The following is a 48,872-nucleotide window of genomic DNA, read 5'->3' as shown; positions in this document are numbered from 1 at the left end:
TGATAGAGGTATTCTATAACCATATGCGAATAGCCTCTCATACCAGATTATATGGTAAATATGGACGTCAGTCTACCAATCCTGATCACATGCCTGATGAGCATCGATTATATATTGATCAAACGCCTAAAAACGCTAAAGCTTGGGGAAAAGATATCGGACCTAACACATTAATGGTGGTGGACTATTTCTTTAAACATGCCCAAATAGAAAAGCAAGCCGTCCAGTCGGTATTTACACTCAAAAAAGTTTTGAGAAAATATGCGACATATGAATTGGAACGCGCTTGTGAAGATGTGTTACGCGCTACGAAGAGACCGACGGTCTCTTTAATTAAAACAATACTAAAAAATAATCAAAAACGTACAGCAGAAAGTCAATCAGAACAGTCAACGGAACAAGTGAATAAAGACTATGGCTTCACTCGCGGAGCAAATTATTATGGAGGGCAATCACATGATGAATGAAGAAACCATTCGAAAATTAGTTGAAATGAAATTGGCCGGCATGGCCGATGGTTATAAACACCAATCACAAAATCGACAGTACACAGAAATGGACTTTGAAGAACGTTTTAAAATACTAGTAGATCAAGAACATTCTCGTCGTAGAAGCAATCGCCTTCAACGTCTCATACAACAAGCGCAATTCGAAATTCCAACAGCAGCCATAGAAGATATTCAGTACTTTGATGATAGACGACTATCTAAAGAAGATATCTTACGTCTCGCTAGTGGTTTATATCTAGACAATCATCATAATATCATTCTAATGGGCGCGACAGGTGCTGGTAAAACATATTTAGCTTGTGCATTAGGTGTTTCTGCATGTCGTCAATTTTATAACGTCCAATATGTGCGATTGCCTGACTTACTAGATGAATTTAAAATAGCAAAAGCTGAACCAACTGATAGTTATAAGAAACTTATGCGCAAGTATACGAAGAAAGACCTTATGATCATCGATGAATGGCTTCTGCATGACTTATCAGAAGAAGAACTTTTCTTAACGATGGAAATAATAGAAAAACGGGAAAGAAAGGCTTCAACGATATTTTGTACGCAGATTGGTACAGGTGGTTGGCACGCTAGATTAGGTAGTGGCCCCACTGGAGAAGCTGTCATTGATCGTATCGTGCATAATGCTTACACCATTATGATTGATGGAGAAGTCTCCATGCGAGAACGGCTAGGTTTATCAAACGGATTCTAACAGCAGTTATAAAAAAATCATTCCACTCAACTTAACATATGTTTAATTTGGGTGGGATGAATCAACAGTGGTAACATGACATGGCAAAGGGTGGTACATTTCGTGGCAACAGGTGGTTAAAAGCTTGTCACTAGTGGTACATTCCTTTGGCAGTAGTCATTAAGAGGAGATACTCAGTATTCGTTTATGGAGATGAGGAATGAATTCAAAAAAGAAGTGTGGCATAAATTAACATCAGATGAGCGATCTTATTTTATCGCTTTTTCGCAACATCATGGAATTCCCACTAACCTCATTGATGTAACCACTTCTCCATTAGTTGCCCTCTATTTTGCATGCGAATTTAACGAACCGCTGGAGGTAGATAAGGAGAAAGAATTAGGTTTTGTGTATTTATTTGAAGATAATTTCATAGACATTACAAACATTTTGACAAAGTTTAAAGATGAAATTTTTTTGGATTTATATGCTTATAATAGAAATAATATCCTGTTTGATCTGTCTAATTTAGCGTAACCTATCCAATAATTTAGATAATAAATGATGAGACGAATGGTGATTTGAATGAATCGAATATACTATTGTTCAAAAAATAACCAAATATATTTTTTAAAAGCTCGCATCTGTTAAGGAATGCGGGCTTTTTTATTGCTCCCATTGATTATAGTCATTGGTACAGGTGTGGTAACAAACGGGTTATTAGGAGAGATGTTTCGTGGAAGTGTATGGTGGGAGTGCGGGATGGAATTATGTTTGTTTTTCAGGTAAAAGGTACCACGTAGTATCAAGGTGGAAAAATGGAGGGATTGAGATGGAAACGACTCAAAAAAGGGGGAGAGGATGCTATTTTATGTTCTTTCGAGGATTCCTTTTGTTCGATCTCTAATAGTTATAGTAGCTCCTATCATCGAGTATTGGAAACACTTTATATTTTCACTACTGATTGTTCTTTTGTTGCAAATTAACCTATTTGAGGGCTTTAAATCATATTCTTTACCTATTAGTTCCTTGGCTTTGTTATTTATATTTTGCTAATAGGGCTAATTATAAAAGTTACCCCAATACGTAAGTACCATGCGGCTGAACACATGGTGGCAAGAGTGTACGAAGTAGACGGAGGAGACCTAGCATTGGATAAAGTAAGAAAGCAAAATAGAACCCATAACAATTGTGGAACAAATTTAGTGACATCAATTCTGATTTGTTACATTTGCTGTTTTTTTATGTTGGTGATGGGTTTTTGGTAATGCTTGTCTCCTGGGGTATAGGCTGTGAAATATGGAAAGCTGAACCAAAAGGAATCTGGAACATCATGTTAGTGATTAGGGGGATATTACAATACTATCTTTTTACATCAAAGCCTAATGACCGATACTTACTTGTTGCAATTGAGGCAATGAAGGCATTGGAAGAGTATGAATCAAACATAGAAAAAACTGAATCCGTAATGAAAAATCTGATGAATCTAGTCTAAATGCTTGATATAATAGTGTTATGAAGGTTATTTTCTTCAAATATTATTTCACCAGGTAGGTGTCGTCATGGAATTTATTCTTGAAGCTTCAGATGAAACATTATCAACCCATTCAGGATTAGGTTTAATTGGTCTACTCTTATCAAAAACAAATGTTTATGAACGTCTCTCACATATTCATTTGCCCATTATAAAAACACTGCCGTTTATCTCAAATGGTGATATTATTCACTCATATCTAGGTTTACTCTGTCAGAGTAAAAATGATTTTAACCATATCAATCCCTTCCGGGATGATCCATTTTTCTATCGTGCACTTGATATTAAAAAAGTGCCATCAAGTAGTACGTTACGTCAACGAATGAATCAAATAGCGACGAAGCGAGAAGACTGGAAACCCATTCTCTTAGAAGAGTCTGTCTATCTCATTAAACAGTTTGATTCTCCAATAATGCCTACTATTCTTTCAGATGGTCACACAGCGTATGCGCCACTCGATCTTGATGTCTCACCATTTGATAACTTTAACACGAAGAAAGAGGGCGTTAGCCGAACATACAAGAGGGCTGCGACGGTTATGCACCAAACTTTTGTTATTTAGGTCAAGAGGGTTACGTTGTTAATGTTGAATTACGCGAAGGAAGTACACACGCACAAAAAGAGACGGATCTCTTCCTACAAGAATCCATTCGGTATGCCAAAAGATTAACTGAACTTCCTTTACTCGTTCGTGCTGATGCCGGAAACGATAGTACTTCAAATCTAAACGTTTGCGTAAATGAAAAAGTAGATGTCATCATTAAACGTAATCCTCGGCGAGAAAGGGCAGAGACGTGGTTAGCGATTGCCGAACAACGCGGACAAGAAGTGCCTTCGCGCGAAGGCAAACGGGTCTTTTATGGTTCAGTTGAAGTCACACCAAAAAATATGAACCAGCCTCTCCGTCAAGTATTATTAATTCCTGACTTATCATTCGAAAGCTACTGGACAACACTAGCTGTTGAACCTGAAGAAGTCATCAATCTTTACCATGAGCACGGAACGTGCGAACAATACCACAGTGAATTAAAAACGGATTTAGACCTAGAAAGGTTTCCGTCAGGAAAATTCGCTACCAATGATTTAATCTTACATTTAGGTTGTTTCACCTATAATCTCTTACGGCTTATTGGCCAAGAAAGCCGTAAGAAAAACGATGCACCCGTGAAGAAAAAAGTCTTTCGACGCCGTGTAAAAACAGTCATTCAAAACTTAATTACACTTGCTTCGAAGATGGTGAGACACGCACGTAAACACTATTTAAAATTCGGTAATAATAGCCCGTGGTTTCTTACTTTCAAACGCGTCTATACCGCCTTTTTGTGTTGATTATTTGTTCATAAATTAGGATAAGCATTCACTATGACATCTGTTTTTAAAAATAGTTAAGCGCAGGTGTATTTAAGCATGCCTTAAAAAAACGATGAATGCTCTGTATAACTATCGTTGTAACGTGTCTCATAGCTTATCAATAAATCGCAAGATGTAAATAGTGAAATATCACTTCAAAAATCTGTTTTTCGACCACTTATCACGGATTCAGGTTGAAGTGTCAATAGATAAAAAAGGAAATTGGTTCAAAATATTAGTATAATTAATAATTCGAAGTTTAGGAGGATAAATAATGTGGGCAGATAATGCTTCAAAGATAGATATGCTCTCATATGAGCCATATGCTGAATTACTGTATGACATTTCAATGAGTGAAAGAGTAAACCCCTTGACTGTAGGTTTACTGGGGAATTGGGGTAGCGGAAAGTCGACTGTCTTAAATCTTATAGAGAAAAAGATTAAGAGCGAGAAAAACCCTAATGTTGAAACTGTTTTTGTGAATGCATGGATGTTTGAAGGATATGATGATGCAAAAACAGCACTCATGGAGGTAATATTAAGGACTCTAGAGGAAAACGAAACAATTAAGGAAAAAGTAGGAGAGTCACTAAAAACTCTTAGAGAAAGAGTTGATTGGTTCAGACTAGGAGGGTATGCAATAAAAAAGGGGATTCCCTATATGGTTAATGCTACTCTTGGAAACCCTTTACCAATGATAGTTGACGGGATTAAAACGCTGGTTCCAAAGAATGGGGAACAAACTGAGGAATTAATTAAAGAGCTTTTGAAAACTAAGGAGTTTTTCAAGGAACAACCTAATGATAATGTGGTACAGAACATCAGGTTGTTTAGAAAAGAGTTTGAAAAAATGATGAGTGATTCAAAGCTAGATAATCTAATTATTATTATTGACGACTTGGATAGATGTAGTCCTGAACGAATCATCGAAACCCTTGAAGCTATAAGGTTATTTCTGGCGGTCACAAAAACAACATTTATCATTGCGATAGATGAGGATGTTGTGAGTTATGCAGTTCAAAGTAAATATCCAAAGATAGATGATGCAACACTCAATATTTCAAAGGATTACATTGAAAAAATAATTCAGATGCCCATTCGAATTCCAGAGTTGTCAGATAATGATGTGAAAAACTACTTAAAGCTATTAATATGTGAAATATTTTTAAAGGATGACCATTTAACAAGACTACTTCTTGGATTAAAGGAACGACAAGTCTTTGTTAAAGGTGAGATTATAAGTCAAGACGAGATTCTAGCAATCTTAAAGTTGGAGGAGTATGGGGAAGAGGAGGTCTTTAAAGCTGGTTCCTCAAAAGAGGATTTTGAAGTTCAGTTAGATATATTCAATAGAGTTGCAGAAATCATTGCTTCAACTCTAAAAGGTAACCCTCGTCAAGCAAAAAGGTTTCTAAACACCTTTTATATTAGAAAGAGACTATCAGAAATTCAAGGTTTGAAGTTGGATTTAAGTATTCTTGCAAAATTAATGGTTCTGGAATACACACATATAGAATTATTTAGAGAACTTTATGTTTGGCATGTGAAGAGCGAAGGATATGCACGTGAATTGGAAGACCTAATCAAATTTCCCCTTGAAGAATCAACTGAAACTAATGAATTAAAGCAGAAGTACAGTAGTATGTGGTTCAAACCAATTATTCAGCAATGGCTCGAGGTGGAACCTGTTAATATTCATGAAGAAGATTTAAGGCAGTATTTCTATTTAGCTAAAGAGGCAATAAAGGAAAAAAATATTTCAATGTTGAATTTGACCGCAGAAGAAAGAAAATGGGTTAATGATGTTTGTGCGGAGGGACTCAATGAATCATTGAGGAAGCAAAAAATTGAGGAACTCTCTATGGCAGAGAATATAGACCATTCAAGAGTAATTAAAGGTATTATAGCAAAATACCATTCTGATAGAGAAGCAAATGTGAAAATTTTAATAGGGGTATATGAGCAGTTTTTAAATCTAAGGGGTGAAATCCTGAAAGAGATTAAGAAACTACGGAAAGAAGATTTTAGTCCACCAATTATTAAGAACTTCAACATAATTAAAGGAATCAATGCTCAAGATTACGAAGAGCTAAAAAAGTACTTTGTTGATGAAGGGAAAATAGAAAGAGCATTTTGGGAGCGAATTGAGAATCCGAATGGATAGGAGGGAAGTTTATAATGGGGACATCAAAAGGATATATGCCGCCTACTGGACACTTATGGAGTGATGCTAAAAGGTCAGTTTCTGGAATGGCCAGGAACAATTATAATCCAGATTCAATAGGAAAAGCAATGTCGAACTTTTCAAAAGCAAACGGGAGTAGTGGTTCACGGAAAGAGGGCAATTCAGCAATAGGATCGTCTGGATCCAAAGCGGTAAATTTTGCAGGATTAGTAAGAAATTTTGGACTTAATTACTCATTAAATGAAGTGGGTTTATCATATTTAGTTGGTAGAAGCCCTGAAGAAGTATTTGCAGGATTAATTGATTATTTTTCGGTGGGAAACAATAGTCTTCAACAATCAATAGCGGATCAGGCAATGCAGGAGTATATGGAAGATATGATGGGTAATGTCAGAAATGAAGATGAACTTCAAGAAGCATTCTCAAACTTAGAAACGGATATTTTTATAAGGGATTATCTCACAAAATTTCTAAAAGTATCTTTTTTCACAAACTTTGCCGAAAAAATTAATTCTCTATGTAATGATATTGGGACAGCAATAAAAATGCAGGGGAGGATTAGTGAGTATATTCGGCTTGAAATTGCTGAAAATTATCAATTAGATGGACTAAAGAATATTGACTGGAAGGGCCGGGAAGGACGGAATTATATTGAAAAGAAGTGTGAAGAAGTATGGATGATTTTTGAAATGTGGGGTGATTCGAAATGAATGGTATTTGGTTTGTTAAGAACAATGATGAAATAGAAAAGCCAGATGGTGCTATATTTAATTTATCACCTAAAAATAATAAATCTAACGTAAAAACCGATGTCGAAAATCTCTGGAGAATGTTCAGTCTTCAATATTTACCTGAAATTGTAGAGGATTTATTGATTGTTGGGATTACTGTTTTCACAGCAGATAAAAAGATTCCTAGAAAAATTGCTGGAGATGGTTGGAGTAGGGAACTTAATTTAAATATTCCCGTTCTACAATACGAAAAATGGAACTCGGTGAAAAAAATATTAGATGAAACTCTATCTTTTCTTAGTGGCGATAAATGGGATATTTCTTTTTACTCAACGACTGAAAGGTTTAGAGGGGATAAAGTAAATAAAAAGTATAACATCAAAAGTGCTTCCTCATTTGATTGTGTTTCCCTATTTTCTGGTGGACTAGACTCTTTTTGTGGTGCTTTATCTCTTTTAGATAATAAAAAAAATCCACTATTTGTAGGGTTTAAAGAATACAATCTACTGTTAAGGAGACAGCAATTATTAATTGACTCAATTAGAGATCATTATAGTCAATCAAATTTAGACTTTGTTCAATTTAACGTTTCGCCAAGGAGACCCACAAATATTTCAAAAGGTACCCTATTTGGAGAAAGTACAAGCAGAAGTAGATCCTTCTTATTTATTACAGGTGCTATAGCAGTTGCTGCAGCTGTAGGTAAGAATACCCCTGTATACATTCCAGAGAATGGGTTTATAGGCATAAATGTTCCTTTAACACAAAGTAGATCTGGAAGTTGTAGTACTAGAACAACGCATCCATACTTCCTGAAAAGGGTTAATGAATTACTGAGTAAATTGGATATTGGTCATCGAGTGGAGAATTTTTATTCAACAATGTCCAAAGGTGAAATTATTAACGAGCAAAAAGGAAATTTTGTATTCAAAAATATGTATATGGAAACATTGTCCTGTTCACACCCTTGTCAGGCTAGGTATGATGGAGAAAGTCCACCGCTAAACTGTGGATATTGTTACCCATGCTTAATACGTAAAGCATCTTTGGTTACTAATGGTTTTGTAGAAGATAAATACAATCCGCACTACTCGTTAAATAAAGAATTTATTTATGAGAATAACAAAATTGATGGAAAGGCAAGTGACCTCAAAGCTATATTATTTACCATCAGAAGATTCGTAGATAATGAAGGTAAACCATTTTTCACCAAAGGATTACTACGAAAACAAGGTTATTTAACCAGTAAAGAGTATGAATTATATGAACGACTATATAGAGAATCTATAAAGGAGTTGCTAACTATGGTGGAATATGAAGATAAAGCAAATGGTGGTCAATTGAAAGAATACATGGGATTGAAATAGGAATATGAGAAATTTTGTCGATTTTCATGTCCACATTGACTATTATCCCAACTACAGGGAAATATTCAACTACTATGACAATAACAAAATTTATGCTCTTTTTGTAACCAATTTTCCAGAGGTGTTTAAAAAATCATTGGAAAGTTTCTCTGCTTCTAAATATGTAAAAATTGCCTTAGGATATCATCCCGAAATGATAAAAATTAAGCCCTTTAATAAAAGGCTTTTCAATCAATACATTGGAAAGTCGAAGTACCTAGGTGAAATTGGATTAGATTATTCTAAACAGCTCTATAGATTTCGTGATGAACAAGTTAAGATTTTTCGTTATATTTGTCAACGGGGAAGTGAAGAGCAGAAGGTATTTTCAATACATTCAAGAAATGCGGAGAAGGATGTATTAAAAATACTAATCGAAACAAACGTTAAATATGCTGTATTCCATTGGTATACAGGAACCTTGGATGCATTACAAGAAATACTTGAAGCAGGTTATTATTTATCTTTGAATCCTTCAATGTTAAGGTCAAAAAAGGGAAAAGAAATAATAAAAAGTTTACCTTTAGATAGGATCCTTGTTGAGACAGATGGTCCATATGGTTCTATAGGAAGAAAAAGTATTGTTCCCAACGATATTCCAAGGATTTATGGTGAGTTTGAACAATTTTTAGGAGTGGATGATTTCAGATCTATAGTCTACCAAAACTTAAACGAATTACTTGTTAAACAAATGAAAGGGTAAGGATAGATTTAAGCAGTCTACCCATATCTACTATGTGCCAACAAAATAATTATGTTCCGAACAAAATAAAAACGTTCCTTAAATAAAAATAATGTTCCAAATCCGAAGGTTTTTCCGGTGTTTTTCCGGCTAGCCTTCGGATTTTTTATTGCCAATTTCTCCGGATTTTCAACCGCACTCCGACTTAATTTTCATTCAAAACCAATCCTGATCCAACCGTTTTTTTCTGCATGGGTATCTTTCAAACCTTTCTCTGTAAGGGTTCAAGCACATTCATTTCTTATTCAGTTGGTTTCTACACGTAATAGAATCTGTGTTTTATCTTGTCTGATTCAGGTAGAAAATCAAGCTGCTTCCCGTCTATTCCTTCTCTATTCTGGAACGTAATTATTTTCTCGAAATGAGTGTAAAATCGTTACACAAATGAGTGAAAATGGGCAAAAAGCTGGAACATAATTTTTTTATGAAGGAAACGAAGGGGAGAGAGGAAAAGGGACCTGAGCCCTTGGGAGATAAGGGGGTGAGGGGGATGGGAAGGTGAGGCGGTTTTGGAACACAATTTTTTGAGGGAGACATTAATAGTTACAGCAGTTAGTTCGTTTTAAACATTATAACGTTATATTGACTAAATAAAATTAAAATGATAAGATACTTTTTAAACAGGTAATCAAATGAAAGTACCACTTAAATTTATAAAAAAGGATGGTTCCTTATGGTTAATAGTTTGGTTCTTCGAAACGTAAAGACAGTAGAAGAGAAAGTGTTTGATTTAGTAATAAAAGAAAAAAAAATTGTAGATATTGCTTCTTCAGGCCAAGGCATTGGAGAGGAAGTTATTGATTTTAAACAAAAAGTGTATATTTCTAGTGGTTGGATTGACATGCATGTCCATGCTTTACCTGAATTAGATCCTTATGGGGATGAAGTGGATGAGATTGGATATAAATTAGGTGTAACCACTATTGTTGATGCGGGTAGTGCTGGGAGTGATAATTTTCATAAGTTAATTAATTACTCGAAAAGTGCCAAGACAAATGTATTCGCTTTCTTAAACGTATCTAAAATAGGTTTACAGAGGATAGATGAATTATCTAATTTAACTTGGTTAGATGAAGATGCTTTACTTTTAACGCTAGACAAATATAAAGACTTGATTGTTGGGTTAAAAGTAAGGATGAGCAAAAGTGTAGTGGGGAAAAACGGATTAGAACCTTTAAAAGTGGCGAAAAAGCTGTCTAATATGACGTCGCTGCCTTTAATGGTACATATCGGATCAGGGCCACCAAGTATTGTTGAAATCTTAGAAATGCTTGAATGCAATGATATTATCACGCATTATTTACATCCTAAAAAAAATAATATATTTGATGAACTGGGAAGACCGTTGCCTTCATTTATACAAGCATTGAACAGAGGGGTTCATTTAGATGTTGGGCATGGGAATGCGAGCTTTTCATTTTCAACTGCAAAACAAGCAAAAGACCATAATATTAAATTTAATACAATTAGCACGGATATATATAGAAAAAATCGTTTGCAAGGCCCTGTTTACAGCATGTCTGATACGTTAACTAAATTCTTATATTTGGGTTATTCCTTAAAAGATGTGATTGATGCTGTTACAGTAAATGCGGCAAAGTGGTTGAAAAAACCTGAACTTGGAAGGGTTTCTGTTGGAGATGTTGCGAACCTCACCTTATTTTCTGTTGAAGACCAAGCCATTATGTTAAAAGATTCTACTGGACTAGAATATAAATGTGACAAACAAATCAGTGTAAGAGGGGTTGTTGTGAATGGTGAATACATTGAATGCTAAATATGGACTAAAACGAGTGATTAACGCTAGTGGAAGGATGAGCATTTTAGGGGTTTCTGCTCCATCAAGTACAGTAATGGAGGCTGTAACACGTGGAGGGAGAAATTATGTGGAAATGGCGGACTTAGTTGAAAAAGCCGGAGAGCACATTGCAAACCTTTTAGAGTCAGAAGCGGCCATCGTTGTTAATTCTGCATCTAGTGGTATAGCTTTGTCAGTGGCGGCTATTATAACCAGAGGTAACCGCCGGAAAAGTGAGAGGCTTCATCAAGAAACGATACCTAAAAATGAAATCATATTACTGAAAGGTCATAATGTGCAATATGGTGCACCAGTTGAAACGATGGTACATCTTGGGGGCGGGAATTTAGTTGAAGTAGGCTATGCTAATGAAGGGAAAACAACACATATTTCAGAGGCAATAAATCAACATACAGCAGCAATCTTATATGTGAAGTCTCATCATACTGTTCAAAAGAATATGATTTCTGTTGAAGAAGCATGGCAAGTGGCACAGGAGCATCACATACCACTTATTGTTGATGCGGCTGCAGAAGAAGATTTGAAAAAGTATGTACATGTGAGTGATCTTGTCATTTATAGTGGTTCAAAGGCAATTGAAGGACCGACGTCTGGAATTGTAGCTGGTAAGAAAGAGTATATCAATGGGTTGAAAGTACAAATGCATGGTATCGGTAGGTGTATGAAGGTTGGTAAGGAATCTATATTTGGCTTACTACAAGCTTTAGAAGAGTTTTTTGTTAAAGATGATAATAGTGATAATGAAAAGACAAGTCTTGAAGCACTTAAAGAACTTCGAGACATTCATGGTGTCGATGTAAAGATTGTTCAAGATGAAGCTGGTAGGGCTATATATAGAGGAAGGGTACATATTGATTCAGCTGTCACACAGATATCCGCTAAAGAGGTAACTGACAAGTTGCGAAGTGGTAATATTGCTATTTATACTCGAGATTATGGTGTGCGTCAGGGGTACTTTGATATTGATCCACGTCCATTAAAGGATAATGAAGTCGATATAATAAAAGACAGATTAAAGGCTATTTTAGGAGGAGAATAACAATGAGTATAGAAAAACGTTTCTATAAAGGTCGGGTCGCACTAAATGTTTTAGCAAATAGTATTGATAATGCAAAAAAAGTTTTTGAAGCAGCTGACGGGTATGTATTAGTAGGTGTCCTTTCTAAGGACTATGATACCGTCAATGAAGCAGTATCCGCCATGCAGGACTATGGCAATGCAATTGATCAAGCTGTTTCTATTGGGTTAGGTGCAGGGGATAATAGACAAGCTTCTGTCGTTTCAGAAATTTCTAAGTACTATTCTGGCAATCATATTAATCAGGTATTTCCTTATGTTGGAGCGACAAGAGCAAACTTAGGCGGAAAAGCTAGTTGGATTAACGCCCTTGTTTCGCCGACAGGTAAAGTAGGTTATGTCAATGTATCAACGGGTCCAATAAGTTCTAATTCAGAACATGCAGTTATGCCAATTAAAGCAGCCATTGCTCTTGTTCGCGATATGGGTGGACAGGCGATTAAGTATTTTCCGATGAAAGGTCTACAACATGAAGCTGAGTTTCGAGCGATTGCAAAAGCATGCGGTGAAGAGCAATTTGCTTTAGAACCTACAGGTGGAATTGATTTGGAAAATTATTCAACCATAGTAGGAATTGCTTTAGAAGCGAACGTACCTAAAATAATTCCTCATGTCTACTCATCTATTATTAACCCTGATACCGGTGAGACGAGTACGTCAGACATGAAAGAACTATTGACAATGACGAAAAAGTTGGTTGATCAGTATGACTAAAAATGTGTTCTCTTTCGGAGAAGTGATGATGCGCATGACGGTTCCAGGTTATGAATTACTGACGCAAGCAAATACTTTACGCTATTCTTTTTCAGGTACTGGCGTTAACATTGCCTCTGCTATGATAAAATTAGGTTATGAGGGTTACCTTGTGACTAAACTACCCGATAATCCAATAGGTGACGCCGCATTATCTTTTTTGCAAAAATTAAGTATCAAAAATAATTATATTACCAGGGGAAGTAAATATCTTGGGATGTTTTTTTTGGAAAACGGTTTTGCACAACGAGCAAGTAGAGTAACGTATACTAATCGATTAGAGAGTAGTTTTAATACTTCAGTTTTAGCCGACTATAATATAGATGAAATAGCTAAAAAAGCTGATATTATTCATTTATGTGGCATTACGCTGGCTATGACTGATCAAGTACGTGAGAGTATGAAGCAATTAGCTAAAAAAGTAAAAGAGCAGGGTGGGTTGGTTTGTTTTGATTGTAATTATCGTCCCTCTCTGTGGGAGGGAGGTTATGAGGAAGCCAAGCCGCACTATAAAGCTATGCTTGATTTAGCTGATATTGTTATGATGAATGAAAAAGATGCGATGTTTGTGTTAGGTATGCAGACGAATCAAACAACAAGAGAAGAACAATTAAAAGAACTTATTCCTCAAGTGGCAGAAACCTTCAATATCAATATAATAGCGGGAACGCATCGAAAGATAAATGCAGATAATACACATGTACTTAAAGGCTACATATACAAGAATAACAAATTTGTCTTTTCAGATAATCGTTCATTTACTGTTCATGATCGAATTGGTTCAGGGGATGCTTTTACGAGTGGTATTCTGCACGGCGAACTAGCGGGATTTAAGCTGGAGAAAACCGTTGAATTTGCTGTATCAGCAGGGATGTTGGCATGTACGATTTCAGGAGATACACCAATGTCAACTGCGGCCGAAATAGAAGCTGCTATGTTATATGAGACAGCGGATGTTAATAGATAAGTAATGGGGTGAAATTTAATTGACTGTTAAAAGAAAAAAAGGGCTATTGTATTTACAGATAAAAGAGGTGGTTAAGGACCGCATTCTAAATGGTGAATATCCATTAAATGAGAATATTCCTTCTGAGCCTCAATTGGAGAAAGAGTTTAAAGTAAGTAAAATTACAATAAGAAATGCCATCAAAGAATTGGTACAAGAAGGTTATTTGGAAAAGAAAAGTGGCAAAGGGACCAAAGTGATTGCAAATGTATCGGGGACAAGACTTTCTAAAGGAAAGCGATTTACAGAAGTTTTAGTAGAAGAAGGACATAGAATGACAAAAAAAGTACTAAGTATTGAGAAGCTTTTATTGCCTCAGGAATCAATGCTATATACTATTTTCGGGGAAGACTGCTTAAAGGTGGAGCGCGTATACTTCTTAGATGGAGATCCTTACATCTATTTCAATCACTACCTACGTATAAGTTTAACGAGTGATGAGGTAGAAAGTATTGAGATTAATTCTCTTTACCGTTATTTGGAGCAGTCTAATATTCGATTAGAATCATTTAGAGATGAGTTTACAGTGGGCTACTTATCTAAGCATATTGGAGAAGTATTAAGTTTACCAGAGGGTTCGCCTATATTGAAACGAATAAGACGTTCAAGTGATGAAGAAGGACAGATAGTCGAGTATAGTGAAGGCTACTACAACATTGAGAAACATAACTATGTTGTAGATTATAATGATTCAATCAGTAAGTAGTACTTTGTTAGCTAGACAATCTAATGAAAAGAGTATTAGAATAAACAGACAAAATGCAATTACTGCGCCAATTGCATAAGTATAGATTTAGTTAAATTTGATCGAGTAATTTTCAAATGCACTCGCTTTTTTTGAGGGTGGATTAGCCGGATTAAAATCTTATGTTTAAAAAAGAGCTTTAACGAGGCCTTGAAGTAGCTTTGAGATTATTAAAGAAGGATTTGCATACGTATGAAAAAATGGTTTCGACGCTCATTAAAAAATCAATTAACAGTGTTTATTCTAGCGGCTGTTTTAATACCGTTATGCCTTTTAGGCGTGTTTGCATATGAAATGACTATACAAGCGTCAAAAGAACGAGCAGCTATATCGGGACAAAGTTCGATTAATCAACTCCAAGACACACTAGATTTTATTGTTAGTGATATCGAAAATATATCTGTTTTCTTAATTGGCCATCAATCCGTTCAGGAGTATTTGGGAAAAGAAGGCGATTTTATTGCGCAACGAAGAGATATCTCTGGATTCCTCTCTAACTTGGCGTTTTCTAAGCCGTATATAGAAAATATTAAGATTACTCCGATAAATGGGAATGCTGTTATTGCGACTTCTGTATTAGATGAAGGCTTACCATTAGAAACAAATCATATGACAAACGGACAATGGTGGTCGGTAAAAGAAAATAATAATACCACAGCTGGTAAAAGAGAAATGATAACTTTAACCCGTCCAATCCGAAGCACGTACAATTTCAAATTAATTGGTTATTTATCAATTAGTTTAAGTCAAGAAGTTATTACAGAGTATTTAGACTCCATTGATTTTGAATGGAATGTATCCATACTAATTGAAAACGAAGGGCGATTACTAGCTGAGAATAATGGTGGTAAACATAGTGACATAGATATTATGAATTTAAGTGATTATATTAATAATAGGAATAGTGAAGAGAGCTTTGTCTATCAAATGGCCAATGAAAAAGCAACAATTTTCACAAGAAAAGTCCCTTCTGTCAATTGGAATATTATAGGTGTTATTCCGTTCCGAGAATATAGTTCTCAAAACCGTTATGTTTTATGGCTAACGACGTATTCTGTACTTATTGCCATTGTCTTAATCACTAGCTTGGTGGTTTTTTTTATCGCAAAAGTATTTAAACCGTTAACATCATTAACAGAGTCGATTCAAAACTCTAATCCTGGTGAGTGCATAAATACGGTTGTATCATACTCTAATAATGAAATTGGTGACTTAATTATAAGCTATAATTCTCTCAATGAACGTATTGAGATCCTTATGGATGAAGTAAAGAAAAATGAGTCAATAAAACGCACGCTCGATTTACAAGCATTGCAATCCCAAATTAACCCACACTTTTTATACAATACGTTAGCCTCAGTGCATTGGATTGCTTTAAGTACAAAATCTTATGATATTGTTAAAGTCGTCTCTCATTTAAGTGACTTCTTACGCTTTAGTCTAAATAAAGGGAATGAATACTGCACTATAGAACAAGAAGTAGGTAATTTAATTCATTATTTAGAAATTTTGAAAATACGCTACCCAAATAGCTTTCAACTAAATCTAACCATACCAGAGAAGTTGAAACAATGTACGATGCTAAAACTCGTTTTACAACCTTTAATCGAAAATAGTATCAATCATGGATTTTTTGCTGTTGAAAACTATTATGGGGTCATTGATGTAATCGCAAAAGAGCAAGGTCAATATATCCAATTTGAAGTGAAGGATAATGGCATTGGTATCTCAGAGCAAAAACTCAAAGAGCTAAACCAACAATTTGATTACGATCAAAACTCAGAGGTAGTGGTTGGGAAAAATTACGGGCTTCGAAATGTGAATTTAAGACTTATCTTACACTTTGGTGAACAATCTAAGCTACACATTAAAAGTGAAGTTAACAAAGGAACAGTAATCAGTTTTTCTACTCCAATAAAGGGAGGGATCAAGTGGTGAAAGTCTTAATTGCAGATGATGAAATCATTATAAGGGAAGGTATATCTAGCGTTATTTCATGGGAGGAACTGGGTTTTATATTGCTTAAACCCGTTTCTTCTGCAGAAGAAGTCATAAGACAATTAGACCGAGAATGTCCGGATATTCTCATTACAGACATTAGGATGAAAGGTATGTCGGGCTTAGATTTGGTATCATACATCACTGAAAAAAAATATCAAATAGAGTCTATTCTACTTACAGGTTACGATGATTTTGAATATATTCAAGAAGCGATACGTCAAAACGTTTGTGATTATCTACTAAAAACGAGTTCACCTGATGATATTATAGCGGCGGTGGAAAGAGCTAAAAAAAGATTACAAAGAATAAAAGAATATGATCAGTTAAAAGAACACGAAGCGGAGCGTGCAGTTGTTAACCAATTAAAAGAAGCACTACAAAATGAAATGAAAGCGTTTCCTAAACAAACGTTAGTAGACTTAATTCCCGCGTTTAAAGAGGCGCCATACCAATTACTACTGATTGATGAAACCAGCACTCTTCATGATATCCAAGTTCATGAAGAGTTATGGAACAGTTATCTGAATGGTAAATGGTTTACTTATCATAATCATACATTGATTTTGTTAAAACGTGATAAGTATTTAAAAGATGATTATCTGCTCCAAGTAGCTTCGAGAAGAATCAAGGATCTTTATGGTAAGCCAGTAATTATGAGTTCAATCGTAAGTTCTCTTGATGAAATAGCGCATTTATATAAACAAGTCGTATCTTTTATTCCATATCAATGGATTTTGAGAGATTACACCGTATTAACGGAAAAAGATATCGTTTATCGAAAGGGTATTTCTTATACCGATCATATGACAATCTATAAAAACGAGTTGAACGAATGTATGAAAAATGGGGATAAAGAAAAACTAAGAGCTTGGATTTCTAACTTTATTGATTGGTTACTATCGCATCCGGATGCTACTCCTAGGTCTATTCAATTTTATGTTCAGCATCTCTATATTGATAGTATCCGCTTAGTTAATCAGTATGGACAAGATGAAAAAGCTATGCATTATGATTCGATGCCTGTGTTTCAGGAGTGGTTTCAAAATCCAAAGGAAGAGTTGTTTTCACTATTATCCGTAATATCACAAAACTTTAAATTGTGTTACCAAAAAAACACTAATTATGTTGAAGAGTCGCTTAATTATATGAAGAATCATCTTGGAGATCCTTTATCGCTCAAAGAGATAGCTGAAAAAATCCCTGTTCATCCCAACTATTTAAGTGTAGTTATTCGCCGGAAAACCGGAAAGTCTTACGTTGAGCTACTAACAGACTTACGTATAAAGAAAGCTGCAGATTATTTCATGTACACATCAATGAGTGTTAAGGAAGTCACAAAATTAGTAGGGTATAATGACAGCAAATATTTCACAAAAATTTTTAAAAAGTATTATAAAATGACACCGACACAGTATAGAGAAACATATTATCAAAATAAATGACCAAAAAAGGAGAAAAGAAAAACATGAGAAATCTAGGCGTTTCAATTTATCCTGAAAAATCAGATGTGGAAAAAGATAAGCAGTACTTAACTTTAGCAAAAGAAAATGGCTTTGCTCGGGTCTTTACTTGCTTACTGTCAGCGGATAAACCTAAAAATGAACTAGTGCAATCTTTTAAAGAAATTATCTTTTATGCAAAAGAACTAGGAATGGAGGTTATTTTAGATGTTGCCCCCACGGTGTTTGATCGTCTTGGTATAAGTTATGATGATTTAAGCTTTTTTGCTGATATAGGTGCAGATGGTATTCGATTAGACGCCGCGTTTGATGGTAAGCGAGAGGCTGCTTTAACCTATAACGCTTATAATTTAAAGATTGAATTGAATATGAGTAATGATATTGATTATTTAAATAATATTCTTTCACATCAGCCAAATAAAGAGAATTTGATTGGTTGTCATAATTTTTACCCGCAAAAGTATACAGGGTTGCCTTATGACTTTTTTGTGAAATGTTCTGAAAGGTTTAAAGACCAAGGTATTCGAACGGCGGCATTCGTTACATGCCAAGGCGGAACTATGGGTCCTTGGGATATTAACGATGGTCTGTGTACCCTAGAAGAGCACCGAAACATTCCGATACACGTTCAAGCAAAGCACCTATGGGCCACGGGGTTAATAGATGATGTGATTATTGGAAATGGGTACGCGACGGAAGCAGAAATAGTACAGTTGGGCGCGCTCAACCGTTACATACTAGAGTTGGATATAACTCTAGAGGGTGAATTATCAGATATAGAAAAAGCGGTTGTTTTAAGCGAGCAACATGTTCGTCGAGGGGATATTACAGAGTTTTTAGTACGTTCAACGGAAGTAAGGAAGAAATATATTGATAGTTCAATCGCACCTCGCTCTCCTCAAAAGCAAGAAGTTGGTTGTGTTGTGATCGGGAATGATAACTTCGGTAAGTATAAAGCTGAACTACAAATCGTTCTTAAAGAATTGCCGATAGACACTAGAAAGAATAATGTGGCTAGAGTTAACTCAGATCAAGTATTCTTAATAGATTATATTACCCCCTGGCGAACATTTATCTTTAAAGAAAGCAGTAACTGAATACATGATAAATTGATAATATGATGGTTTATTTTAGTGAACCCGAGCCTTATAAAAGGTTCGGGTTTTCACATAAGTAAAGGGGTGGAGAAGAGCTTTGATTTGTCTACCTATATCTTTAAAATCCCTACCTTATCATAATGAAAGCGCTATTATAAAATGAGTGTAGTAAATAAAAAGGAGTGGTTAACAATGAAAAAGTTATTAGCAGTATTGTTGGTTCTAATGATTACTTTAGTTGCATGTGGTGATTCGGAAGATAACGTGGAAGTGTCTGGTGATGATGTAGAAGAAGTTAAAATCTCCATTTGGCACAATTTCGCTGGGGATGACTTGCGTGCTAGATCTGTTAGAGAGATGATTGCGGAGTTTCAAGAAGCAAATCCACATATTGAAGTGGATGAGCAGGCTATTCCAGTAGATGGCTATCGTCAGCGTATTAGTACAGTTGCAGCTGCAGATGAACTACCAGATATTTTCTTAACCTATGCGGGCAGTTTTACCGATGAATTCCAAAAAAATGAACTCATCCAACCAATAACGTCGCTATTTGATGAGAATCCAGAATGGAAAGATTCATTCCTGACAGGTGCACTTGAACCATATAATTATGATGGAGAATTGTATTCAGCGCCAGTTGCTATGTCAGCTACTTCATTTTTGTATTATAACAAACAAATGTTTGAAGAAAATGACTTAGAGGTGCCGTCAACTTGGGAGGATTTCATTGAAACAATTGATTTCTTTAACGATAAAGGGATTACGCCTTTAGCAATGGGAAACAGAGCGCCTTGGGTTGCGCAATCGACTACTTTCGGTGCTATTGCTGACCGTGTAACTGGTACTGATTGGTTTATGAATGCTGTAAATCAAGATGGTGCAACATTTACTGATCCTATATTCATTGAAGCATTAAATCACTTCAAAGAATTAGTTGATCATAATGCTTACTCAGAAGGTGCAAATAGTTTGGATAATACGCAAGCAGAGCAAAGTTTTGCGCAAGGAAATGCAGCTATGATGATTAATGGTTCGTGGACTATCAGTAGTTTAGCAACTTCAGTGTCAGAAGAAGTACTGAATAATATCGGTATTACAACGGTTCCATCTATTGAAGGTGGTCAGGGACAAGGTAATACAATTACAGGTGGTCCTGGAGGAGGATATCTGTTAAGCAGTAAAACAGAAGGTGCTGCTAAAGAAGCAGCGTTAGATTTAATTTATGCATTAAGTAATGATAATGCACAAAAGGTAATAGCTGAAAGTAACTCAATGGTTATGTATGATCTAGATCTAAACGAAGAAGTTGTAAACCCTCTCTTTTATGAAGCCTTTAACCTTGTACGTGGCGCAGCTTTTGCTCCAGTATATGATTTGCATTTAACATCTGCAGGTGCAGAAGCGGTTAACAATGGACTGCAAGAAATTATGTTAGGTGGAGATGTAGAAAAAGTGGCTGAAAATATTCAAAGAGCACAGACGACAAATTAATGATTAAAAAGGCAAAAGGGGGGATAATATGCAATCTAGATTAAAGTTAAGAGGATTGTTAGTAATGACATTACTTCCAGCCCTTTTGCTTTACAGTTTCTTTGTTATCATCCCCATATTCAGATCTTCTTATTATGGATTTTTCGAATGGTCTGGAATGGGTGATGCGACATTTATCGGCTTTCAAAACTACATTGAAGTGGTGCAGAGCCCTATCTTTTGGAGGGCGTTTAAAAATAACCTTATTATTGTAGGGGCATCAGTCTTAGGTCAAGTACCTATTGCGTTGGGTCTTGCTCTATTACTAAGAAAAAGTAATATGTTCCAACGTTTTGTCCGTTCTGCAGTTTTTTTACCTATGGTTATTTCAACAGTTGTAGTTGGTCTTATATGGGGATATATATTTGATTTAGAATTAGGCGTAATTAACACCGTCTTAAGAAATATCGGACTTGAGTCTTGGACGAGAGCGTGGCTTGCTGATCCGGATGTGAATATGTACGCGGTCTCTATCCCAATTATTTGGAACTATATTGGTCCATACTTAATTATTTTTATTGCCACAATACAAAATATTCCAGGTGAGATTGAAGAAGCGGCATTACTTGACGGTGCTATAGGGTGGAAAAAATTAATTTATATCATCTTACCAAATATGTGGGGAACAATTAAAGTTGTGATTATACTTTGTATCTCTGGGAGCTTAAAAGCATTTGATCAAGTATTTGTTATGACAGGTGGCGGTCCCGCTCAATCAACAGAGATCTTGGCAACGTATATGTATAATAATACTTTTTTAGTTTACCGTTATGGCTTCGGTTCAGCAATTTCTACTATGATTATAATTTTAAGTCTAATATTAATTGCTATAAGTCAAATATTAATGAAGAGAAAGGACTAAGGAGGTGTCAATCAATTGAATAGTGAAATGAATAAAAAAGGCGCCTCTGTAGGTTTCTTAGTTAAAGTAGGAATATTTAAAACTCTTCGCGTCGTGTTTTTAAGTACTTTTTCGTTATTAATGATCTATCCTCTGTATTGGTTGATAACGAGTTCATTTAAAACGAACGAGGAATTTTTCACACAGCCATATGCCTTTCCTACGAGTTTCACGTTTGAAAACTTTCAACGTGCTTGGGATGTGGCGAATCTAGGTCAGGCCATGGTCAATTCGGCTATTGTTACCGTTACTGCCACTATATTAACAGTCTTTCTAGGCGCGTTAACGGCGTATGTATTATCTCGCTTTACTTTCAAATTAAAAGGTTTCTTAGTCGTATTTTTCTTGTTAGGTATGTTAATTCCCGTTCATAGTACGTTAGTTCCTTTATTTACAATGATGAATGAAATTGGATTATTGGATAGCTATTGGGCGTTGATTTTACCTTATACGGCGTTTGAACTTCCAATTGCTATTTTCCTAACTGTTGCTTATATGAGTTCTATTCCTAAAGAATTAGAGGAAGCCGCAGTAATTGATGGTAGTGGATATTGGGGCATTTTCTTTAAGATCATGCTGCCATTAAGTGTGCCAGCCTTATCAACAGTTTCTATACTTGCATTTTTAAGATTTTGGAACGAATTTGTCTTTGCCCTGGTTTTCATTAATGACAGTGCATTAAAAACGTTACCACTTAGCCTTGCGATATTCTCAGATGGTTTTAGTACAGATTATGCGCTTACGATGGCAGCGATGACAATAGCTGTTATCCCAACAATTATTATGTATTTACTATTCCAAGAACAGATTATGAAGGGTATGATTGCTGGTTCAGTGAAAGGATAATGATATATTACAAAAGGGTGGTGTAGCAGGTGAATGCGATTCAATCTAGGTATGTTGCTGTTGTGCAAAAAATATATTGGTTTGCCTATTTGCAAATGCTATGGTTTTTGTTTACTTTGATAGGTTGCATTGTTTTAGGGATATTTCCTGCTACGCATGCTCTTATTGTTGCTTTAAAAGAGGAGAATCTGTCGTCAAGAGAGGCCTTTTCATTATTTAAACACATATATAGTACGTCTTTTTTAAAACTGTCTAGTGCGGGACTCTTATTTAAATTAATATTCATCTTGATAGCCATTAATTTAGTTATACTTCAATCGATGTATATTAAAATAATCGTACTATGTATGCTAGGTTTAGTATTTTTAAGTTCAATTCATTTTTTGCAATATTTCAATTTTAGGAAACCGATAATATTTCAGATGAAAACAGCCTTTTCGTTGGTGTGGCTGTTACCTAAGAATAATCTTGGCTATGTGTGTGTATTCTTTTTATTAATAGTAGCAATTTCTTTCATGCCAGGACTAACATTCTTTTTTGGGGTTAGTATAACTATGTTAGGAATTGTGAAAATTGGTAACTCGAAAGAAAGTCAACGTCTCAAGAAAGATCTTATTTGAAAGGAGTCGCTTATGGAAAGACGAGGTTTAAAGGTAGTAACTATTGGTGGTGGATCGAGCTACACTCCGGAATTAATTGAAGGGTTTATTAAAAGATATGATACATTTCCTATTAAAGAGTTGTGGCTCGTTGATATAGAAGAAGGAAAGGAAAAATTAAATACCGTAGGTGGTTTAGCTAAGAGAATGGTAGAAAAAGCCAAAATACCGATGGATATACACTTAAGCTTAGATCGGAAAGCGGCTTTAAAAGATGCTGATTTTGTAACGACACAATTTCGAGTAGGGCAATTATCAGCCAGAGCAATAGATGAAGAAATACCACTCAAGTATGGTGTAATTGGCCAGGAAACAAATGGGCCAGGAGGTATGTTTAAAGCACTACGTACTATACCTGTCATGTTGACTATTGTTAAAGAAATGGAAGTGTTATGCCCAAATGCTTGGTTAATTAATTTTACTAATCCGGCAGGTATGGTAGTAGAAGCTGTTTTTAGACATACAAATTGGAAAAGAATAATTGGTGTGTGTAATGTTCCGATAGGAATGGAGAGAGCTGTTGCTAAAGCATTAGAAGTAGAGGAAGAACGCGTAAGAATAGATTTTGGAGGGCTAAACCATATGGTATTTGGTTTGGCAATTTATTTAGATGGAGAAGATATTACACTAAAAGCTATCAATCGCATCGTTTCAAGTAAGAGTGAAATAAATATGAGAAATATTAATAACATTGCTTTTGAAGCAGATTTTATTCGCGCACTAAAAATGCTCCCATGTCCTTATCACAGATATTATTACAAACAAAAGGAAATGTTAGAGTCAGAGCTAGTGGATTATAAAGAAAAGGGTATAAGAGCAAAAGTGGTTCAAACGTTAGAAAAAGATCTTTTTGACCTATACAAGAATAAAAATATAGATGAAAAGCCAAAGCAACTGGAGCAACGTGGAGGGGCGTATTATAGTGATGTGGCTTGTAATTTAATGGAGTCCATTTTCAATGATAGAGGCGATATTCAAACGGTTAATACGCTAAACAATGGAACCATTGCAAGTCTTTCAAGAGAGTCAGTGATAGAGGCTAGCTGCGTGATTACAAAAGAAGGACCTAGGCCAATTGCTATTGGTGATTTACCTGTCGTTGTGCGCGGGTTAGTGCAACAAATTAAATCCTTTGAGCGGATGACGATTGAAGCTGCGGTAACGGGAGATTATCATACAGCCCTTTTAGCTATGACCATTAATCCACTTGTGCCCTCAGATACTATAGCCAAGCAAATACTTGATGACATGCTCACTGCGCATAAATTGTTTTTACCACAGTTTAAGTAAATCGATTATTTGTGTCATTACATGAGTAAGGAGGGGATGGAAATGGGTGAATTTATCGCATTCGATATTGGTGGCACGTATATAAAGTATGGTTTAATTGATAACCAAAGCCATATTTTAGAACAAAATAAAGTTAAAACGCCTAATGAATTAGAAGAATTATTGACCATTCTTCAAAACTACGCTAATTTACATAAAAGGGCAAAAGGGGTAGCAATTAGTATTCCTGGTGCCGTTTCAGATGATGGGTTTGTATATGGTAAAAGTGCTATTTCATATATACATGGACCAAACATGAAGCAGCTGATAGAACAACGAACGAACCTACCGGTATATATTGAGAATGACGCAAATTGCGCAGGATATGCTGAAATGTGGGGAGGCTCAGCTAAAGGAAAGAAAGATGTCATCGTTATGGCCATTGGTACAGGCATCGGAGGAGCTATAATTAAAGAGGGAGTCATACATAAAGGCGCAAATCTTCATGGGGGAGAATTTGGCTTTATGTTGCTAAGTTTAGATCGAGACATCGAGGAAAATACATGGGTGCGAATGGATTCAACGGTATCAATGATTAAAAAAGTCGCAAAAAAGAAGAATGTACCCTATGAATCTTTATCAGGAGAAGATGTGTTTAAATTAGCGGAGAATGGAGATGAAATTTGTATAAAAGCAGTCGATCTGTTTTATCATAAGCTAGCAATTGGCATATTTAATTTGCAGTATATCTATGATCCGGAAGTTATTTTATTGAGTGGTGGGATAAGCGCTAGAGCCGATTTAATTCACTGTATTTATAAAAAACTAGATAGTGTTATCCAGTCCATGCCTAATGCGACGGTAAGACCAGTTATCGATTTTTGTAAATATAGACAAAATGCCAATTTAATAGGGGCTGTATACGGTTTGAAGCAGCAATTTTATAGTTAAGCATTAGGGTGGATTGTCTAGGATGTTTCATATGCCATTGATGACGATGAATAACCATATTATTGTGGATATAATTCTATTTATCCTTAGAGTGACTTTAGATTTTTTAAGACCCCCTTCAAAACCGGTAGTCTAAACACCCGCTTTTTGCACCTTAATGAAAACTATCAAATCATAATAAAGAGCAGTCTGCGCTCGCTATTAATTTACAAAGGTCAGTGTTGTAAATTAATAGCGGGCTTTTTAGTTTGATTATCTTCTGAGAAGCTGTCATTTTCAAGAACGCTTGAATTCTTGTTAGCTTAAATAGTATTTCAAATGAGGGGGTTTTTCTCGAAAGGGAAGTCGATATGTGACTTTCATAACTTGACTATTTACGATTACAGTTGTAAACTTAAGGTGTTGAAAAGATTACGAATGTAAATAGAGCGTCTTATTATTATAAGTTCTAATGATAAAACTTAAATAGGGGTGAGGTTAATGGAGAAAACAATGCAAGTGGAAGGGATGACGTGTGCATCGTGTTCACAAACAGTTGAAAAAGTTGTAGGTCAACTCGAGGGGGTTAATCAAGCAACGGTAAATCTAGCAACAGAAAAGCTATCAATCGATTTTGATGAAAAGGAAGTGGCATTAAAAGATATCGCTTCTGCGGTCTCAAACGCGGGTTATACGCTTAAGATGCCACATTATGAACAAATATTTGATATAAGTGGGATGACATGTGCATCTTGTGCACAAACGGTTGAGAAAACTGTTAATGAACTCCCTGATGTTGAACAGGCAACGGTAAATCTAGCAACAGAAAAACTAACTGTAACTTACGCTGAAGATAAAATGAATGAAGCGGCAGTTGTGTTAGCGATTAAAGCTGCAGGTTATGAAGCGACTCTTGTTACGGTAACCTCTAAAAAAGAAGAAGCTAAGGTTAAAAAGCAACAACAGATAGCCCGTATTTGGCAAAGATTTTTTTATTCCGCTTTATTCACCGTCCCGTTATTATATGTGTCAATGGGACATATGATGGGCCTACCATTACCAGCAATAATTGATCCAATGATGCGTCCGCTTACGTTTTCCATTTTACAACTTATACTGACATTACCGGTAATGCTGTTAGGATGGCCGTTCTTTCATGTAGGTTTTAAGGTCTTGGTTAAACGTCATCCTAATATGGATTCCTTAGTGGCGCTTGGTACAAGCGCGGCATTTATTTATAGTTTAGGTGCGACAGTCGCCGTTGGTTTAGGGGAAAGCCATTATGCGATGGACTTGTATTATGAATCAGCTGCCGTTATTTTAACTTTAATAACGCTTGGAAAGTATTTAGAGGCGCGTTCAAAAGGGAAAACGTCTGAAGCGATTGAAAAACTTATGGGTTTACAGCCAAAAACAGCAACAGTATTGAAAAATGGAAAAGAAGAACAAGTACCGATTGAGTCCGTGTCGGTTGGTGATAGTATTGTTGTTAAACCAGGGGAGAAATTGCCAGTTGATGGTGTGGTAACTGAAGGTAAGACGTCGATTGATGAGTCCATGTTGACAGGGGAAAGTATACCCGTTGAAAAAATAGTGGGTGACACTGTGATTGGTGCGAGTATGAATAAAAATGGGACGATCTACTATGAAGCGACAAAAGTTGGCGAAGATACCGCGTTAGCACAGATTATTAAACTGGTCGAAGATGCGCAAGGGTCAAAAGCGCCTATCGCTAAGCTAGCAGACATTATCTCAGGCTATTTTGTGCCGATTGTGATGGTGATAAGTCTACTTTCTGGTCTTAGTTGGTTTATTGCGGGAGAGACAGGCCTCTTTGGATTAACGATTGCTATTTCTGTCTTAGTCATTGCTTGTCCATGTGCGCTAGGTCTAGCAACGCCCACATCTATTATGGTTGGAACAGGGAAGGGTGCCGAGAATGGGGTATTAATTAAAGGTGGTGTCGCATTAGAAACAACCCATAAACTGGATACAATTGTTTTCGATAAAACAGGCACAATCACTGAAGGTAAACCGGTTGTGACAGATATTGTGACGGTTGATGATGTTGATGAAACAGATCTTCTTCAACTCACAGCTTCAAGCGAAAAGGGTTCTGAGCACCCATTAGGTGAGGCGATTGTCCGTGCAGCGGAAGAAAAAGCTCTTCCGTTTTTATTAGTTGAACAATTTGAAGCGGTTCCTGGGCGTGGGATTGACGTGCGAGTGAATGGTCAACACGTTTTAGCTGGAAATAAAAAATTAATGTTGGAAAGACAACTCCCTCTTCATCTATTAGAAGCAGCATCAGATCGACTTGCTGGTGAAGGGAAAACCCCTATGTATGTTGCGATTGATGGGGAACTTGCTGGTATTATTGCAGTGGCAGATACAATAAAAGACACGAGTGTTGAAGCGGTCCGAAAGCTCCGCCAAATGGGTATTGAAGTAGCCATGATTACCGGTGATAACCATAGAACAGCTGAAGCCATCGCTAAAAGTGTGGGTATTGACCGTGTGTTAAGTGACGTGTTACCCGAAGATAAGGCGAATGAAGTAAAAAAACTACAATCAAAAGGCAATAAAGTTGGTATGGTAGGTGATGGTATTAATGATGCGCCAGCGCTTGCTCAATCTGATATCGGTATGGCGATAGGTTCAGGTACGGATGTTGCTATTGAATCAGCGGATATTGTGTTGATGCGCAGTGATTTAATGCAAGTCCCTATAGCAATCGAGCTAAGTCATGCGACTATTCGTAATATTAAACAAAATCTCTTTTGGGCATTTGCCTATAACGTAATTTGTATTCCAGTGGCGATGGGGTTACTCTACCTCTTTGGTGGACCGTTATTAAACCCGATGCTTGCGGGTGCTGCGATGAGCTTTAGCTCTGTCTCTGTTCTTGTAAATGCATTAAGACTTAAACGTTTTAAACCGTCTCAATCTATAGTATAATAAGCGGATTTATAGACCACTCTCTCTACTAAAGGTGAAAGAGTGGTCTTTTTTTAAAATTTGAGGTTTACTTTCAATTTAATTTTATATATACTATCGTTAACTTATATTTTATGGAGGTTAACAATGGAACTTAAAAAGTTAACGTATATGTCTATTTTTGTTGCGATTATGGGGGTATTGGGTTTGCTTCCGCCAATCCCGTTAGCCTTTTCACCTGTCCCGCTTACATTACAAACGCTAGGTGTCATGTTGTCTGGGAGCATATTAGGTTATCATCTTGGTGGTAAATATGCTTTTATGAGCTTAATCGTGTTTCTTCTCCTTGTACTTTCGGGGCTTCCTCTTCTTGCTGGTGGTCGAGGTGGCGTGGGTGTATTTGTTGTGCCTTCTTCCGGTTATTTAATCGGTTATGCGTTTGGCAGCTATGTTGTCGGTTGGTTTGCTGAGCGGATAAAATCACCGTCATTTTTCCGTTTTTTTATAGCTAATACACTTGGTGGTGTAGCTGTGGTGTATTTATTCGGTATTCCCGTACAGGCATTTATGATGGAAATATCTTTAATCGAGGCATCTATATTAAGTTTGGTTTATTTGCCTGGAGATTTGGTGAAGGTGATCATTGCTTCGATGATTGGGTTGAAGATGACCGGTATACCTTTAATGGCCAAAGAAAAAACGGGTGTTACAAAGATTTAACGTCACCTCTTTTTACAGATTCTAAAATGAACGAGTCCCACCTAACATTCTAACGAGTATTTGAAGAAGGTCTTCTCGCTCTAAAATGATAAATAATATCGATAAAGTGTAAAGCAAGAAGGTGGGACGTGATGTCACTTATAAGATCTAAGTTATTGTGAGTAGCATAAAAAATTAAGAAGCCACCCCATGCTAAGAGGATTATTTCTTAACATGGGGTGGCTTTAAGCCTTCAGTTTTAATTTTATAAATTACTTAGGTGGCTTTTAGTTCATAACGGACCAGTAAACGTCGACATGGGGACTTAAAAACAGTGATCAGTTAAGCACTCTCATAATATATGACAGTATTTGATAATGCTAGCCTTCGTTTGGACTGAAAGATTATATAGCTTTTTTTACACGGAATAATATCATGATTAGCGTCACCGCTAGTATAATATGGCCGATGCCTGATATGCCAGCAATCGATGCATTTAGCGCGCTTGTCATATTCGTGCCGAGTACTTCTGATGTCCCACGTATTAAAAAGCCTAAAACACTGATGTTCAGTCCTAAGTGGTAACCAAGTACAATAAGTTTCGTCTTTGGAAAGCGTGACCAAGCAAATTGTTTTTCTAAGATTAACAAAAACAAGAAGAAAAATAACCCTAAGCTGATGTAATGCCCATGTATTAAAGATAGGCGAGTGCTCTCTGAATAACCCGAAAACTTCGTGAACTCACGATAAAAAACACCGGATGTTAAACCTAAAATCGTGTAAACTATAGCGGAATTAAGATAATGTTTCATTTGATTGTATCCTCCTTAAATCTATTGTTATTTTTAACCCGCCCCGCGGGCTTTTTTCTGCTCGAATACGCCCTTTATGAGCGTTTACGATATCTTTAGCAATGGCCATGCCCAATCCACTTCCCTCACTTTTGGCTTGGGTATGTGTTCCTCTGTAATACCGTGTAAATATCTGATCGCGTTCTTGGTCGCTGACACCTACCCCGTTGTCATCAATGTCAATGGCTACCCATTGCGCATCACGGCTATCCACATGGACATTCACCGAAACAGGCGCTTCGTTGTGTAAGAAACTATTGTAAACCAGATTGAGCAGTGCACGCTTAAATAGTTGCCGATCTAGTTCAACTAAGACAAAATCATCTGTATGTGTAAAGGCGACGGTATGCTCTTGGTTTACGAACTGTGGACTATTAAGTACATCAATTAAATTACTCTTTATCTCTTTTATAAGATTAACTCGCTCACAACGCAGAAGCGTGTTTGAGTGTTTTAATCGTGTGGTCAAATTTAAGTCATCCAACAACGTTTCGATGTAAGCACCTTTTTCTACTATCACCTGCTTATAATGCGCGCGCGTTTCTTCTGTCAATTCTTCACAAGCATCGCCTAAGAGTTCACCATATCCCATCATAGACGTCAGAGGTGTTTTAATGTCATGAGATAAATTTGAAATCCATTCTTCTCTATGTGATTCGGCTTCTTCATGGGCTTTTTTAGAAGCTTTTAACTGTAGGCCTAGTTGATTCATAGCTTTTTCAACAACAGAATAAATGCCGTTTCCTGCCTCGTGGATACGATAATCCCCTTTAGAAAGTTCAACTATGCGGTGAGTTATTCTGTGAATGGGTCTGCTGATGCTATACGTATATATATAGCTAATCATCAACAACACAAATAAATTCATGCCTAACAGCCAATATATGTTGTATGCTGCGCTTACTTTTTTTACATCCGATGTATACAGTGTACGTTTCACCTGTTCAGGACTGTAGAAGAGGAGCACAGTGTAAGGAGTGTCATTGAGTAAAACTGTTTCAACAAATGTTGTCACGGTATTATTCTCATAAAGGCTAATAAGGGTATTAGGGCTATATACATGCATTGCTCCAACAGGATCGTTGTAGCGAAATACTTCTTCAAATTGCTTGTTAATCAGCTGCAAGCCGATAGCTTCATTGTTTAAATGTGCAGCTAGCGTAGGACTGACGTCAAACGTATGCTCTTCTTTTAGAGAAATGTTATGGGTGACGAGGTCCATAGTTTCCTCAGGTGTAAAGTGGTATAAATTAGCCTCTTGATAGACATAGCTTCGCATGTAGAAAAAATTAATAACAACGATTACTAAACATGCAATAAAAAAAGAACCCGCATAATGCGCCATAATTCTAAGTCTCATGAGTCACCTCTTATGACAAGCTTGTACCCAAGACCAATAACGGTTTGAATCCATTTAGGATGAGAGGGTTGATCCTCTATTTTGAGACGTAACTTTCTAATGTGTACAGAAATGGTGTTATCAAATCCGATAAAATCCTCACCCCAAACTGCGGCGCAAATCATTTCTTTACTAAGTATGCGGTTTGGGTGTTGCGCGAGATATATGAGTAATGTCAGCTCTTTTGCAGTTAAATCCAACATGTCACCATTCTTATATACGGTTTGCGCGTTTATATCTATCGTAATGTTCCCAAACGTTAAATTAGGGTGGGTCTTCTCTATGGCTAAGGTGTTGGTAGCTGATCTTAGCCGGGCTTTAACGCGAAAGGCGACTTCTTTTGCGCTGAAAGGTTTGGTAATATAATCATCTGCGCCCATAGCAAACCCAAGCAGGCGATCGACTTCTTCATCTTTTGCAGATACAAACAATATCGAAACAGGTTTTATTGCTTGAAGTGCTGAATATAGATCATAACCATTACCATCAGGCAACATGATGTCCAATAGGACTAAATCTGGCATGTATCTCTTAAAGGCAGCTAAGCCATCTTTTACTGTATGGGCAGTATGAACATTGCTGAACCCCTCACGCTTTAGAACCGTTTTGAGTAAATCGGCAATGTCTTGTTCGTCATCTACGATGAGGATGGTAGATCTGTAGTTTTGTTGACTCATGACAATGACCTCCAATTTTTTTAATTATACCATAGCCGTTCATTTGAAAGAGCAGCCCTTAATCGATTTAAGATGGAATTAAGATGCGCGTAAATCCTATGTTATATGGCTTCGCTATACTCATAAGTGTCAGTCAATTTAACTTAAAAAGGAGCTTTTTTATGCAAGCAATTATGGAACCAATTTTTCACATTACGTATCTTAGTACAGTCATTTTCATTGGAATTATAATGATTAGGAAATCTAAAGGAAATCAATACTTTAAGTTATTTGGTATCATGTCTGTTACCTTAGGTTTAGGAGATGCATTCCATCTGATTCCCAGAATCATAGCTTTGATGACGACAGGGTTTGAAGATCATGCGGTATCGCTTGGTTTTGGCAAGTTTGTCACCTCTATTACAATGACCATCTTCTATTTAATATTATATACAATTTGGAAAAAACGTTATCAGATTACGAACGTTCCAAAACTGGATATAGTGATATGGCTTCTTGCGACGGTTCGAATCGCTCTTTGTTTCTTTCCACAAAATCAGTGGTTTATCTATGAGCCGTCTATTACATGGGCGATTCATCGTAATATTCCTTTTGCGATTATGGGACTTATAATCATCGTTCTATTTTACAAAAGTGGTGTTCGTCACAACGATAAAAACGCCAAAAAAATCGCGCTTGCCGTCGTTTTATCTTTTGGCTTTTATATTCCGGTTGTTCTTTGGGCTCAAGTTCATATGCTAGTGGGTATGCTGATGATTCCGAAGACACTTGCTTATGTATGGGTAATATTCATAGGGTATGGAGAATTTAGAAAGTCACTTAAATAAATGTTTTAAAGGGTAGGTTCATTCCGTTTTTGAAAATAGCATAGCTAAACACAAATAGCGTCACGTCAAAGGGAAAGTGCCTTGATGTGACGTTATTTGTGTTTTTAGGGCGCTTTGCATAAAAAGCCGTTCTTTTCACGCGTGTCAACGTTAAGTGAGAAGTTCAATGTCATTTCTTAATTTTTCGGAAAGTCAATTAAATCATACGTGATAGCAATAGCCGACCCTCCGACTGCACCGCTAAAAGGACTATATGGTTCTAGAAGCACTTCTTGTCGTTTCTCAAACCCAGCTAACAAAGGCTTAAAAGCTAGTTGTTCATGCAACAGGTCAATTAGTGGTGTGTATTTAAAGATTTTCCCATGCACATAGACTTTTTTTGCATCAATCATCATATTTAAATTTGTTAATGATACAGCTAAGTATTTAATTGCTTGATGCAGCAACGATGTAACGGTGCGATCGCCAAGTTTCGCGGCGGTAAGGACGTTATCGAATGTTAACTCTTCTTCACTAACACTTAACTCTCTAAGAAAGCTTGTATTATTTGATTGATAAACTAAACGCGCCTTTTTCATTAGCCACGTCTCACTTGCATAAGTTTGGAGACACCCGTATTTGCCACATTCACATAACTCTCCTTCTGGATTCACAATGGTATGTCCCATCTCGCCTATTAAATAATTATCTTTTCGGTATAACTTATTTTCAAACATATATGAATAATGCATGCCGTGTCCAACATGGAAATAAATAAAGTTATCTGATTGTTTCTCGTGGGTGAATAAGCGTTTGGCTAATGCCATCGCATTCACATTATTATCAAAATATATTGGCTGTGAAAACTCTGCCTGTAATGTCTGTAAGTTAAAGTGCTCCCAACGGGCATTATTTGTGAGAATCTCTTTAGGCTTTTGTTGGTTGAAATGACCTGGAAGACTAATGCCAATCGCTCTTACAGGTTGATTAATTGAAGCTAAAAAGCGCTTTAATGTTTGGATATAGTCAGTTATAGAATGCATAGCTAACTGATCAGAAGGATAGTGTTTTTCTCTCGTTATAACATCACCCGTATTATCCGTTAGAACGAAGGTAAAACGAGATTCGGATATTTCAGAGCCAATAAAGTATGCATGTGTTTTAGGAATGTCTAATAGAATCTTCTTTCTTCCAGCTGTAGACTGGCTATCCATTTGTCCTATTTCTAAAACGTGACCTTCTTCTAAAAGAGCGGCTGTTATCGTACTGACTGTTGCTGGAGTGATACCAGTATCTTTAGCAATATCAATTCGAGATATCGGTCGCTCGGCATATATCTTGTCTAAGATCGTTGCACGTATAAGTTGTTGTTTTTTTGTTAAAGACATCATATCCGCCCCTTTAATCGCATTATTTCTAAATTATAACACATATTAATTATAAATAATAATTAATTGCTTAAAATCTATTGACAACGGTTTCAGTCTCGTTTTATAATAACGGTGTAATTGATTATAAAAAGTAATCAATTATATCGTTAATGGCAACAATGCTATTAATTTAGTTATAAAAAATAAATAAATGATAAAAAGGAGGATTTAAATGAAAAACATTAATCAGATGTTACAAGAAAAATTAATGCCATTTGCGGGTAAGTTAGGAAACAACAAATTTTTAATTGCTATCCGTGATGGGATTACTATGGCTATGCCACTCATCATTATTGGTTCGCTTTTAATGGTTATTGCCAGTTTTCCAGTTCCCGGATGGGAAGAGTTTTTAGGTAATATCGGTGTTTCCGGCTACTTATGGAAAGGTGTCGATAGCAGTTTTGGTTTAATTGGTTTAATCGCCAGCTTTGGTATTGCTTATAGCCTTACTAAACAGTATAAAGTCGATGGTGTTGCCTCAGGTATTGTGTCGTTGGCAGCTTTTATTACCGTTACGCCTTTTGTTGTATCGGATATGGGCGCGGGAATGCCAACAACGTTTATGGCTGCACGTGGTTTATTTGTTGCTATTATTTTAGGTCTTACAAATGGTTATGTCTATCAATGGTTCATTAATCGGAATATTAGAATTAAGTTGCCAGATAGTGTACCACCAGCCGTGGCGAAAAGTTTTAGTGCCATTATTCCTGGCGCAGTAATAATTGTCTTTTGGTTATTTATTTATGGCTTAATTGATAGCTTTAATTGGCCACATATACATGAACTAGCTCAAGTGGTGTTAGGTAAGCCGTTAGGCTTACTTGGTAACAACGTATTCGGTGTTTCCATTTTAGTAGGTCTAAATAGTTTGTTTTGGTTTGTAGGTATACACGGTGGGAATATTGTTAATTCGGTTATGCAACCACTTTGGTTATCTAATCTTGATCAAAACCGAGCGGCTTATCAAGCCGGTGAAGAATTACAACATATTTTCACAACAGTTTTTATGGATAACTTTGTTTATATTGGTGGTGGGGGTGCCACGATTGGGTTAGTTTTAGCTTTGGCATATTTAGCAAAGAAAAAGCACGCCAGTCGTCAATCGCGTGTCTTAACACCGTTAACAGTTGTTCCGGGTTTGTTTAATATTAATGAGCCAACAATGTTTGGAGTACCAGTTGTTCTTAACGTTCTATTGATTGTACCGTTTGTTTTAGCGCCTATTTTTAACTTAGTCATTGCTTATTTTGCTATGTTATCAGGTTTAGTACCCCTCACGTATACGGCACCATCATGGACAATGCCGCCGATTATCAGTGGTGTTTTAGCAACGGGTAGTGTGAGTGCATCCATTTTACAACTAGCTTTAATTGTTATCGACATTTTACTATACTTACCATTTGTGTTAGCGGTTGAAAAAAGGTTTAAGGCAGATGAATTATCTAGTAATTAAAAGAGCGTTGAGGGAGAGAACATCATGGTTAAGCGTTTAATAAGTGCAAATGCTTCTGACATATTATCTTTATCAAAAGAAGAATTAAAACTAAGTATAAAAGCAAGCGAAGGCCGAGTAATTTGTTCAGAAAATGTCGCCCCAAGGGAGTCTTTCATCGGTGATATAACAAATGCCGAAATGGCCCGTGCTTTTGGAGCAGATCTTATATTATTAAATGGTGTCGATGTATTTGAACCAGTTATTTTTGGTTTAGATCATAGTGCATGTGACTTTGTTGAAAAGCTTCATCATTTAACAGGGTGCCCTATCGGTATTAACTTAGAACCTGTAGATACGACAGCTGATATGGCTGAAGAAACGTTTGCAATTGCTCAAGGTCGCCAAGCGTCTACAGCGTCTTTTGAGCGCATCGAAGCATTAGGTATGGATTTTGTCTGTCTCACAGGAAATCCAGGAACAGGTGTAAGTAACAAAGAAATAGAAAAGGCCATTGAATTAGCTAAAAAGCATTTCTCAGGAGTAATTATTGCCGGTAAAATGCATGGTGCTGGGGTGAATGAACCGGTTGTTTCAACAGCTCAAGTAAAAAGCTTCCTCGATAAAGGCGCCGACATTATTTTAGTACCGGCCGTTGGAACAGTGCCAGGTTTTGATGCAGCAACTTTAACAGAGATCGTTCAATATGTTCATGCGCATGACCGACTGGTGATGACGGCAATAGGTACCAGTCAGGAAAGTTCTGATGAAGATACGATTAAACAGATGGCGATTCAGAATAAAATTTGCGGTGTTGATATTCAACATATTGGTGATGCAGGTTATGGTGGTCTCGCGCCTGTTGAAAATATATTTGCGATGAGTAAAGCGATTAGGGGTATGCGTCATACGGTTTCTCGTGTAGCAAGATCAATCAATAGATAAGGGGTGTTGAGTGTGGAGAATAAAAACATCATGTTGGTGTGTGCAGCGGGTATGAGTACAAGTATGTTGGTAGGAAAAATGCAAAACTTTTCTAAGGAAACGGCACGTCATCATCAGATCTTTGCTTTATCCTCTTCAGAAGCAGATAGTTATATTAAAGAGTCTACGGTTGATGTGATTTTACTGGGACCACAAGTGCGTTTTATGTTAGATGATTTTAAGAAAAAAGTTGCAGGATTAGATATACCGGTTGATGTTATTCCAATGTCAGACTACGGTATGATGAACGGAGAAAATGTCTTAATGTTAGCGGAAAAATTAATGAAGTAAGGGTGTAAGCGATGAATAACGAAAAAATTATGGAAGTCATTATGGGGATCATTACTCATAGTGGCGATGCGAAAAGTCACGCAATGAAAGCGATTAAAGCGGCGCGTGAGGGAGACTTTGAAAAGGCCGATGATTCAATTAAGCAAGCAGAAAGAGCGTTTGTAAAAGCCCATCATAGCCAAACTGCTTTGCTTACAAAGGAAGCGCAGGGGGAAAAAACAGAAGTTTCATTGCTTATGGTACACGCACAAGACCATCTTATGACAAGTATGACATTTACGGATCTAGCAAAAGAAATTATTCTTCTACATCAAAAGTAGCACAATGAATCAAACATGCGAATGAATAACCGGAACATAATAAAAGAAGAGCCGATAGCCTAGCTATTTGCTCTTTTTTTATGTTTAGAATGTGATAACGAACACGGATAATTTTCACAATATAAGATTGATACATTTAAGTTGTCAAATGGTGGGGTATTCGTTACGCTTATAGTAGTAACAATAGATCAATAGATGGAATTAACGGCTACGAATCGTCTTTCTTACATGTATCGCTTGCTGTTTATTGGCGTATGAGGCTCATATCGATGATGCATCATTGAAGGCAAACATGCTTATTTGAGTGAGAATATCTTTTCTTTAATTTACCTAACGAAAAATATCATTTATGAAAGACACTTAGGAGGTTGTCAGTATGAGTTTAGATATTCGTGGAGTAGATGTATCAATGCAAAAAGCAGTTGAAAATGGTGATGGGAAGTTTTATAAGCATGGTCAAACGTCAGATATATTTAATATTTATAAGTCGTCTGGTGTTAATCTGATTCGCTTAAGGTTGTGGGTCAATCCATATAATGAGGCTGGTCAACCTTATGGTGGTGGTACGAATGATTTACAGACAACGATTGCCTTAGCCAAACGCTTAAAAGCAGAGCGTCTAGCCTTTATGTTGAATCTCCATTATTCAGACTTTTGGGCAGACCCTGGTAAACAAGTGAAACCGAAGGATTGGGAAAAATTAAGTTTTGATGACTTACAAACGGAAGTTTATAGATACACAAAAGATGTTCTTCGTAAATTAGAAGAGCAAAACGTTTTACCGGAGTATGTACAAGTTGGAAATGAAGTGACCAACGGGATGTTATGGCCGGATGGAAAAACCCCAATATTCTCATCAGTTTCTCACCAGTTCGAAGATGAAAAAACCGGTGAATTGCTTAAGGGACAACAAGCATTTGATCGGTTTAGTGCCTTGTTGAAGGCTGGCATCAAAGCGGCACGAGAATACCCTAATATGAAGGTGATACTTCACTTAGATTTTGGTGGGGCGAGTTATTTATATGAGCGTTGGTTTAAAGAAATCACTGCCCGTGGTGTCGAATTTGATGTGATTGGCTTATCATATTATCCATTTTGGCACGGAACGTTAGTAGATCTAACAAAAACAATGATAAGAACGGGTAAGCTTTTTAAAAAAGATCTCATAGTCGTTGAAACAGCTTTTGGTTTTACTGATAAGTCACCTGAGGGCGAAGAAAATATTTTTTCAGATACACTTGCCCAAATCGCTGGTTATCCGGCCAGTCCCGAAGGTCAAACAGCTTTTTTAACAGACTTAACGGACGCTATTGATGAGGTGAAAGGTGATGGATATAAAGGTTTAGGCTTTGTTTACTGGGAGCCTAGTTGGTTACCTATTAAAGGTGCTACATGGGCAACTCAAGCCGGAATGGACTATATCAATGAGCGAGGAGAAGAAGGGAATCACTGGGCTAATCAAGGTTTATTTGATTTTAATGGCCATGCTTTACCTGGGTTAGACGTCTTTAAGAGATAAAAAAAGGACACGCCGTTACGCGGGAAAACCTAACGCCAGCGTGTACCCTCTCATCTTTTTAGTTTAGACGATGAAACGCGTTTCATAGCAAGTGTTTTTTAAAACATTGTCTTAGGTAAAGGATGAACCACCATAAAAAAATGCTGGAATACAGCTGAGACTTAATAGGAATAAGAGGTGTAAAGTACTCATTATGACGAATATAAAAGACTTAGCCAAACGAGCAGGCGTGTCAGTCACGACAGTATCACGCGTATTAAATCACCACCCTTATGTCAGTGACGCGAAGCGGATAAAGGTTGAGCGGGCTATTGAAGAAACAGGGTACTCGCAAAATATGAATGCGGTTCATTTAAGTAAAGGGAAAACGAATGTCATTGGTGTTATTTTACCTTTTCTTGATCACCCGTATTTTGCGCAAGTCCTTATTGGAATAAGTGACAAGGCACAAGCAAAAGGACAAACCCTTATGTTATTTCCGACAAACTATGAACAGGAAAAAGAACAAGAAGCGCTACTGATGTTGCGGCAAAAACAATTGGACGGGGTGATCGTTTGTTCGAGAGTGACCCCACTTCATGTGTTAGAAGCCTACGTCCAGTACGGACCGATTGTCCTTTTAGAACAACGACATTCAGATAAGTTTTCGACGGTTTTTGTTGACCATCAAGGTATATTTAACCGAGCTTTAGAATATTTATATCAAAAAGGACACCGCAACATCGGTTATACAATTTATCGCCGACATGGCACACATGCAAAAGTACGAGAAGAAACATATCATGCGTTTTTAGCCCGACATGATCTACCCTTTAATCAGGACTATTGTTTTGAAGGTGCATTATATTTAGAGGATAGCATGGACGTGTTAAGAAAACTCATGAAACTAAAGACATCACCAACTGCGCTGCTTGTCACAAGCGATCAAGTAGCAGCGGGACTATTTATTCATGCTAAAGCATTTGGTCTAACTATACCTGAAGATGTTGCTATTATCGGACTAAACGATGAGCCTATCGCAAAAGCATTAAAATTAACAACTGTCCATATCCCGCTAAAATCAATGGGAGAAGCTTTGTTAGATCAAGTATTATCAACACATAAAGAGAATATTCAATTTGATATTACTTTGATCGAACGTCAAACAGTTTAACTGTTATAATACACATTGCTTATTCCGTTAAGTGATGCAACTGACTAATAAGGGATTGTTTTTTACTGTAATTGTTTATCGGGCGTCATTTCACTTTTATCTACTTGTTTTTTCGGGTAAAGTACACTATACAGATGGTCCAATGATGAAACGTTTGTATATGCTACTTGAGAAAAGTGATGACATCTTTAGATGGGAGTGAGAATAATGAGAATTGATCATGTTGCTTTATGGGTCAAAGATTTAGAAAAAATGGTGTTTTTCTATACTAAGCACTTTGGTGCAAAGGCAGGTAATCGCTATACGAATGAAGAGAAAGGTTTCCAGTCATATTTTCTAACGTTTGAATCCGGGTCACGCTTGGAACTAATGACTCGGACAGATGTGACCAAAAAACATGATGAGCAGGTGTTAGGTTGGACGCATATAGCGATTAGTTTAGGTTCAAAAGAAAAAGTTGATCAATTAACCGATGAGCTATGTCGGAAAGGTTACTGCCATATGGACGGTCCAAGAACGACCGGGGATGGTTATTATGAAAGTGTCGTTTTAGACCCAGAAGGGAATCATTTAGAATTAACGATTTAAATTGCGGAATACAAGAATTAAAAGCTCAATCTCATCGATTGGGTTTTTTGTTGTATAACAGATTTTATCGCTATTGATAATGAAATAGTGATGAAAAAGTGCCTTCACTTCATGATGCTGTGTTGGGATAAAATTAATATTTACTTGTCAGAATGAATAAACTATGGTAGAAAATAATTGACCTTAAGTTTTAAAATGACAGACTGTGACATGAGCGATAGGGATGTAGAAAAAATCCAACAGGGGTGAGAAAGTGGAGATTTTGAAAATATTAAATAATAATGTCGTCACCACTTTGAATGAGAATGGTCAGGAAATGGTTGTGATGGGGAGAGGTCTTGCGTTTCAAAAGAAACCTGGTCAAACGATTGATCCATCAGTCATTGAGAAACAATTTATCTTAAAGGATAAAGAGACATCAGGAAAACTTGACCAACTGTTAAAGTACACATCAGAAGAGTATTTAGATTTAGCATCAGAAATTCTCATTTATGCACAAAAGCACGTGCCGTATGAACTGAACGAATATTTATATGTCGCCTTAACCGATCACTTGAGTTTTGCGATTGCGCGTTTTAAGCAAGGGATTGAATTAAAAAATAATCTGTTGTATGAGGTGAGAAAGTATTATAAACGTGAATATCAAATCGCCAAACGTTGTTTGGATATCATCGAAAATAGAACCGGTATTCGGTTGAATGAAGATGAGGCAGGCTCGATTGCCCTTCACTTAGTCAATAGTCAGTTGACGGGTGAAAATATGCAAGCAGCCGTTCAAGTAACCGAGATGGTTGATAATATTTTAAATATCGTGAAATACTTTTACCAAATGGAACTCGATGAAACAACGATCAACTATGAGCGCTTTGTCACACATTTACGTTATTTCGCCGTGCGTTTTATTCGCAAAGAAGTACCAGAAGACACCGTGGATGACTTTATGCATGAACAAGTAATGCGTAAATACAATCAAGCGTATCAATGTACCGAGCGAATTAATATGTATTTAGAAAAGAATGTTGATTGGCCACTCTCACAAGATGAACGTGTCTATTTAACCGTCCATATTCACCGGGTAACGTACCGAGAGTACAAAGAAAATCAACAAAAGCAGTAGTAATTATATAATAATTGTAAATATAAGTAAATTAAATAGGTTTATTCACTTAAAAACAAACAAATCATGAAAACGCTTTAAAAATTTGTTGACAGATGTTTTTCCTCATGATAAATTGAAGATGTTAATTAATTAACGCGACAAACTGAATATTAAACATTTAGGAATGTTACCTTTTTGGGCATAACCTGGATCAATCTTACGGACACGACACGTGTGTGTCTCTGTGATTGATTCAGGTTTTTTTATTACCCAAATACAAACAACCAAACGAAAGGGTGTTAATCATGAAGCATGAACAATTAGCAAAAGACATTATTGAACGTGTCGGAGGTAAAAGCAATGTAAAAAGTGTAGTCCACTGTATTACTCGGTTACGTTTTAAATTAAAGGATGAAAAGAAAGCGGATACAGATGCGCTTAAAAATATGGACGGCGTTGTGACTGTCATGCAGAGCGGGGGCCAGTATCAAGTCGTTATTGGTAATCACGTTTCTGACGTATACAAAGCGGTTGTTAGTGTCGGTGGATTTAAAGATGGAAGTGCAACGGATGACGGGGCAACCGATGAGCCGAGTGGTAGTTTATTTGATCGGTTTATCGATTTAATTGCAGGCATCTTCACACCAATTCTTGGCGTGTTAGCGGCATCAGGTATGATTAAAGGTTTAAACGCTTTATTTGTAGCAATTGGTCTATTATCAAATACAAGTGGTACTTATCAAGTTTTAAACGCGACAGGCGACGGACTCTTTTACTTCTTACCGATTTTACTTGGTTATACCGCAATGAAGAAATTTGGTGGCACACCGTTTCTTGGCATGACAATTGCGATGGCGCTTGTATATCCAGCGCTTGAGGGTATCCCAGGTGCGACAGAGCCACTTTATACGTTGTTTAGTGGCACAATGTTCGAATCCCCTATCTACATTGAATTCTTAGGTATTCCAGTTATTTTAATGACGTATTCTATGTCGGTTATTCCGATTATTATTTCAACGTTCTTTGCGGCTAAACTTGAAAAATTCTTCGCAAAAGTTGTACCATCTGTTGTAAAAATGTTCTTAGTGCCGATGATGACTTTGCTTATTATTGTACCTATAACCTTTATTGTCATTGGTCCAATTGCCACATGGGCAAGTCAGTTACTCGGTCAGTTTACAGTTTGGGCGTATGATTTAAGTCCAGTGATTGCGGGTGCTATCTTAGGTGGCTTCTGGTTAGTGTTTGTTATGTTTGGTCTTCACTGGGGACTTGTGCCGGTGGCTATTAATAACTTTGCGACACAAGGATATGATGCCGTCTTAGCACTTGTATTCGCGCACTCCTGGGCACTTGCCGGTGCGATATTAGCTGTTTGGTTAAAATCTAGAGATAAGAAAATTAAAGCATTAAGTGCACCAGCGTTTATTTCGTCGATCTTTGGTGTAACAGAACCTGGTATGTACGGTATTGTTTTACCTTTAAAGAGACCATTTATTATTACGTTGATTGTATCAGCGATTGGTGGGGCCATCTTAGGTTTCTTTAGAACAACAGGTTATGTCATGGGTGGACTTGGTGCCTTCCAATTCCCAAGCTTTATTTCGCCAGAAGGTTTTGATATGGGATTCTATGCCGCTGTTATTGCTGCTGTGTTAGGTTTTGTCTTGGCATTTGTACTCACATGGATGTTTGGTGATATTAATAAAAAAGAACAAGCATCACCAGTTACAGGTGGTAATACGGGAAAAAAGTAACGACGCCTGAAGCAGGTTTTGTTGAAACAACCGTTGTAACAAGTCCAATCAAAGGTCAGTTTGTAAAATTAGAAGATATTGATGACCAAGCGTTTAATTCAGGCGCACTCGGTTTAGGTATTGCGATTGAACCAACTGAAGGATTAGTTGTTGCACCTGTTTCAGGTAGTGTCACATCGCTTTTTCCAACGCACCATGCGATTGGGATCACATCAGATGAAGGCGCAGAAATTTTGATTCATGTTGGAATGGATACCGTTAGGTTAGAAGGTAAACATTTTACCACACACATTAAGCAAGGTGATCGTATTGAACGTGGTCAAAAACTTCTTTCGTTTGATATTGAAAAAATTAAAGCAGCTGGTTACCCGCTCACCACACCAGTGGTCGTAACAAATGCATCAAACTACCACGTCGAAATAACAGCACCAGCAACAGTATCGACAGATGATTTAATTTTAGAACTCGTTAGTAAAGGCTAAAGTAAATAACTTTTTATATATAGAAAAACTTAAGGTCACTATCGTGAGTCGCATTTATGCGACTCACTTCAGGTCAAAGCTCAAGTGAAAAAACGTGAAAACAGATGGATTAAAAGTATGTGTAAGCAATAAAAAGGAGGACAATAATTATGAGTTATCCATTTAAAGAAGATTTTTTATGGGGCGGGGCAACTGCCGCCAATCAATTTGAAGGTGGTTTTAACGAAGGTGGCAAGGGCTTAAACTTAGCTGATGTGTTGCCAGGTGGGAAAGCGCGGTTAAAATTACTCGCAAGTCCTGGATTTGATTTTGAGATTGATGAAGCAAACTATTCTTATCCAAACCATGAAGGTATTGATTTTTATCACCGTTATAAAGAAGATATTGCGTTATTTGCCGAGATGGGCTTTAAAGTGTTCCGCATGAGTATTGCGTGGAGTCGGATTTTTCCGAACGGTGATGAGATAGAGCCAAGCGAAGAAGGGCTTGCCTTTTATGACCGCGTCTTTGATGAGCTGGCGAAATATAATATTGAGCCTCTCGTGACAATCGCGCATTATGAAACGCCCCTGCACTTAATTAAAGCATACGGCGGTTGGAAGAACCGCCAGTTAATTGACTTCTTTGATCGTTATGTCGAGACGATCTTTATGCGCTATAAAGATAAAGTGACATACTGGCTGACCTTTAATGAGATTAACGGGGCGACCCATATGCCACTGTTTGGTTTAGGTTTCTCACCGTCAAGTGAAGAAGCAAGAATGCAGGAGAGCTTCCAAGGGTTGCATCACCAGTTTGTTGCGAGTGCACGTGCGGTTCAAAAAGGCCATGAGATTATTCCTGGCTCACAAATTGGTTGTATGTTAATTTATGCCCCTGTCTATAGCTATGACTCAAATCCTGACAACGTCATGCATACGAGACGTGAAGCGGATCTCTTTAACTTCTTCTGTGGTGATGTGCAAGTGCGCGGAGAATATCCGTACTTTATCGATCGTTACTTTGAGGAAAATGATATTAAGATTGAGGTGGAAGAGGGAGATCTTGAAACCATTAAGAACGGGACCGTTGACTTTATATCATTCAGTTACTATATGTCACGTACCGATAAGAAAGAAAAAACGCAAGAAGAAATCGGTCAAGGCAATCTGATTGGTGGGGTAAAAAATCCATTCCTTAAAGCGAGTGACTGGGGATGGGAAATTGATCCGGTGGGCTTACGTATTAGCTTAAACGAGCTGTATGGCCGTTACCGCAAACCACTGATGGTCGTTGAAAATGGTTTAGGTGCGTATGATGAAGTTGAGGCAGACGGTTCTATTAATGATGATTACCGGATTGACTATTTACGTGAACATATTAAACAAATGGGTGAAGCAGTAAAAGACGGTGTTGACTTAATCGGTTACACGTCTTGGGGTTGTATTGACCTTGTCAGTGCGTCAACAGGGGAATATTCTAAGCGTTACGGCTTCGTTTATGTGGATAAGCATGATGACGGATCTGGTACGTTAGAACGGAAGAAGAAAAAATCATTTGATTGGTATAAAAAAGTCATCGAATCAAATGGGGGTCAATTATAAATACCACTGTTTAAATTTTAGTTAAAACACGTGCTAATAAGATAAATGAGAAGTCCAGACCTTTAAAGGTTGTGGCTTCTCATTTTTTGTTGAATAAAGTTTGACGTTATTAAAATAACCAACTATAAAGGATACTACCGATAATGATGACAAGGATGATAAAAAACATCACTGTAGGATTACCGAAAAATGCACGGTCAAAAGTGTCTTTATTTTTATCGGCGTTTTTCGGTGGAATGGTGTGACGCATAAGCAAACTCCTCTCGGTTTAATCAGTTCATTTTACATATATTCTCATTGTAACACAAAGGAAAAAATAAATTATATTTTCTGAAAATATTTTGTTATACGTAGACTATTGTAACGAATATGTTGTATTTATAAAGTAAATGATACGTATTCCTAAATAGGATATGCTATAATATATAAGCGCTTACTAGTTCATAAGTCATGCTTTTAAATGATCTGTTAAGCTCATAAATGATAGTGTTTGTGCGAAGTTATCTAAACTTTACTAAAGGATAGTAAACAAATGAAGACTAGTCTTTTAAGATAATATAGATATATGAAGAAAGAGAAGAAGAGGGGATGTCTCTTGTGAAAAATAGATATAGATTACTGGCACTTAGTGTGGCAGTGGTTATTAGTACGGTTGTGTTATTATTTCATTTTATTTCTCATAACGAAACAGAAAAAGTATACGTCAGTCAAATTGAGGACGTTGCACTCCAACTAAAAAAAGATTTTTTAAGAGATACCGTGAATAACATGATTCAACAAATTGATCGCTTAAGGATATCAAAAACAGAGATTTACCAACTCAATACAGATAAACGGAGGGATCGATTATTTGTCTTAGCAGATGCTTTAGATGAAGAAAGTTTTATTCGTCTGTTTGAGAGTGAATTCCAACAAACAGGTGAAGATAACTTGTGGACAGCGTACTTATATCATAGCGATACAGGTGAATTGGTTTTTACAACAAAGAATATAAAAGAACAAGGTGTTTCAGTTGAAAATCTCGATTCGATTTTGTCAACTAAAGCTATATTAAAAAAAGGTACATATACCGGTGTCTTTGGTGTAGAAAATCAGTATATCGATGCGATTATTCAAACGGATATACAAGAAATCATTCATCATCAAACATATAGGAATGACGCCTATATTTGGGTAAATGAAGTGATAGACTTTGAGGGCGGGGATGACTATGCGATAAGACGCATTCATCCTAATTTAATTGAAACTGAAGGCATGTTGTTGTCAACTTCTATGACGGATGCTGTAGGTGGAACACCCTATCTTACAGAGCTCAACGGTATTAATGAAACAGGAGAATTATTTTTCACCTACTACTTTAAAAAATTGCAATCAGAAGATATATCGAAAAAAATAACTTTTGCGAAACTGTATGAACCATATAATTGGATCGTAGCTATGGGTGTCCACTTAGATGATTTAGATGGTTACGTAAGTGAGGTTAGGGAAGAAAGTCAGCGGTTATTGACACAAACAGTGCTCTATATTTTGCTTTACTTATTATCTGCATTAATTTTAGGTTTTATGTTGATTTATATGATTATGGAAAGAAATTTACGTAAATCGACACGTCGCTTAATAGATGAAGCGAGCACAGATCCACTCACAGGAGCGGAAAGCCGAAGATATGGTGAGCGAATTCTTGAACATAAATACGAAACATATCATGTAAAGAAGAACCCTGTCTATATGGCTATGCTAGATATTGATGATTTTAAATTAATCAATGATCGCTACGGACATGATGCAGGAGATCGTGTGTTAAAATATGTCACCGATACAATTCAGTCTATCTTCAAAGAAAAAGGAAAAGTCATTCGTTGGGGCGGAGATGAGTTTGTCGTCGTTATGGAAGCAATCACTAAAAACGAAGCTATGCTGCTTTTAGATCAAGTGCTATATGAGTGTGAAACGAAACCGTTAGATTTAGTCCCAGACCAATTAACCATTTCACTATCAATTGGTATGACACAAATTTTAGATAAAGATTCAAATTATATTGAGGCGTTAAAGCGAGCGGATGAAGCTATGTATCAATCGAAGGAGCAGGGAAAGTGCCGTCTTACGCTTATAGAATAATTTTTTTGAAGGCCTTTCTAAGGTCTTTTTCTTTTACTTGAGCATATTAGGCGCTGTTTTTTGTATAACTAATGTATAATGTCTTTTATACTACATAAACTAAGGAGAGAGAATACATGCCAACACTTTATGATTTTGAAGCACTAACAATTGAAGGAGAACCTGTATCATTAGACATGTACAAAGGGGATGTCTTATTGGTTGTCAATACTGCAAGTAAGTGTGGGTTTACCCCGCAATTTGAAGATTTACAAAAACTCTATAGTAAGTATAAAGATCAAGGGCTTACTATTTTAGGTTTTCCGTGTAATCAGTTTAACGCACAAGAGCCTGGCACTAATGAAGAAGCGGCAGAGTTCTGTCAATTGAATTACGGTGTGGAATTTCCGATATTCAGCAAGATTGATGTAAATGGTCCGAAAGCACATCCTGTATTCCAATTTTTAAAACAAGCGCACCCTTTTGAAGGTTTTGATGAAACAACAATGAACGGAAAATTAATAAAGAAAATTGTGTCAGATAAATATCCAGAATGGCTTGTGGGTAATGATATTAAGTGGAATTTCACAAAATTCCTTGTGAGCCGAGAAGGTGACATTTTAAAACGTTTTGAACCTACAGATGAACCAATGGATTTCGAAAAAGATATCCAAGCGATTTTATAAAAGTTAATAAAGATTAAATTAACAATAGCTTCAGGCCGGATATAAATAGGGCCTGAAGCTATTGTTGATATTTGTGCTTGCTTTTCACTAGTTGAAAAAGTTTGTTTTTTATCTTTCTTAATGAAATCCCCTTCCTCAAAAAGACCGCCAGGATGTTAGGTGGGGGAAGTTCAATCAGCTAACAACTTCAGATAATACTTTCACGTGTTGTAGATTATCGCAATGATCTATTATAAAGTGCATTTACCTGTCTAAATCATCATGTTTCTTTTAGCCTATAAATAGATTTTATCCAATCTCAATCTTTGTACATCTCAACACCTCATTATTTAATTCACTAATTAAATATCATAACAGTATCATTAATAATAAAGCTTCTTGAATCTCTTCAAGACAATGAGAATCACTCAGCTTGGTAATTAAGCGTGAATACGAAGCCTCGGATGGGATATGATCAGACACAAGAAAACCACAGTTAATCTTGAAAGCTATATCTTCATTTAGGCGTTTGACCAAGTCTTTAATTGTAGGAATACGCTCAACATATCTTATAAAAACAGAAATAATCATAGCAGCGTAGTTAAGCTCCTCCGGAGCTCCAAGACGTGATTTTTTACTTACCTCACGGTAAATGTGGTCAATATCAATGACCGAAATAATAGCGTCATATCGTTGGGTAGGTTCCATTGCATATAATTCATTAATGCTAAATAAACTCTCTTGTCGTATAATAGGCATAGGGAGTTCTCCTCCAGTCTTTTGGTTTAGTTTGGTTACTTACCATTATACAAGACTTGGGGAGGTACTTCCTTTTTTATGCTTCAAAACCATTGGGCCGCAAGGCCTCAGA

The 48,872-nt window shown here is 36.7% G+C and carries 40 protein-coding genes and 4 pseudogenes; 38 read left to right on the top strand and 6 right to left on the bottom strand.

Going from position 1 to position 48,872, the window contains the following annotated elements; translation table 11 throughout:
- The 25 genes and pseudogenes from BM163_RS13790 to BM163_RS09450 form a co-directional block, all read left to right on the top strand.
- Positions 1-467 (top strand): annotated as a pseudogene (locus BM163_RS13790) (IS21 family transposase); the annotation flags it as partial.
- Positions 457-1,212 (top strand): ATP-binding protein, encoded by a 756-nt coding sequence (locus BM163_RS09570; RefSeq protein WP_177200260.1) that lies wholly within the window; start codon positions 457-459, stop codon positions 1,210-1,212. The pseudogene BM163_RS13790 and the gene BM163_RS09570, both read left to right, overlap by 11 nt.
- Before the next feature lie 192 nt (positions 1,213-1,404).
- Positions 1,405-1,728, top strand: coding sequence for an FRG domain-containing protein (locus tag BM163_RS09565; protein ID WP_244946856.1), 324 nt, complete (start codon positions 1,405-1,407; stop codon positions 1,726-1,728).
- A gap of 503 nt (positions 1,729-2,231) precedes the next feature.
- Positions 2,232-2,459, top strand: a complete 228-nt coding sequence (locus BM163_RS14210) for a DUF1385 domain-containing protein (RefSeq protein ID WP_089802557.1) — start codon at positions 2,232-2,234, stop codon at positions 2,457-2,459.
- A gap of 294 nt (positions 2,460-2,753) precedes the next feature.
- A pseudogene (locus BM163_RS09550) lies at positions 2,754-4,054 on the top strand (IS1380 family transposase).
- 295 nt (positions 4,055-4,349) lie between these two features.
- Positions 4,350-6,239 carry a KAP family P-loop NTPase fold protein gene (locus BM163_RS09545; RefSeq protein ID WP_089802553.1) on the top strand — a complete coding sequence of 630 codons (1,890 nt, stop codon included), beginning with the start codon at positions 4,350-4,352 and terminating at the stop codon, positions 6,237-6,239.
- 14 nt (positions 6,240-6,253) lie between these two features.
- Positions 6,254-6,970, top strand: coding sequence for a Qat anti-phage system associated protein QatB (locus tag BM163_RS09540; protein WP_089802551.1), 717 nt, complete (start codon positions 6,254-6,256; stop codon positions 6,968-6,970).
- Positions 6,967-8,358, top strand: coding sequence for a Qat anti-phage system QueC-like protein QatC (gene qatC / locus BM163_RS09535; protein ID WP_089802549.1), 1,392 nt, complete (start codon positions 6,967-6,969; stop codon positions 8,356-8,358). The genes BM163_RS09540 and qatC overlap by 4 nt, the downstream gene beginning before the upstream one ends.
- Positions 8,359-8,362: 4 nt before the next feature.
- A complete protein-coding gene (locus BM163_RS09530; protein WP_089802546.1) occupies positions 8,363-9,100 on the top strand; it encodes a TatD family hydrolase in 738 nt (245 codons plus the stop codon).
- Between the two features lie 712 nt (positions 9,101-9,812).
- Complete coding sequence (locus BM163_RS09525) at positions 9,813-10,916, top strand: amidohydrolase/deacetylase family metallohydrolase (protein WP_089802544.1); 1,104 nt, start codon at positions 9,813-9,815, stop codon at positions 10,914-10,916.
- On the top strand, positions 10,894-11,997 hold the full coding sequence (locus BM163_RS09520) for a DgaE family pyridoxal phosphate-dependent ammonia lyase (protein ID WP_089802542.1): 1,104 nt from the start codon (positions 10,894-10,896) through the stop codon (positions 11,995-11,997). Before BM163_RS09525 ends, BM163_RS09520 begins: the two co-directional genes overlap by 23 nt.
- Before the next feature lie 2 nt (positions 11,998-11,999).
- On the top strand, positions 12,000-12,749 hold the full coding sequence (gene dagF / locus BM163_RS09515) for a 2-dehydro-3-deoxy-phosphogluconate aldolase (protein WP_089802540.1): 750 nt from the start codon (positions 12,000-12,002) through the stop codon (positions 12,747-12,749).
- The gene (locus BM163_RS09510) at positions 12,742-13,755 is read left to right on the top strand and encodes a sugar kinase (RefSeq protein ID WP_089802538.1); all 1,014 of its coding nucleotides are present in this window, start codon (positions 12,742-12,744) and stop codon (positions 13,753-13,755) included. Before dagF ends, BM163_RS09510 begins: the two co-directional genes overlap by 8 nt.
- A gap of 19 nt (positions 13,756-13,774) precedes the next feature.
- A complete protein-coding gene (locus BM163_RS09505) occupies positions 13,775-14,500 on the top strand; it encodes a GntR family transcriptional regulator (protein ID WP_089802536.1) in 726 nt (241 codons plus the stop codon).
- A 231-nt stretch (positions 14,501-14,731) separates the two neighbouring features.
- The gene (locus BM163_RS09500) at positions 14,732-16,477 is read left to right on the top strand and encodes a sensor histidine kinase (RefSeq protein WP_089802533.1); all 1,746 of its coding nucleotides are present in this window, start codon (positions 14,732-14,734) and stop codon (positions 16,475-16,477) included.
- Positions 16,474-17,982 carry a response regulator transcription factor gene (locus BM163_RS09495; RefSeq protein ID WP_170243646.1) on the top strand — a complete coding sequence of 503 codons (1,509 nt, stop codon included), beginning with the start codon at positions 16,474-16,476 and terminating at the stop codon, positions 17,980-17,982. Before BM163_RS09500 ends, BM163_RS09495 begins: the two co-directional genes overlap by 4 nt.
- A gap of 23 nt (positions 17,983-18,005) precedes the next feature.
- Positions 18,006-19,097, top strand: a complete 1,092-nt coding sequence (locus BM163_RS09490; RefSeq protein WP_089802530.1) for a DUF871 domain-containing protein — start codon at positions 18,006-18,008, stop codon at positions 19,095-19,097.
- A gap of 159 nt (positions 19,098-19,256) precedes the next feature.
- Positions 19,257-20,588, top strand: a complete 1,332-nt coding sequence (locus BM163_RS09485) for an extracellular solute-binding protein (protein WP_229675491.1) — start codon at positions 19,257-19,259, stop codon at positions 20,586-20,588.
- Positions 20,589-20,616: 28 nt separating this feature from the next.
- Positions 20,617-21,489, top strand: coding sequence for a carbohydrate ABC transporter permease (locus tag BM163_RS09480; RefSeq protein ID WP_089802526.1), 873 nt, complete (start codon positions 20,617-20,619; stop codon positions 21,487-21,489).
- A gap of 15 nt (positions 21,490-21,504) precedes the next feature.
- Positions 21,505-22,374 carry a carbohydrate ABC transporter permease gene (locus tag BM163_RS09475; protein ID WP_371859484.1) on the top strand — a complete coding sequence of 290 codons (870 nt, stop codon included), beginning with the start codon at positions 21,505-21,507 and terminating at the stop codon, positions 22,372-22,374.
- A 29-nt stretch (positions 22,375-22,403) separates the two neighbouring features.
- Positions 22,404-22,994, top strand: a complete 591-nt coding sequence (locus BM163_RS09470; RefSeq protein ID WP_089802524.1) for a DUF624 domain-containing protein — start codon at positions 22,404-22,406, stop codon at positions 22,992-22,994.
- Between the two features lie 12 nt (positions 22,995-23,006).
- Complete coding sequence (locus tag BM163_RS09465; protein ID WP_089802522.1) at positions 23,007-24,323, top strand: 6-phospho-beta-glucosidase; 1,317 nt, start codon at positions 23,007-23,009, stop codon at positions 24,321-24,323.
- 42 nt (positions 24,324-24,365) lie between these two features.
- A complete protein-coding gene (locus BM163_RS09460; RefSeq protein ID WP_089802520.1) occupies positions 24,366-25,253 on the top strand; it encodes an ROK family protein in 888 nt (295 codons plus the stop codon).
- A gap of 480 nt (positions 25,254-25,733) precedes the next feature.
- Positions 25,734-28,190, top strand: a complete 2,457-nt coding sequence (locus tag BM163_RS09455; protein WP_089802518.1) for a heavy metal translocating P-type ATPase — start codon at positions 25,734-25,736, stop codon at positions 28,188-28,190.
- A 126-nt stretch (positions 28,191-28,316) separates the two neighbouring features.
- Positions 28,317-28,889, top strand: coding sequence for a biotin transporter BioY (locus BM163_RS09450; RefSeq protein WP_089802516.1), 573 nt, complete (start codon positions 28,317-28,319; stop codon positions 28,887-28,889).
- 383 nt (positions 28,890-29,272) lie between these two features.
- Here the strand turns inward: BM163_RS09450 and BM163_RS09445 are convergent, their stop codons facing one another.
- The 3 genes from BM163_RS09445 to BM163_RS09435 are packed head-to-tail and all read right to left on the bottom strand — an operon-like array spanning position 29,273 to position 31,795.
- Positions 29,273-29,680, bottom strand: a complete 408-nt coding sequence (locus tag BM163_RS09445) for a DUF2871 family protein (protein ID WP_089802514.1) — start codon at positions 29,678-29,680, stop codon at positions 29,273-29,275.
- Positions 29,664-31,079, bottom strand: a complete 1,416-nt coding sequence (locus BM163_RS09440; RefSeq protein ID WP_089802512.1) for a sensor histidine kinase — start codon at positions 31,077-31,079, stop codon at positions 29,664-29,666. The genes BM163_RS09445 and BM163_RS09440 overlap by 17 nt, the downstream gene beginning before the upstream one ends.
- Complete coding sequence (locus BM163_RS09435; RefSeq protein ID WP_089802510.1) at positions 31,076-31,795, bottom strand: response regulator transcription factor; 720 nt, start codon at positions 31,793-31,795, stop codon at positions 31,076-31,078. The genes BM163_RS09440 and BM163_RS09435 overlap by 4 nt, the downstream gene beginning before the upstream one ends.
- Before the next feature lie 161 nt (positions 31,796-31,956).
- Here BM163_RS09435 and BM163_RS09430 point away from each other — a divergent pair, with 161 nt between their 5' ends.
- A complete protein-coding gene (locus BM163_RS09430) occupies positions 31,957-32,622 on the top strand; it encodes a hypothetical protein (protein WP_089802508.1) in 666 nt (221 codons plus the stop codon).
- A 176-nt stretch (positions 32,623-32,798) separates the two neighbouring features.
- Here the strand turns inward: BM163_RS09430 and BM163_RS09425 are convergent, their stop codons facing one another.
- Positions 32,799-33,989 (bottom strand): ROK family transcriptional regulator, encoded by a 1,191-nt coding sequence (locus tag BM163_RS09425; RefSeq protein WP_170243645.1) that lies wholly within the window; start codon positions 33,987-33,989, stop codon positions 32,799-32,801.
- Positions 33,990-34,203: 214 nt separating this feature from the next.
- Between BM163_RS09425 and BM163_RS09420 the strand changes: the two genes are divergently transcribed.
- From BM163_RS09420 to BM163_RS09375, 10 genes and pseudogenes are all read left to right on the top strand, one after another.
- A complete protein-coding gene (locus tag BM163_RS09420; RefSeq protein WP_089802504.1) occupies positions 34,204-35,484 on the top strand; it encodes a PTS sugar transporter subunit IIC in 1,281 nt (426 codons plus the stop codon).
- 24 nt (positions 35,485-35,508) lie between these two features.
- Positions 35,509-36,408: a DUF7916 family protein gene (locus BM163_RS09415; RefSeq protein WP_089802502.1), complete on the top strand. Its 900-nt coding sequence runs from the start codon at positions 35,509-35,511 to the stop codon at positions 36,406-36,408.
- A 12-nt stretch (positions 36,409-36,420) separates the two neighbouring features.
- Positions 36,421-36,738: a PTS sugar transporter subunit IIB gene (locus BM163_RS09410; RefSeq protein ID WP_089802500.1), complete on the top strand. Its 318-nt coding sequence runs from the start codon at positions 36,421-36,423 to the stop codon at positions 36,736-36,738.
- Between the two features lie 11 nt (positions 36,739-36,749).
- Positions 36,750-37,058: a PTS sugar transporter subunit IIA gene (locus tag BM163_RS09405; protein ID WP_089802498.1), complete on the top strand. Its 309-nt coding sequence runs from the start codon at positions 36,750-36,752 to the stop codon at positions 37,056-37,058.
- Positions 37,059-37,434: 376 nt separating this feature from the next.
- Positions 37,435-38,577: a glycoside hydrolase family 53 protein gene (locus BM163_RS09400; RefSeq protein WP_089802495.1), complete on the top strand. Its 1,143-nt coding sequence runs from the start codon at positions 37,435-37,437 to the stop codon at positions 38,575-38,577.
- A 193-nt stretch (positions 38,578-38,770) separates the two neighbouring features.
- Complete coding sequence (locus tag BM163_RS09395; RefSeq protein ID WP_089802493.1) at positions 38,771-39,730, top strand: LacI family DNA-binding transcriptional regulator; 960 nt, start codon at positions 38,771-38,773, stop codon at positions 39,728-39,730.
- 207 nt (positions 39,731-39,937) lie between these two features.
- Positions 39,938-40,318 carry a VOC family protein gene (locus tag BM163_RS09390; protein WP_089802491.1) on the top strand — a complete coding sequence of 127 codons (381 nt, stop codon included), beginning with the start codon at positions 39,938-39,940 and terminating at the stop codon, positions 40,316-40,318.
- 253 nt (positions 40,319-40,571) lie between these two features.
- Positions 40,572-41,435 (top strand): BglG family transcription antiterminator LicT, encoded by an 864-nt coding sequence (licT, locus tag BM163_RS09385; RefSeq protein ID WP_089802489.1) that lies wholly within the window; start codon positions 40,572-40,574, stop codon positions 41,433-41,435.
- A 287-nt stretch (positions 41,436-41,722) separates the two neighbouring features.
- A pseudogene (locus BM163_RS09380) lies at positions 41,723-43,656 on the top strand (beta-glucoside-specific PTS transporter subunit IIABC).
- 149 nt (positions 43,657-43,805) lie between these two features.
- Positions 43,806-45,239, top strand: coding sequence for a glycoside hydrolase family 1 protein (locus tag BM163_RS09375; RefSeq protein ID WP_170243642.1), 1,434 nt, complete (start codon positions 43,806-43,808; stop codon positions 45,237-45,239).
- Between the two features lie 109 nt (positions 45,240-45,348).
- Here BM163_RS09375 and BM163_RS13780 read toward each other — a convergent pair whose 3' ends face one another.
- Positions 45,349-45,489: a hypothetical protein gene (locus BM163_RS13780; RefSeq protein WP_170243641.1), complete on the bottom strand. Its 141-nt coding sequence runs from the start codon at positions 45,487-45,489 to the stop codon at positions 45,349-45,351.
- 347 nt (positions 45,490-45,836) lie between these two features.
- Here BM163_RS13780 and BM163_RS09370 point away from each other — a divergent pair, with 347 nt between their 5' ends.
- Together BM163_RS09370 and BM163_RS09365 are read left to right on the top strand one after the other, a co-directional pair.
- Positions 45,837-47,357: a sensor domain-containing diguanylate cyclase gene (locus tag BM163_RS09370; RefSeq protein ID WP_170243640.1), complete on the top strand. Its 1,521-nt coding sequence runs from the start codon at positions 45,837-45,839 to the stop codon at positions 47,355-47,357.
- A gap of 116 nt (positions 47,358-47,473) precedes the next feature.
- Positions 47,474-48,022: a glutathione peroxidase gene (locus tag BM163_RS09365; RefSeq protein ID WP_089802483.1), complete on the top strand. Its 549-nt coding sequence runs from the start codon at positions 47,474-47,476 to the stop codon at positions 48,020-48,022.
- Positions 48,023-48,409: 387 nt separating this feature from the next.
- Here the strand turns inward: BM163_RS09365 and BM163_RS09360 are convergent.
- Positions 48,410-48,760 (bottom strand): annotated as a pseudogene (locus tag BM163_RS09360) (transposase); the annotation flags it as partial.
- Between the last annotated feature and the right edge of the window lie 112 nt (positions 48,761-48,872).

Origin of the sequence: Halolactibacillus alkaliphilus, from assembly GCF_900115465.1 — a bacterium.
GTDB classification, from domain to species: domain Bacteria; phylum Bacillota; class Bacilli; order Bacillales; family Amphibacillaceae; genus Halolactibacillus; species Halolactibacillus alkaliphilus.
The sequence above is the reverse complement of the archived record's forward strand: the minus strand, read 5'-3'. Positions and strand labels throughout refer to the sequence as shown.

Coding starts and splice junctions, on each gene's coding strand:
- BM163_RS09565 (WP_244946856.1), top strand. CDS start 1,405: ATGAGGAATGAATTCAAAAAAGAAGTGTGGCATAAATTAACATCAGAT.
- BM163_RS09510 (WP_089802538.1), top strand. CDS start 12,742: ATGACTAAAAATGTGTTCTCTTTCGGAGAAGTGATGATGCGCATGACG.
- BM163_RS09395 (WP_089802493.1), top strand. CDS start 38,771: ATGACGAATATAAAAGACTTAGCCAAACGAGCAGGCGTGTCAGTCACG.
- BM163_RS09430 (WP_089802508.1), top strand. CDS start 31,957: ATGCAAGCAATTATGGAACCAATTTTTCACATTACGTATCTTAGTACA.
- qatC (WP_089802549.1), top strand. CDS start 6,967: ATGAATGGTATTTGGTTTGTTAAGAACAATGATGAAATAGAAAAGCCA.
- BM163_RS09455 (WP_089802518.1), top strand. CDS start 25,734: ATGGAGAAAACAATGCAAGTGGAAGGGATGACGTGTGCATCGTGTTCA.
- BM163_RS09365 (WP_089802483.1), top strand. CDS start 47,474: ATGCCAACACTTTATGATTTTGAAGCACTAACAATTGAAGGAGAACCT.
- BM163_RS09525 (WP_089802544.1), top strand. CDS start 9,813: ATGGTTAATAGTTTGGTTCTTCGAAACGTAAAGACAGTAGAAGAGAAA.
- BM163_RS09500 (WP_089802533.1), top strand. CDS start 14,732: ATGAAAAAATGGTTTCGACGCTCATTAAAAAATCAATTAACAGTGTTT.
- BM163_RS09545 (WP_089802553.1), top strand. CDS start 4,350: ATGTGGGCAGATAATGCTTCAAAGATAGATATGCTCTCATATGAGCCA.
- BM163_RS09570 (WP_177200260.1), top strand. CDS start 457: ATGATGAATGAAGAAACCATTCGAAAATTAGTTGAAATGAAATTGGCC.
- BM163_RS09480 (WP_089802526.1), top strand. CDS start 20,617: ATGCAATCTAGATTAAAGTTAAGAGGATTGTTAGTAATGACATTACTT.
- BM163_RS09485 (WP_229675491.1), top strand. CDS start 19,257: ATGAGTGTAGTAAATAAAAAGGAGTGGTTAACAATGAAAAAGTTATTA.
- BM163_RS09400 (WP_089802495.1), top strand. CDS start 37,435: ATGAGTTTAGATATTCGTGGAGTAGATGTATCAATGCAAAAAGCAGTT.
- BM163_RS09450 (WP_089802516.1), top strand. CDS start 28,317: ATGGAACTTAAAAAGTTAACGTATATGTCTATTTTTGTTGCGATTATG.
- BM163_RS09460 (WP_089802520.1), top strand. CDS start 24,366: ATGGGTGAATTTATCGCATTCGATATTGGTGGCACGTATATAAAGTAT.
- BM163_RS09445 (WP_089802514.1), bottom strand. CDS start 29,680: ATGAAACATTATCTTAATTCCGCTATAGTTTACACGATTTTAGGTTTA.
- BM163_RS09390 (WP_089802491.1), top strand. CDS start 39,938: ATGAGAATTGATCATGTTGCTTTATGGGTCAAAGATTTAGAAAAAATG.
- BM163_RS09420 (WP_089802504.1), top strand. CDS start 34,204: ATGAAAAACATTAATCAGATGTTACAAGAAAAATTAATGCCATTTGCG.
- BM163_RS09540 (WP_089802551.1), top strand. CDS start 6,254: ATGGGGACATCAAAAGGATATATGCCGCCTACTGGACACTTATGGAGT.
- BM163_RS09440 (WP_089802512.1), bottom strand. CDS start 31,079: ATGAGACTTAGAATTATGGCGCATTATGCGGGTTCTTTTTTTATTGCA.
- BM163_RS13780 (WP_170243641.1), bottom strand. CDS start 45,489: ATGCGTCACACCATTCCACCGAAAAACGCCGATAAAAATAAAGACACT.
- BM163_RS09415 (WP_089802502.1), top strand. CDS start 35,509: ATGGTTAAGCGTTTAATAAGTGCAAATGCTTCTGACATATTATCTTTA.
- BM163_RS09490 (WP_089802530.1), top strand. CDS start 18,006: ATGAGAAATCTAGGCGTTTCAATTTATCCTGAAAAATCAGATGTGGAA.
- BM163_RS09435 (WP_089802510.1), bottom strand. CDS start 31,795: ATGAGTCAACAAAACTACAGATCTACCATCCTCATCGTAGATGACGAA.
- BM163_RS09425 (WP_170243645.1), bottom strand. CDS start 33,989: ATGTCTTTAACAAAAAAACAACAACTTATACGTGCAACGATCTTAGAC.
- BM163_RS09405 (WP_089802498.1), top strand. CDS start 36,750: ATGAATAACGAAAAAATTATGGAAGTCATTATGGGGATCATTACTCAT.
- BM163_RS09375 (WP_170243642.1), top strand. CDS start 43,806: ATGAGTTATCCATTTAAAGAAGATTTTTTATGGGGCGGGGCAACTGCC.
- dagF (WP_089802540.1), top strand. CDS start 12,000: ATGAGTATAGAAAAACGTTTCTATAAAGGTCGGGTCGCACTAAATGTT.
- BM163_RS09465 (WP_089802522.1), top strand. CDS start 23,007: ATGGAAAGACGAGGTTTAAAGGTAGTAACTATTGGTGGTGGATCGAGC.
- BM163_RS09520 (WP_089802542.1), top strand. CDS start 10,894: ATGGTGAATACATTGAATGCTAAATATGGACTAAAACGAGTGATTAAC.
- BM163_RS09530 (WP_089802546.1), top strand. CDS start 8,363: ATGAGAAATTTTGTCGATTTTCATGTCCACATTGACTATTATCCCAAC.